This is a genomic window from Klebsiella sp. K-Nf6, assembly GCF_002806655.1.
In the GTDB taxonomy this organism is placed as follows: domain Bacteria; phylum Pseudomonadota; class Gammaproteobacteria; order Enterobacterales; family Enterobacteriaceae; genus Klebsiella; species Klebsiella variicola.
Window position 1 is genome coordinate 1 of sequence record NZ_PIBN01000018.1, and the last position, 56,341, is coordinate 56,341.

Here is a 56,341-nt window from a genome sequence, read left to right on the forward strand (position 1 = left end):
CCGGGGGTACAGGGGGCGGCGGCGACTGGCCGCCCCCTGTGCGCTCCCTGCGCCAGAAGAGACATAACGCAGAAGACATATCGGGAGCGCAATGTGCCCGGAAATAACACAGAACAAACGTTTTTCCCGGGGCGAAACCGTTGCAAACCGATAACAGTTTCTACATTATCGTGCCTTTTGTAGCCCCGGTAAGCGCAGCGCGACCGGGGAGCGGGCGGGGTAATTACGCCAAAATGGCTTTGCAGATAGCGTCGCTGACCTGTTGCGTTGACGCGCTGCCTTTCATATCCGGGGTTTTCGGCCCGCTGGCAATCACCTGCTCAATCGCCGCCAGGATCCCGTTGTGGGCGGCGTGATAGCGCTCGTCGTCGTTACCGAGGAAATCGAGCATCATCGCCCCGGCCCACACGGTGGCGATCGGGTTGGCGATATTTTTACCGTAGATATCCGGCGCGGAGCCGTGAACCGGCTCGAACAGCGATGGGAAGGTGCGCTCCGGGTTGAGATTGGCCGATGGCGCAATACCGATAGTGCCGGTACAGGCCGGGCCAAGATCGGAGAGAATATCGCCGAACAGATTGGAACCGACCACCACGTCGAAACGCTCCGGCTGCAGCACGAAGCGGGCGCACAGGATATCGATATGCTGCTTGTCCCAGCGAATATCCGGATAGTTTTTGGCCATCTCTTCCACTCGCTCATCCCAGTAGGGCATGCTGATCGCCAGACCGTTGGATTTGGTGGCGGAGGTCAGCGTTTTACGCGGGCGGCTTTGCGCCAGTTCGAAGGCGTAGCGCAGGATCCGGTCCACGCCACGGCGGGTAAAGACCGACTCCTGAATCACCACTTCATGCTCAGTGCCTTCATTGGCGCGCCCGCCAAGGGCGGAATATTCGCCTTCGGTATTTTCGCGCACCACATAAAAATCAATATCACCGGCCTTTTTACCCGCCAGCGGGCAGGGGACGCCGGGGAACAGGCGCACCGGACGCAGGTTGACATACTGGTCGAACTCGCGGCGGAACTTCAGCAGCGACCCCCACAGAGAAATGTGGTCGGGAACGGTATCCGGCCAGCCGACGGCGCCAAAGTAGATAGCATCGAAGCCCTGCAGCTGCTCGCGCCAGTCGTCCGGCATCATCTTGCCGTGATGAGCATAATATTCGCAGCTTGCCCACTCCATCTGCTCGAAGCTCAACGACAGATCCCAACGCTGTGCGGCGGCTTGCAGCACGCGAATCCCTTCAGGCAGAACTTCTTTGCCAATTCCGTCACCCGGGATGGCGGCAATACGACAGGTTTTTTTCATTCCGGTTCTCACTTTTTAGCGATGATGTTTGACCACCTGCCTATCCTATAATTGACTGGTTCATAATTAATCACGCTAACTGGTGAAACATAAAACACAGATCATGAATAATCTGCCGCTGCTAAATGATTTACGCGTCTTTATGCTGGTCGCTCGCCGGGCCGGGTTTGCCGCCGCCGCCGAGGAGCTTGGCGTATCACCGGCGTTCGTCAGCAAGCGGGTTTCGCTGCTGGAACACACCCTGAATGTGGTGTTGCTGCACCGTACTACCCGCCGGGTCACCATTACCGAGGAGGGGGAGCGGATCTACGAGTGGGCGCAGCGCATTTTGCAGGATGTCGATGAGATGATGGACGAGCTTTCCGACGTGCGTCAGGTGCCGCAGGGAACGCTGCGTATTATCAGCAGCTTCGGCTTTGGCCGCCGGGTGGTGGCCCCGGCGCTGTCGGCGCTGGCCCTTCAGTACCCGCAGCTGGAACTGCGTTTCGATGTCCAGGACCGGCTGGTGGATTTAGTCAATGAAGGGGTGGATCTCGATATTCGCGTCGGCGACGATATCGCGCCGAATCTGATTGCCCGCCAGCTGGCGTCCAACCACCGCGTGCTCTGCGCCTCGCCGCAGTTCCTTGACCGCCATCCACCACTGAAGCAGCTGAGCGATCTGGCCGCTTTACCCTGCCTGGTGATTAAAGAGCGCGATCATCCGTTTGGCGTCTGGCAGTTGCACAGCAAAGAGGGGCAGCACGCGATCAAGGTGACCGGGCCGCTGTCGTCCAACCATGGTGAAATTGTGCATCAGTGGTGTCTGGACGGGCAGGGAATTGCGTTACGTTCATGGTGGGACGTCAGGGAGAATATCGCCAGCGGCCATCTGGTGCATGTGCTGCCGGAATTCTTTCAGCCTGCCAATGTCTGGGCGGTCTACGTCTCCCGGCTGGCGACGTCCGCCAAAATTCGCACCACCGTGGAGTTTCTGCGCCACTACTTTCGACTGCACTATCCGCAGCATGAGCCGACGGCCAGGGCCGTCGGCGGAGGCGATTAAACCCCAAGGCGGTCGCGCAGACTGTAGTAGGCGGCGCCCATGGCGGTAAAGGGAATGCGCAGGCTGCGGCCGCCCGGGAACGGGTAGTGCGGCAGCCTGGCGAAGGCGTCGAAACGCTCGGCGTCGCCGCGCAGCAGCTCTGAAATCAAGCGTCCGGCGAGGTGGGTACAGGTCACGCCATGGCCGCTGTAGCCCTGCATGTAGTAAATATTGTTATCGAGACGCCCGAACTGCGGCATCCGCGACAGGGTCAGCAGGAAGTTACCGGTCCAGCGGTAGTCAATTTTCACCCCCTGCAACTGCGGGAAGGTTTTCAGCAGCTTGGGCATAATCAGGCGCTCAACGTCGTCCGGATCGCGCGCGCCGTAGACCACGCCGCCGCCGTACAGCAGGCGGTTGTCGCCGGTCAGACGGTAGTAGTCCAGCAGGTAGTTACAATCTTCCACACAGTAGTTTTTCGGGATCAGCGAGCGGGCGACCTCTTCCGACAGCGGGGCGGTCGTCACCACCTGGGTGCCGCACGGCATGCTGCGTTTCGCCAGCTCCGGCTCCAGCTTGTCACCGAGATACGCATTACCGGCGACGATGACGTAGCGTGCGGTCACCTGGCCGCGCGCGGTACTGACCACCGCCGGGCTGGTGTGCTGGATGCGGGTGACCGGCGACTGCTCATACACCCGGCCGCCGTTCAGGCGAATGGCGTCCGCTTCGCCGATGGCGAGGTTCAGCGGGTGAATATGGCCGCCGCTGTGGTCGAGCAGGGCGCCGACGTAGCGGTCGCTATCCACTTCGCGACGGATTGCGTGGCTGTCCAGCAGTTCCAGCTGGGTGTTGCCGTAGCGCTCCCAGTTGGCTTTCTGCTCTTCCAGGGTTTCCAGCTGTTTATGGTTCATCGCCACAAACAGGCCGCCCGGGCGGTAATCACACTGGATCTGGTAGCGCTGGATGCGCTCGCGAATAATATCGCCGCCTTCGAACATCATGCTGCCGAGCATTTTGGCCGCATCCGGGCCGTAGTTCTTCTCAATGACGTCGATATCGCGGCTATAGGAGTTGACCAACTGACCGCCGTTGCGGCCGCTGGCGCCGAAGCCGATGCGCGCGCCTTCCAGCACCACCACGTCGTAGCCCATTTCGGCCAGATGCAGGGCCGAGGAGAGGCCGGTGTAGCCGCCGCCGACGACGCAGACGTCGCAGCTTATCGATTCGTCCAGCGTTGGGAACGGTTCATACTTGTTGGCGCTGGCGGCGTAGTAGCTAGTGGTATGTTCAGTCATGATCAAGACTCCAGGGCAATCCAGATGGTTTTCAGTTCGGTGAATTTTTCCAGCGCGTGTAGCGATTTATCGCGCCCGTTGCCGCTCTGCTTGTAGCCGCCGAACGGAACGGTCATATCACCATCGTTATAGTTGTTGACGAAGACCGAGCCAGCCTTCAGGCGACGGCTCATGCGGTGGGCGCGCGACAGATCGCGGGTCCACACCGCGGCGCCGAGACCGTAGTCGCTGTCGTTGGCAAGCTGCAGCGCCTCTTCTTCGCTTTTGAAGCGCGTGACCACCAGTACCGGGCCGAAGATTTCTTCCCGGCTGAGGGTCGATGCCGGGTCGACGTCAACGAAAATGGTCGGGCCGACGGCGGCAGGCCACGGGTTTTTCCGCCCGTCGAGGAACAGCGTGCTTTTGGCTTCGCCGCCGCGGATAAAACTGTGCACGTTGTCGGCATGGGCGTTATCAATCAACATGCCCATGGTGGTGTCCGGATCGAGCGGGTGACCCGGTTGCCAGTGTTGCGCCTGCGCTTTCAGCAATGTCAGAAATTCGTCGGCGATGTTCTCCTCCAGCAGCAGGCGGGTGCCAGCGATACAGACCTGGCCCTGGTTATAGAAGATGCCGCCGGCGGTGGCGTTGACCGCTTTTTGCAGATCCGGGCAGTCGGCGAAGACGATGTTGGCGCTCTTGCCGCCCGCTTCCAGCCATACGCGCTTCATATTGCTGTCGCCGGCGTCTTTCAGTAGCTGCTTGCCGGTACGGGTGGATCCGGTGAAGGTGATGACTTCAACGTCAGGATGAAGGGCCAGCGCCTGCCCGGCCTCGTGGCCAAAACCGCTAACCACGTTCAACACGCCGTCCGGCAGGCCGGCCTCTTTCGCCAGCCCGGCCAGACGCAGGGCGGTGAGCGGCGATTTTTCCGAGGGTTTGAGGATCACGCTGTTGCCTGCCGCCAGCGCCGGGCCGAGTTTCCAGCAGGCCAGCAGCAGCGGGAAGTTCCACGGCACCACCGCGGCAATCACGCCAATCGGTTCGCGGACGATCATCGCCAGCTCATTGCTGCCGGTGGGCGCGACTTCGCCATAGACTTTATCCAGCGCCTCGGCGTACCAGCGGATGGCGCGGGCGGCGCCGGGAATATCGTCGCGCAGGCTGTGGCGGATCGGTTTGCCGGTATCCAGCGTTTCCAGCAGCGCCAGCTCTTCACGATGGGCTTCCATCAGGTCGGCAAATTTCGTGAGAACCGCTTTACGCCAGGCCGGAGAGGCCTGCGACCAGTCGCCGTTATCAAAAACCTGACGCGCGGCTTTCACCGCCAGGTCGACGTCGGCTTTTTTACCGCGGGCGACCTGCGCTAATGTCTGCTGCGCGGCAGGGTCAATGGTCTCAAAGGTGGTATTATCGGCCGCGGCGCAATATTCGCCGTTAATAAATAAGCGCGTTTCAATGGCCAGGTTTTTCGCTTTTTCCTGCCAGTAAGCCAGGTGCTGAAAATTCATCATGACTCCTTAAAAACATTATCGGCAAATTAATCAGTTCGGCGTTTTCAGGCTGCACGGGGGCGCTGCGCCAGGCGCAGGGCATAGTGTATCCCCGGAGTTGAATACCGTTTATTTCCCTGGATTTCGACAGGTTGTTTGCAACCCGAATTATTCAGGGGGTAGCCGCCATTCACTGGCGTTAATTATTTCAGGGCCAACAGGAAATAATATTCCGTACGGCACAGGCGTTATTACTGCGAGTTCTTCGCCGCGACGAAAATAGCTTTTCCGTCGCGACAGGCCTGAAGAAAGCCTGAACCTCGTTCAGGCTAAATAATCAGAATGTGGTGGGGGTGTGGGCACTGATGATGCGGCAGATGCCTGCCGAGGTGTTGCTGAAGCTGTGCGGGATGCCGGTATTAATGGCATAGCTCTGTCCAGCCACCAGGTGGTACGACTGACCGTTAATGGTCAGCACGATCTCACCTTCCAGTATGGTGCCTATCTCCTCACCCTGATGCTTAATTCTCTCCCCGGTCGTGGTTCCAGGCTGGTAAGTTTCAAAAATCATCGCCAGCGTACGGTTCGGATTTCCGTTATGAACCAGTTTCATGGAAACGCCCTGACTCCCCATCTCAATCAGGTCATCCTGATTAATGACCACCTGGGGTTCGTCCGGCTTTTCAGGTTCAGAAAAGAATTCCGAGAGCGACAGCCCATAGACTTTCAGCAGCTTTTGCAGCGTACTGATGGCAGGACTGACTTTGTCCTGCTCTATGGTGCTGATGGCACTATGTGTTAACCCAGACAGTTCGGCGGCACGACGCTGTGAGAGACCCAGCTGTTGGCGGATCTCTGACAGACGTTTCCCTGGCGCCAGTCCGTCATCGCTCATATTTGCATTTCCTTAACGGTAGTGGTCAGCGCCGCCGCTTTTCAGCATGATGGCCCTGACAGGCGGTGATAAAACCATCAAACAACATACGCGACAGGGCGTATTCGCTACTGTTCCATTCAGGATGCCACTGTACGCCCAACGCGAAAGGATGATCGTTCACGCTGACCGCCTCCACCAGTCCATCCGGCGCTCGTGCCTCCACGCGCAGCTGCGGACTCAGAGTTTTCGCCCCTTGCCCATGTAGCGAGTTTACCCAAAACGTGTTGCAGCCCGGTATCAATTGCGACAGCAATCCTCCTTCCTGAACCTCAACCTGATGGGACGGCGCATACTGCTGCTCGACGGGCAGTTCAGGATCTTCACGATGTTCAAGGAGCTCAGGCTGCTCGAACAGACGACGATACAGAGTCCCGCCGGTGGCGACAACCAGTTCCTGCAGTCCACGACAGATGGCGAAAATGGGGATGCGCCTTTCGAGTGCGGCGTTAATCAGCGCCATGCTCAGAAGATCACGCCCGGGGTCGGCGTCAGGCTCATCGCCGTTTTCACCATAAAGGTGCGGCTGCACATTACTGGGACTGCCTGGCAGGTAAATCCCGTCCAGTTTATCGACTAACGCGTTCAGCAGCTCCGGCTCCGCCAGCGCATGCGGCAGGGCGATCGGCAGTCCGCCGGCGTTAACAATGGCATTCAGGTACTTTTCTTGCAGAGTCTGGGTCTGGTGACCCTTAAGCCTGTTTCTACACATCACGACGCCAATAACTGGCTTGTACATTATATTTTCCATGATCGCCCTCACAAAGTGGACTAAATTATGACCGCTATAGCGGGTTTAACGGCCATATCGTTCAATATTTTCTCAATCTAGCAGTGGAAATAGCCCTTTGCAAACTTAATTTAACATTTGACAAACAATTTGTTTGCATACAAAGTCGATGGGGTGGACATTATATTTAACGGTCTGAGCACAGGACCGAAACCCAACCAACGGCGGTGAATCATGGAAACCAATATCGTAGAAGTTGAGAATTTTGTTCAGCATACGGAAGAGAGACGGGTCAGCGCATTCGCGAAAGAAGTGAAGCGCTACCTCGAAACCTACCCCGATACCCAGTATGTCGATGTCCTCCTCACCGACCTGAACGGTTGCTTCCGCGGCAAACGGATCCCGGTTGCCGGCCTGAGTAAACTGGAGAAAGGCTGTTATTTCCCGGCCTCGGTGTTTGCGATGGATATTCTTGGCAATGTGGTGGAAGAGGCCGGTCTGGGTCAGGATATGGGCGAGCCGGATCGTAGCTGCATCCCGGTACCTGGCACCTTAACGCCTTCGGCGGCTGACCCACAATCGATAGCCCAGGTACAGCTGACCATGGTTGATGAAGATGGCGCTCCCTTTGACGTTGAGCCGCGGAACGTACTCAACCGCCTCTGGCAGCAGTTGCGCCAGCGCGGGCTGTTCCCCGTGGTAGCGGTAGAGCTGGAGTTCTATTTACTGGACCGCAAACGCGATGCCGAAGGCTACCTCCAGCCGCCGTGCGCGCCGGGCACCGACGATCGCAACACCCAAAGCCAGGTCTACTCCGTCGATAACCTTAACCACTTTGCCGACGTGCTTTATGACATCGACGAGCTGGCCAAACTGCAGCTGATCCCCGCCGACGGCGCGGTGGCGGAAGCCTCGCCGGGCCAGTTTGAAATCAACCTTCACCATACCGATAACGTGCTGGATGCCTGCGATGATGCGCTGGCGTTAAAACGTCTCGTGCGTTTAATGGCGGAGAAGCATAAGATGCACGCCACTTTTATGGCGAAGCCTTATGAAGAGCATGCGGGCAGCGGGATGCACATCCACATCAGCATGCTGAACAATAAAGGGGAAAACGTGCTGGTGGACGGCGACGGGGAAGACTCCGCGCTGCTCAAACGCGCGCTGGCCGGGATGATCGATCTGATGCCGGCCTCGATGGCGCTGCTGGCGCCGAACGTGAACTCGTATCGCCGCTTTCAGCCGGGGATGTACGTCCCGACGCAGGCTTCGTGGGGGCATAACAACCGTACCGTGGCCTTGCGTATTCCGTGCGGCGAGCGGCAGAACCACCGCGTCGAGTATCGCGTGGCGGGGGCGGACGCCAACCCATATCTGGTGATGGCGGCGATTTTTGCCGGCATTCTGCACGGGCTGGATAACCCCCAGCTGCCTTTGCAGGAAGAGGTGGAAGGTAACGGTCTGGAACAAGAGGGCCTGCCGTTCCCGATCCGCCAGAGCGATGCGCTGTGGGAGTTTATGCAGAACGATCATCTGCGCGAGCGCCTCGGTGAGCGTTTCTGCCACGTTTTTCATGCCTGTAAGCATGATGAATTACTGCAGTTTGAGCGTCTTATCACAGAAACCGAAATTGAGTGGATGTTGAAAAACGCCTGATGGTCGCCCCGCGAGGGGCCCATGAGTTTGGTAATCAGTAGCATCATACGGCCTGAGCGGAGCCTGGTCGTCCTTTTTGCTGGGAGCCCAGCCATTTCCCGGATGTCGCGTTAAGGAGCGCAGGCGGCAACGGGGCTTCAGTTAACGACACAGTGTGTGACGAGGAAATGAGATGATGCAGATGTTCAAATATCCGCAGGGAGAGGGAGGCCGCTCTGGCCGCATTGGATGCCAACCAGCTACCGCTCACCGGTCCGTCTTACCCTTTTATTTACGCCTTACCCCTTTGCTAAGCAGGTTTGTCACGCGGACGTTGTACCCGCAGACTGTTATCAGCAAAGGGGGAATGAGCGATGGCTATTAATCTTCCTGCGCAAGATGCCGCTCAGGCGGGCAGACCTGGTCTGCGGAAATCACTCAAACTCTGGCAAGTGGTGATGATGGGGCTGGCCTATCTCACGCCGATGACGGTGTTTGATACCTTCGGCATTGTCTCCGGCATCAGCAATGGCCACGTACCGGCGTCTTATTTGCTGGCGCTGGCGGGCGTGCTGTTTACCGCTATCAGCTACGGCAAACTGGTGCGCCAGTTTCCGGAAGCTGGCTCCGCTTACACCTACGCGCAAAAATCCATCAGTCCGCACGTCGGCTTTATGGTTGGCTGGTCGTCGCTGCTGGATTATCTGTTCCTGCCCATGATCAACGTCCTGCTGGCGAAGATCTATCTCTCGGCGCTGTTCCCGGAAGTACCGCCGTGGGTGTGGGTGGTGACCTTTGTTGCCATCCTCACCGCCGCGAACCTGAAAAGCGTTAACCTGGTGGCTAACTTCAATACCTTGTTCGTGTTGGTGCAGATCTCGATCATGGTGGTATTTGTCATTCTGGTGGTGCAGGGGCTGCACAAAGGCGAGGGGGTGGGTACCGTCTGGTCGCTGCAGCCATTTATCAGCCAGAATGCCCATCTGATCCCGATTATTACCGGCGCGACCATTGTCTGCTTCTCGTTTCTCGGCTTCGATGCGGTGACCACGCTGTCGGAAGAGACCCCTGATGCCGCGCGGGTGATCCCGAAGGCGATTTTTCTCACCGCAATGTATGGCGGCATTATCTTTATCGCCGCGTCGTTCTTTATGCAGCTGTTCTTCCCGGATATTCATCGCTTTAAAGACCCTGATGCCGCGCTGCCGGAGATTGCGCTGTATGTGGGCGGCAAGTTATTCCAGTCGATTTTCCTGTGCACGACCTTTGTTAACACCCTGGCGTCGGGCCTGGCGTCGCATGCCAGCGTCTCCCGTCTGCTTTACGTGATGGGCCGCGACAACGTCTTCCCGGAGCGTATTTTTGGCTATGTGCATCCGAAATGGCGTACCCCGGCGCTGAACGTGATTATGGTGGGCATCGTTGCGTTGTCGGCGCTGTTCTTCGACCTGGTGACCGCCACGGCGTTGATCAACTTCGGCGCACTGGTGGCGTTTACCTTCGTTAACCTGTCGGTGTTCAACCACTTCTGGCGGCGCAAGGGGTATAACAAAACCTGGAAGGATCGTCTGCACTATCTGCTGCTGCCAATGGTCGGGGCGTTGACCGTGGGCGTGCTGTGGATCAACCTCGAGGCCACCTCGCTAACGCTTGGTCTGGTGTGGGCGGCGCTTGGCCTGCTGTACCTGACTTATCTGACCCGGCGTTTCCGTAAACCCCCGCCGCAGTTCGATGCCACCAAAGCGGAGCAGGCCTGGGAATCATAAACGTTTGATGCTGCTGTTGAACGAAGGCAGGCCCACTGGCCTGCCTTCGTTTTTGGTTCGGTAAGGGACAGTACAGGATGGTAAAGAAATCAGCAGAAAACGGCGGGGAACGGAAGGTGTTATTTCTTCTTTTTATGGACAGGTAACTGACTGGCGCGCCGCTCTTTGAGGTACGACACCAGGCTGTAAATGGCGACGCCCAGCAGCGCCACCGCGACGATAAAGAGAATAAGACCCGACATAGACCAACCTAATATTCTGTTTAGAAAGGGAAAAAGATACAGGGCTCTGTTTGAAGATAACATCGGGATATGTCTGAAAGATGACGCCTCATACCGGGAATCTTCGGCGATGGGGTTGTGATAAAATATTTCCCGCAGGAATGTGACAGCCAGGGTTTCATCTGAAATGGCGTAACACTCCGTTAAGTGATTTTACAGAAGTGCGGTCTACAGCAGGTTACGCTGACCGCGAATAAGAATGATCTGAGAGTAAGTCATGTATAAGAAAACCCTCAGCCTGCTGGGTGTGGTGCTGGCGCTGTCTGCCTTCGCCAGCCAGGCTGAAAGTGAACCTCAGGCGAGCCGCGAACGGATCGTGGAGCAGATCCTCAAGCCATGTGAAGGTAAAAAAGCGGGCGATAAGGTGGTGATTACCGATCGCCGCGGCGGCGAGCACGAGGCCATTTGTACCCTGACGGCGGTTCCGCTACCGGAGTAACGCCCGCCGCAAGGGGGTTAGCGATACCGCGGCGCCGGTTGCCCGGTTCGCGCGCTGGTAAACAGCGCCAGTCTGGTCTGCTCGAAAGCCTCCCACAGTCCCAGGTCATGAACCGGCGGTAAGGTGACCTGTTCCCCCATATCCAGCCCCCTGAGGGCGGCGTCCACCAGATCTTCTGTGGTCATCACTGTGCCGGTGGGCAGGGCGTCCAGCGCCACGCCGGAGGTCGGCCAGAGATCGGTGGCGGTCGCCGCCGGCAATACCGCCTGAATACGCACGCCGCTGTCGGCAAACTCATCCTGCAGACCGCGGGTGAAGCTCAACACCCAGGCTTTACTGGCGCTGTAGACCGCGCTGCCCGGCAGCGTATGTAGCGCGAGGATGGAGGCAATATTAATGAGCGTTCCCCGGCGTCGTGGGGTGAAAGCGGCCAGCGCGGCATAGCTCAGGCGCAGCAGCGCCGTGGTGTTGAGCGTATGAATCGCCTGGTGCTCGCGCGGCGTACTGGCGAGAAAACCCGCCATTTTCGCGGTGCCGGCGTTGTTAATGAACAGGTCGATGGCGGGATCCTGCTGCAGACGCTGCTCTATGGCGGCAATCCCGTGCTCTTCGCTAAGATCGGCTTTGAGGATGCTGGCCTGGATGGCGTAGCGTGCCTGCAGCTGGTCGGCGAGCGCCAGCAGCCGGTCTTCACGACGGGCGGCGAGGATCAGGTTGTAGCCGCGGGCGGCGAGTCGTTCGGCATAGATCGCGCCGATACCTGAGGACGCGCCAGTGATAAAAGCAGTGTGCGATGACTGGGTCATGAGAATTGCCTCGTAAAAGGTTGCATTATTAAACCAAATTCAGCATGAGATATCTGGTTTAATAATGCAACTATTTTGCCAGGCTTTTTTTATTTCTGCCTGCCGCAGGGAGCGATTAGTCGTTCAGCGGGAGGGCGATGGTGATATCCGCTGGGGAGAGCTCACGGCCATCGGCCGCCTGCAGCACCAGTTTACGCAGGGGCTGACGCTGCTGGCGGTCAATGAGCCGGGTCGCCGGTTCGTTCGGGTCAAAAAGATAATCGTCTGCCCACTGGGAGAGGGCGACCAGCACCGTCTGCAGGGCACGGCCCTTGTCGGTCAGGACATACTCCTGCCAGGCGCTGCCGTCGGAGGCCGGCTGCAGGCGCAGGATGCCTTCATCCACCAGCATTTTCAGCCGCCCGGCGAGCATGTTTTTGGCAATACCGAGGTTTTTCTGGAATTCGCTAAACCGGCGCACCCCGCGCAGGGCATCACGGACGATCAGCAGCGACCACCAGTCACCGATTACATCGAGGGAACGGGCGATAGGGCAACAGCTGTTTTCCAGACGGGTACGTTTCACGAAGGCCTCCAGGTTAATTGTTTCATTATAAAACTCTTTGCCCGGCAGGGGAAATTTTCGACTACGGTCTAAGTTTGCGAGCGATTACCAGGAAAAATGTCATCAATCCGTCACAATTAACGCGATGATAATAAATGACTAAGGATGAAGGGATGAAAAAACGTCTACTTGCCGCCGCCGTCGCCGGCGCGGTGATGTTATCCGCTAGCGCTCAGGCGCAGGACACGGCCGCCCCGGAGGGGTATCAGCTGCAACAGGTGCTGATCATGAGCCGTCACAATCTGCGTGCGCCGCTGGCCAATAACGGCAGCGTACTGGAGCAGTCGACAGCGAAAGCCTGGCCGCAGTGGGATGTGCCGGGCGGTCAGCTGACCACCAAAGGCGGCGTGCTGGAGGTGTATATGGGCCACTATATGCGCGAATGGCTGGCGCAGCAGAAGCTGGTGACCAGCGGTGAGTGCCCGCCGGAAAACGCGGTTTACGCCTATGCCAACAGCCTGCAGCGCACCGTCGCCACCGCGCAGTTCTTTATCACCGGCGCGTTCCCGGGCTGCGGTATCACGGTGCACCATCAGCCGCAGATGGGCACTATGGACCCGACCTTCAACCCGGTTATTACCGACGACTCCCCCGCGTTTCGCGAGAAAGCGCTGCAGGCGATGGAAAAAGAGCGTCAGGGGATGCAACTGACCGAGAGCTATAAGCTGCTGGAGACGATGATCGATTACCGCAACTCGCCCTCCTGCAAAGAGAAGCAGGTTTGCTCGCTGAGCGAGGGTAAGGATACCTTTAGCGCCGGTTATCAGCAGGAGCCGGGGGTTTCCGGCCCGCTGAAGGTGGGCAACTCGCTGGTGGATGCGTTCACCCTGCAATACTATGAAGGTTTCCCGAAAGACCAGGTGGCGTGGGGGGAAATCACCAGCGATAAGCAATGGCAGGTGCTGTCGAAGCTGAAAAACGGCTACCAGGATAGTCTGTTTACCTCGACGGCAGTGGCGCAAAACGTCGCCAAACCACTGGTTAAATATATCGATAACGCGCTGGTGGGCGAGGAGGCCAACAAGGCGAAAGTCACGCTGCTGGTGGGGCACGACTCGAATATCGCCTCGCTGCTGACGGCCCTGGACTTTAAGCCTTATCAACTACCTGGCCAGTACGAGCGCACGCCCATTGGCGGCAAACTGCTGTTTCAGCGCTGGCATGACAGCGCCGGCAATCGCGATTTGATGAAGATTGAGTATGTCTATCAAAGTACTGAACAGCTGCGTAACGCCGACGCGTTAACCCTGCAGGCCCCGCCGCAGCGGGTCACCCTGGCGCTTAACGGCTGCCCGGTTGACGATCAGGGATTCTGCCCGCTGGAGACCTTTAAAAAGGTGATCAACGAGGCGGCGAAGTAATGTAAAAAACCCGGAGCAATCCGGGTTTTTTAGCAGGTTAGGGTGAGCCCTGACGGGAATAAACGTCCTAGACGTTTTTACGCTCAATCGTCTGTTCACCCCAGAACAGCGCATCTTTATCGGTTTTGGCAAAGGCCAGCGCCAGCACTTCGTCGCTGCCTTCCTCCCAGATTTGCTCCGCCCGTTTTTCATCGTAATGGGCGACTTCAAAAATCGCCTCGGCGATCTCCGGCGAGGTGTTACGTAAACTTGCCCATTCGCCGACGTGATGTGCTTTTGCTTCTTGAGTTGGCATGTTGCTCCTCCTGCAGAAGATTAGCCGTGTACTTTAACGGCCAGTTTAGCGACATGTTCGCCCTGATAGCGGGCGATGGCTAACTCTTCCTCGCTCGGCTGACGCGAACCGTCTCCGCCGGCGATGGTGGTCGCGCCATAAGGGGTTCCGCCGCGGACCTGGGAGATATCAAACAGCTCCTGGGCGCCATAGCCGATCGGGACGATGATCATGCCGTGGTGGGCCAGCGTCGTCCAGGTCGAGGTGATCGTTTGCTCCTGGCCGCCGCCGGTGCCGGTTGAGCTGAATACGCTGGCGATTTTGCCATACAGGGCGCCGGACGCCCACAGGCCGCCGGTTTGATCGAGGAAGGTGCGCATCTGACCGGACATGTTGCCGAAACGAGTTGGGGTACCAAAGATGATGGCGTCATACTCTGCCAGCTCCTGCGGCGTGGCGACGGGCGCGTTTTGAGTTTTCCCGCCTGCTTTGGCAAATGCTTCAGCCTGCATGGTTTCCGGCACGCGCTTCACAACCACCTCAACGCCATCCACCCGGTTCGCCCCATCGGCGACGGCGTGAGCCATGGTTTCAATGTGTCCATACATGGAATAATAAAGCACCAGAATTTTAGCCATTTCCATCACTCCTCGGTTGCGTTATAAGCCAGCCAAATGACTGGTTACCTTTAAAGATAAAGCCTCCGCCGGAGAGTGCAAATCCAACGGGCATTTATTTGATTTATAACAAAATGACAAAGCGTTATTTACTTTTCCTTGCACAGCGCGGCCTGAACAGGAGAGAAGAGGGGGCGTTGCGCCTGCCATTTTGGCCGGTGCGGCAAGGGTGTAGCATCAGGATACATTTTTGCCGACTATTTTTTCTCCGCCAGCAGAGTCGGTTAGGACCCGTTCACGCCGCGAGGGGACTTTTTTCGCCCGGGTTTGTTTCTGGATATTTCATTTGTCGCCGTCAGCAGCTGTCATTCACTAACCTTATAGATACGCGGTAAGACAGCGGCATCGCCGCTCCCGCGTAATGCACTATGATGTCTAACCTAATGGAGGTCAGTAATGGCAAACCATCGTGGCGGTTCTGGCAACTTTGCTGAAGACCGTGAAAGAGCATCAGAAGCAGGACGTAAAGGTGGCCAGCATAGCGGGGGGAATTTTAAAAATGACCCTCAGCGCGCCTCAGAGGCTGGCAAAAAAGGGGGTAAAAACAGTCATGGTAGTCGTGACAGTTAACGCGCGACTCGCACTGTTCTCTTTGATGCGGTGTTAATCTCCCCCACCCAACCGCATCGCCCTCGCCGCCGGCATCTGCCGGCGGTTTTTTTATCTGTCGGTGGTTGCGCTCCCGCCGGGCGGATTGCACACTGGTCGCCCGTTAATCGTCATGGCTGTCTTATGTCTTCGTTAAAATTCTCCATTACCCGCCAGGAAGCGCTCCTTATCATGATCACCATGTTCTGGGGAGGGACGTTCCTTGCCGTGCAGTATGCGGTAAGCCTCAGCGGGCCGCTGTTTTTTGTCGGTCTGCGTTTCGCGACCGCCGCGCTGGCGGTGGGCCTGCTCTCGCTGCGCACCCTGCGCGGTCTGACGTGGCTGGAGGTGAAAGCGGGGGTGGCGATTGGCGTGGCGATTGCGCTGGGGTATGGCCTGCAGACCTGGGGACTGCAGTCGATCTCCAGCAGTAAGTCTGCGTTTATCACGGCGATGTATGTGCCGCTGGTGCCGCTGTTGCAGTGGCTGTGCCTGGGCCGTATGCCGGGGGTAATGTCCTGCGTGGGGATTGTGCTGGCCTTTATCGGTTTGATCTTATTGGCCGGGCCGGAAAATAATCTGCTGGCGCTTGGCGTGGGGGAGATGATTACTCTGGCGAGCGCGCTGGCGATCGCCGCGGAGATTATCCTTATCAGCGCCTGGGCCGGGAAAGTTGATGTCCGCCGGGTGACGGTCGTGCAGCTGGCGACCGCGTCGCTGGTGGCTTTCGCCGCCATGAAGCCGGCCGGTGAGGCGGTTCCGCCGTTGACGCCGGCCCTGCTCGGCGTCGCGTTGGGGCTGGGGATTTTCAGCGCGATCATTCAGGTGACCATGAACTGGGCGCAGCGCAGCGTCTCGCCGACGCGGGCCACCCTTATCTATACTGGTGAACCGGTATGGGCCGGTATTTTTGGCCGGCTGGCCGGTGAGCGTCTGCCGCTGCTGGCCCTGCTCGGCTGCGTCTTGATCCTCGCAGGGGTGCTGGTGAGCGAGCTGAAGTGGAAGCGCAAGTCGCCGTCGCAGGTTTCCACAAACGACGATGCGCAGCCGCTCCCGGACCTGGCCGATCGCCGCGAGCCATAATTTTACGCTTCTGACCCGACAGCGGCGCTTATCCTGGCCCGGCTCTGATTGTCTCCAGGCCCGTGCAAGCGCAGCGCCGCCGGGCGGTCAGGCTCCGTACCTGCGGCGGTGCCGGATGGCGGCATAAATGCCTTATCCGGCCTACAGGCTCACACCACCCAGGCCCATACCGCTCCCTGCGCCAACGCCGCGCTAATGTGGCTTACACCGGCGTTACCCTGGCCTCCTTCGCTTCCCGCGTTCCGCGATGAAGCAGCGCGTGCAGCAGGATCGCCCCGAAGGTGGCCGTGCCAATCCCGCCCAGCGTAAAGCCGCCCACCGACAGCGCGAAATCCCCTGCGCCCAGCACCAGGGTCACCGACACCATGATCAGATTGCTGTTCTGGCTGAGGTCGACGCGGTTTTGCACCCAGATCCGCGCCCCGGCGACGGCAATTAAGCCAAACACCACGATCGAGGCGCCGCCGATCACCGGCCCGGGAATGGTGTGGATTAATGCGCCAAACTTCGGTGAGAAGCCCAGCAGCATCGCGATCAGCGCCGCGGCGACAAAGACCAACGTCGAATAGACCTTGGTCACCGCCATGACGCCAATGTTCTCCGCATAGGTCGTGACCCCGCTGCCGCCCACCGAGCCGGAGAGCATGGTCGCCAGCCCGTCGCCGACGAAGGCGCGCCCCATGTACGGGTCCATATTGCGCCCGGTCATCCCGGCGACGGCCTTCAGGTGCCCCAGGTTCTCAGCCACCAGGATCACGGCGACGGGCGCAATCAACATCATCGCCTGACCGTTAAAGGATGGGGTGGTAAAGTGCGGCAGCCCGAACCACTCCGCCTGGGCGAGGGAGGAAAAGTCCAGCGGTTTGCCAAGGCCAAAACCGTTAGCCAGCAGGGCGTACAGTGCGCAGGCGACGATCAGGCCGACCAGGATCAGCAGACGCTGCAGCATCCCGCGGGTAAATACCGCGACTATGCCGATGCAGAGCACGGTTAACACCGCCATCCAGCTGTCGAAGGCGCTGGCGGACACGCTGCGCACGGCAATCGGCGCCAGGTTCAGGCCGATTGCCATCACCACCGCGCCGGTCACCACCGGCGGCATCAGGCGCTCGATCCAGCGGGTGCCGATCTTCATCACTACCAGACCAATCAGGGTGTAAACCAGCCCGCAGGCGATGATCCCACCAAGGGCGACGCTCAGATGAGGGTTCAGCCCCTGGCCGTTAAAGCCGGTAATGGCGATCACCACCCCGACAAAAGCGGCGCTGGAGCCGAGATAGCTCGGCACCCGTCCGCCGGTGACGACAAAGAACAGCAGGGTGCCGACGCCCGACATCAGAATCGACAGGTTGGGGTCGAGCCCCATCAACAACGGCATCAGCACCGTCGCGCCGAACATCGCAACGGCGTGCTGCACGCCCATCACCAGCGTTTGTCCGGCCGACAAGCGTTCATCGGGGGCGACAACGCCGGACTCAGCGGCGGGGGAGGTCAACTTCCAGCGAGGAAAATCGAAGAGTGCCATGATGATATCCCGGGTTAAAGGTTAACAAGCGGGTCGCATAAGCGTGTGATAACCGCGGTCAAACCACATCAGTCCCCGGGGTTCCGGGTGACGGGTAATGGCCACGACGTGACAAAACAGGATGTCGTGCGTGCCGACGCTGACGCGCTGGTCGATACGGCAGTCAAAGCTGACCAGCGCCGCCTCCAGCCGCGGACAGCCGGTGGCGCCAGTCTGCCAGTCGGCGGCGGCAAAACGCTCGTCCATTGCCGTTTTACCGCCAAACAGCGTCGACAGGGCCTCCTGTCCGGCCGCCAGGGTATTGACGCACAGCGTGTGGTGTTCGCTGAACACCGGCCACACCGAGGCCGAGCGGTTCAGGCAGACCAGCAGGGTCGGCGGCGTGTCGGTAACGCTGCAGACCGCGCTGGCGGTGAACCCCGCCCGGCCCGCCGGGCCATCGGTGGTAATAATGTTAACCGCGGCGCCGACGTGGGCCATGGCGTCACGAAAACTCGCTTTGTCCGCTAACTCCATCGCCAACTCCTTATGCCAGCAGGCAGGCTTCATCAAAGGACAGACGCGGCAGGCGACCATACAGCTTGCCGGGGTCGCCATAGCCGATATTTACCAGCAGGTTGCTTTTCCAGCCGTTGTCGGCGAAAAACGCCGCGTCGACTTTTTCCCGGTCAAAACCGGACATCGGCCCGGTGTCGAGGCCCAGCGCGCGGCAGGCGAAAATCAGGTACGCCGCCTGCAGCGAGCTGTTGCGAAACGCGGTCTCTTCCGCCAGCTGCGGGCTGGAGGTAAACCAGCTGCGGGCGTCACCGTGGGGAAACAGGGTCGGCAGCCGGTCGTAGAAGGCGCTATCCCATGCCACGATGGCGGTCACCGGCGCCTGCATGGTTTTCTGCAGATTGCCGCTGGAGAGCGTTGGGCGGAGCTTCTCTTTGCCTTCCGCGCTACGGACGAACACGATGCGCGCCGGCGAACAGTTGGCGGAGGTAGGCCCCATTTTCATCAGGTCCCAGACGGCCTGCAGTTGCGCGTCGCTCACCGGCTTATCCAGCCAGCCGTTGTGGGTCCGGGCCTGGGTAAACAGCGTCTCGCAGGCCGTGTGGTTTATCGCGTCGTTCATTAGATCTCCCTGGCGACCGGCAGCATAGCGGCCAGCCCGTCGCATAAAATGGTATTAAACGTATCGGCGTCGGTGACGTTACAGGCATGGCCGCCCCACGGCATCTCCACATGCTGGCTGCCGGGGATCGCCGCCTGCAGCACGCGGGAGCAGGAGGCCGGGACCAGCAGGTCGTCAGCGGCGCTGACAATCAGCGTCGGACAGGCAATGGCCGCCGCACGGCGTGAAAAATCAGCCTGCTTCAGGGCCTGCAGTCGCTTCAGCAGATTATCCTTGCCCTGAAAATGACTGATGGCAAGCGCATCTTCCGCTTCGAGGCGCGGCAGGCGCGCGGCCATCCATTCCGCCGGGTAGAGAAACAGCGGTTGCGCTTCAACCCACGCCTGCGCGCCGCCGGCATGCAGCAGACGCTCGCGCACCAGGAAGCAGCGGCGGGTATGCGGCGACAGCGTCAGCCAGCCGTTGACCAGCACCAGGGCGCTCACCGCCTCGGGGCGATCGAGCGCCAGCTGCAGGCCAATCAACGCCCCCAGGGCGTGGCCCACCAGCGCAAAGCGGGTGATCCCCGCCGCCTGCAGGGCGCTGAACAGCTCCCCGGCCATCGTCACCATGCTGTAGTCGGCGGGCAGCGGGCCGGCGTTTTCCCCGGTCCCGTTATGGTCATAACTCACCAACTGATACTGTGCCTCCAGCGCCGCGCGCTGCGCCAGCCAGTAGCCGCCGCCCCCGCCAAGGCCGGCGCTGAGGACCACCACCGGCGCGCCGGGCCATGGGGCTGGAGCAATATTGAGCCTCATCATGTCGGGGTGCCGATATGGGCGACGCTGGCGATTTCCACCAGCGCATCAGGCTTCACCAGCCCGCACTGAATGCAGAAGCGCGCCGGTTTATCGCCGGGGAAGAACTCGGCGTAGACCTCGTTAATCGCGGCGTAATTTGTCCAGTCGGTGATAAAGATGCTGTTGAAAGTCACATCCGCCATACTCCCGCCCGCCGTTTCGATAACGCTCTTGATGGTCTCCAGCACGTGGCGGGTTTGCGCCTTTGGGTCGCCGATGTGCACCACATTGTTTTGCTTATCAAACGGCAGGGTGCCCGAGACGTAGACCACCCCGTCGGCGAGCGTCCCCGGAACAAAGGGGGCAATCGGCGTGGTGGTGCCTGGCGGAATAATCACCTGTTTAGGCATAACGTTTCTCCTTGGCTAAAGACAGCGGGGTGGCGGGGGACAGCGCGTGGCAGAAACTCTCGACGTCGCTGACCCAGCCGAAAAAGGTTTCAATATTGAACAGCGCCGCCTGCTGGGCGAAGGCCGGCCCGGCCTGATGGGTGGCATCCTCCAGCACGATGCCGAAGTATTCGAGAAAGAAGCCATCGCGCAGCGTCGATTCGACGCAGACGTTGGTGGCGATCCCGGTGAACACCAGGTGGCGTATGCCGCGGCTGCGCAAAATGCTGTCGAGCGGGGTGTTAAAGAAGCCGCTGTAACGCGGTTTCGGCAACACGATGTCGCCTTCCTGCGGCGTCAGCTCGTCCACCAGCTGATAATCCCAGCCGCCTTTCGCCAGCAGCTTGCCCTGCAGCTCCGGACGCTGGCGCATCGTTTTCAGCGCGTTGGACTTGTGATAGTTCGGCGAGCCCGGGCCGCCAGCTTCAACATACTGGTCATCCCAGCCATTCTGGAACCAGATAATCAGCATACCCGCGGCGCGGGCGGCGGCGACGGCGGTATTAATATTGTCGATAACCGGCCGGGTGGCGGAGACGTCAAAGCCTGCGAGATCCAGATAACCGCCCTGGCTGGCGTAGGCGTTCTGCATATCGACCACAATCAGCGCGCTCTGCTGCGGCGCGAAGGTCAGGGATTCCGGGCGAGCGGGAAGGGTAATCATCAGGCCACCTCACGGGTAACAGGAGCAATGTGGTCCCGGCAGCGCATCAGCGGCTGAATGCGTTCGCCAAAGGCGTCGATGCCGGCAAGAAAATCATCAAAGGTCAGCAGCACGCCGTCGGTACCGGGCACGCTCGCCACTTCATCGAGCATCCGCGCGACGCTGGCATACGATCCGACAAGGGTGCCCATGTTAATGTTGACCGCCGAGGTGGGGTCGGCCATCTGGCGCACGTTGGTATCGCTGCCGGAGCGGGTGTCTTTCTGACTCTGCTCGGTGAGCCACGCCAGCGCTTCTTCATCGGCGCCCGCTTTGTAATGTTCCCATTTGGCGCGCGCCGCCTCGTCGGTTTCGTCGGCGATCACCATAAACAGCACATAGGACCCCACATCGCGGCCGGTTTTTTCCGCCGCCTGCATCATGCGCGCGGCGGTCGGGGCAAAGGCCGTTGGCGTATTGACTCCTTTGCCAAAGCAGAAGTTGTAGTCCGCGTGCTGAGCGGAGAAGGCCATACCGGCATCGCTCTGCCCGGCGCAGATCACCTTCATCGGCTGCGAAGGGCGCGGGCTGACCCGGCAGTCGTTCATGGTGAAGTAATCACCTTTGAAATCGCTGCGCCCGGTGCCCCACAGGTCACGGAGCACCTGAACGTATTCGGTGAGATAGTCATAGCGGCTGGCGAAATAGTCATCTCCCGGCCACATGCCCATCTGGTCATATTCCGGTTTTTGCCAGCCGGTCACCAGATTGACGCCAAACCGACCGCCGGAGATGGAGTCGATAGTGGAGGCCATCCTGGCGACAATCGCTGGCGGCAGCGTCAGGGTGGCGGCGGTGGCGTAGATCTGGATCTTCGAGGTCACCGCCGCCAGGCCGGCCATCAGGGTGAAGGACTCCAGGTTGTGATCCCAGAACTCGGTTTTCCCGCCGAAGCCGCGCAGCTTGATCATGGAGAGCGCGAAGTCGAAATGGTAGTGCTCGGCTTTCTGCACGATAGCCTTATTCAGTTCGAAGGTCGGCATATACTGCGGGGCATGAGTAGAGATCAGCCAGCCGTTGTTGCCAATGGGAACGAAAACACCAATTTTCATACCTACCTCTCTGCAGTCATGGAAGATGAAGTTGCGGTGGTGCGGCATCCTGCCTCTCCCTGGACCACCTTGCAGAAGAGCTAAAGCAAACGCGATGCCAGTTTTATAAATGCCAATGTTATTAATGTGTTACTTTTGAGTTGCTAAAAAGGACGATAAAAAAGTGGACTGGATGGTCAAAATCAGTGCACGAAAAAACGGCAGTCATGCGCAATCAGGGTGCACGGGGTCGTGTCGGCGCAGGGCTTTTGCTATGCTGGTGGCGTCAACTGAAGGAGAGGATGCATGACACAAGGCGCGGTGAAGAAAAACGGCAAACGTTCACAAGCGGTAAGCGCCAAAAAGGAGGCCATCCTGGCCGCCGCGCTGGAGGCATTTTCGCAATTTGGTATTCACGGTACGCGACTGGAGCAAGTGGCTGAGCGCGCCGGGGTATCGAAAACCAATCTGCTCTATTACTACCCTTCGAAAGAGGCGCTGTATGTGGCTGTCCTGCAGCAGATCCTCGCCATCTGGCTGGCGCCGCTGAAGGCGTTTCGTGAGGATATCAGCCCGCTGGTGGCGATCCGCGAATATATTCGCCTGAAGCTGGAGGTGTCCCGCGATCATCCCCAGGCCTCGAAGCTTTTCTGCCTCGAGATGCTGCAGGGGGCGCCGCTGCTGATGGGCGAACTGACCGGGGACCTGAAAGCGCTGGTCGATGAGAAATCGGCGATTGTCTCCGGCTGGATCGACCGTGGCAAGCTGGCGCCGGTCGATCCGCAGCATTTAATCTTTATGATCTGGGCCACCACCCAGCATTACGCCGACTTCGCTACCCAGGTGGAGGCGGTCACCGGCGCCACGCTGCAGGACGCGGCCTTTTTTGAACAAACGGTCGATAATGTCCAGCGGATGATTATCGAAGGCATTCGCGTCCGTTAATTGGCCGGTGGCAGTGGGCAGCTTTGATCGCCATCCTCGCACTGCAGTAGCGAGGAGAGGAATGACTCCCGCTCCACGCTCTTATCGGTCATGCACTGGCTTACCAGCATCGGCTGCATGCTGCCGCCTTCGGCGCCGGACGCGAGGAAGGCGCAATCGGCGTCGCGCAGGGCGATCCATGCCTGCTGCGCCTGCTTCAGTAATGTCTGTTGTTTACCCACCGCGCGCTGCAGGGCCTGCTGCCAGGTGTCATTCAGTTTTTTGTCGGCCGCCTGAAACTGCGCGGCCGCGCACTGATTCATTTCGGTTTGGGTATTGGCGTTGCTGCACTCGTCTGCCAGCGCCGCGCCGCTGGCCAGCAGGGCCATCACGGCAAATAACGTGCGTTTCATTGTTCTGCTCCCATAAAAAAGGCTCCCGTCCGGGAGCCTTAATTAAACACAGCTGACGTCGGCTGTCATTAGCTGATCACTGCGCCGATTTCCCGGATGGCGGCGCACAGCGCCTTATCCGGGCTACCTCGTTGTATTGTTATGTTGTCGGGTGGCGCTACGCTTACCCGACCTACAATACTGGCCGCCCCCCGTGCCATGAGACAGGTAGCCCCGGTAAGCGCAGCGCCACCGGGGATGATCACAGCGCCTTATCCGGGCTACCCTTTGGCGGTGGTAGGTAGCCCCGGTAAGCGTAGCGCCACCGGGGAGCCTGTTTTAGCCGATGGTCATCAGGCTGGCGTTACCGCCTGCCGCCGCGGTGTTAACGCTCAGCGAACGCTCGATATACAGCCGCTCCAGCAGCAGGTTGGTTTCGCCGCGGGCGAAGCCCTGCACCGAGACTATCGCCCCGTCGCGTGCCGCCACCTGCTCGCACAGCTCGCGCAGCTGGTCGGAATCGCCGTGGTAGATAACCGCGTCGAAGGCCTGGCCAGGTAACTGCTCCGCTTTGGCAAAGCGAATTCGCTCGCTGACGTCCCGCGGCAGCTTCTTCGCCAAATCGCGCTGCAGGGCGCTGTCCGGCCACAGTACTTCACAACCCACCGCCAACGCGGCCGCCAGCTGGATCAGCGCATCCTGCTCGTTATCCGCGACGCACAGCACACGGTCGCGCGGCATCAGCGTCAGGGTATTGCGCTCGCCGGTTGGCCCAGGCAGCAGGCGTTGGGTACCGCTTTGCGCCTGCTCGCTGTACTGCTGGCACAGCGCCTGTAGCTCAGGACGGCCCGCCGCCCACTGCTGCAGCGCCAGGAGTGGTTTTTCCAGCAGCGTTTTCAGCTGGGCGTCCAGCGGGCGCTCCGCATCCTGGCGGGAGAAGGTCACGCCAACCGCGCCTTGTGGACGGCTGGAGAGCAGACGGTACAGGTACAGCGGACCGCCGGCTTTCGGACCGGTACCGGACAACCCTTCGCCGCCGAACGGCTGCACGCCGACCACGGCGCCAACCATATTGCGGTTGACGTACAGGTTGCCCACCTTCGCACTGCCGGTGACCTGGGCGATGGTCTCGTCGATGCGGGTATGCACGCCGAGGGTCAGGCCATAGCCAGAGGCGTTAATCTGCTCGACCAGTTTGTCCAGCTCGTTACGGTTATAGCGCACCACGTGCAGTACCGGGCCGAAGACCTCTTTTTTCAGCTCGTCGAAGCTATCGAGTTCGATAAGCGTCGGCGGCACGAAGGTCCCGTGGCGCCATTCGCTTGCGTCTTCGCTATTCTCGCGCACCGCCTGGTAGACGGTGCGTCCTTTGGCGCGCATCGCCTGAATATGGCGTTCAATATTCTCTTTCGCTTCCGCATCGATAACCGGGCCGATGTCGGTGGTCAGCCGGCCCGGGTTACCCATCCGGCACTCGCTCATGGCGCCGCGCAGCATGGTCAAGGTATGGTCGGCGACCTCTTCCTGCAGGCAGAGGACGCGCAAGGCGGAGCAGCGCTGGCCGGCGCTGTCGAACGCGGAAGCCAGGACGTCGATCACCACCTGCTCGGTCAGCGCCGACGAGTCGACGATCATCGCGTTCATCCCGCCGGTTTCGGCGATCAGCGGTGTCGGGCGACCCTGGGGATCGAGGCGGCTGGCAATATTGCGCTGCAGCAGCGTCGCCACTTCGGTGGAGCCGGTGAACATCACGCCGCGTACGCGCTCATCGGAGGTTAGCGCGGCGCCCACGGTCTCCCCGCGGCCCGGCAGCAGTTGAATAACGCCTGGCGGCACGCCGGCCTCCAGCAGAATCGCCACGCCCTGGGCGGCGATAAGCGGCGTCTGCTCTGCCGGTTTCGCCAGCACGCTATTGCCGGCCGCCAGCGCGGCGGCAATCTGGCCGGTGAAGATCGCCAGCGGGAAGTTCCACGGGCTGATACAGACCACCGGGCCCAGCGGGCGGTGGGTTTCATTATCGAAATCGTCGCGCACCTGGCCGGCGTAATAGTGCAGGAAGTCGACGGCTTCGCGCACTTCAGCGATGGCGTTGCTGAAGGTTTTACCCGCTTCGCGCACCAGGATCCCCATCAGGGTCGGCATCTGGCTTTCCATCAGCACCGCGGCGCGCTCAAGAATGGCGGCGCGCTCCTGCGGCGGGGTGGCGAACCAGATCGGCGCATTGTTGATAGCGCTGGTCAGCGCCTGCTGGACTTCGGCGTCGCTGGCTTCGCGGACGTAGCCGACGATATCTTTCGGTTCTGCCGGATTAACCACCGGCTGCATTTCGCCTTCGGCCACCGGCTGCTCCAGCATCGGCAATGCCTGCCATTTATGCAGCGCGCTGTTGAGCAGGGAAGAGGAGAGGGAGGCCAGACGGTGCTCGTTCGCCAGATCGAGACCGGCGGAGTTGCTCCGGCCGCTGCCGTAGAGATCGCGCGGCAGCGGGATTTTCGGATGCGGCAGGCCGGCCTGGCCTTCCTGCTGCGCCAGTTTTTCTACCGCGCTGACCGGGTCGGCCACCAGCTCGTCCAGCGGCAGGGTATTGTCCGCGATACGGTTGACGAAGGAGGTATTGGCGCCGTTTTCCAGCAGACGGCGCACCAGATACGCCAGCAGCGTTTCGTGGGTGCCCACCGGGGCGTAGATCCGGCACGGACGGTTCAGTTTGCCGTCGGCGACTTTGCCTACCACCTGCTCGTACAGCGGTTCGCCCATACCGTGCAGGCACTGGAATTCATACTGACCCGGGTAGTAGTTCTGGCCCGCCAGCTGGTAGATAGCCGCCAGGGTATGGGCGTTGTGGGTGGCGAACTGCGGGTAAATCAGGTTCGGCACCGCCAGCAGTTTTTTCGCGCAGGCGAGGTAGGAGACGTCGGTATAAACCTTGCGGGTGTAAACCGGATAGCCTTCGAGGCCTTCCATCTGCGCGCGTTTGATTTCGCTATCCCAGTAGGCGCCTTTCACCAGACGGATCATCAGGCGACGACGGCTGCGGGTCGCGAGGTCGATCAGGGCATCGATGACGAACGGACAGCGCTTCTGGTAGGCCTGGATCACGAAGCCGATGCCGTTCCAGCCGGCCAGCTCCGGTTCGAAACAGAGTTTTTCCAGCAGATCGAGGGAGATCTCCAGGCGATCGGCCTCTTCGGCGTCGATATTGATGCCGATATCGTACTGGCGCGCCAGCAGGGTCAGCGATTTCAGACGCGGGTAAAGCTCTTCCATCACCCGGTCATACTGCGCGCGGCTGTAGCGCGGATGCAGCGCGGAGAGTTTAATCGAGATGCCCGGGCCTTCATAAATGCCGCGGCCGTTGGAGGCTTTGCCGATGGCGTGGATCGCCTGCTGATAAGAGACCATATAGGCCTGGGCATCGGCGGCGGTGAGCGCCGCTTCGCCGAGCATATCGTAGGAATAGCGGAACCCTTTTTCTTCCAGCTTGCGGGCGTTAGCCAGCGCTTCGGCGATGGTTTCGCCAGTAACGAACTGCTCGCCCATCAGGCGCATCGCCATATCGACGCCTTTGCGGATCAGGGGTTCGCCGCTCTTGCCGATGATGCGGTTCAGCGAGCGGGAGAGGCTGGTCTCGTTATGGGTCGACACCAGTTTGCCGGTAAACAGCAGCCCCCAGGTGGCGGCGTTGACGAACAGCGACGGGCTGCGGCCGATATGCGACTGCCAGTTGCCATTGCTGATTTTGTCGCGGATCAGCGCATCGCGGGTGGCTTTATCCGGAATACGCAGCAGGGCTTCCGCCAGGCACATCAGCGCCACCCCTTCCTGTGAAGAAAGGGAGAACTCCTGCAGCAGACTCTGCACCATGCCGGCGCGGCCGCTGGCGGTTTTCTGGTTGCGCAGTTTTTCCGCCAACTGATACGCCAGCTTGTGTGCCTGTTCGCCCAGCGGCTGCGGCAGACGGGCCTGCTCCAGCAGCATCGGTACCGCGTCGGTTTCCGGACGTCGCCAGGCGGCGGTGATCGCTGCGCGGCTCACCGACTGCGGCAGGATCTGCTCGGCAAATTCGAGGAACGGCTGATACGGTTCTTCCGCCGGGGAACCTGCTTCATCGCTTTCATTGGCGGCGCCGGAGAGCAGGGCCGGCAGCTCAGGCAGCGTCTCGTCGTTCTCCAGTTTTTCCAGATAATTGAAGATGGCCTGTTTAATCAGCCAGTGCGGCGTGCGGTCAATACGGCTCGCGGCGGACTTAATGCGCTCGCGGGTGGCGTCGTCAAGCTTAACACCCATGGTGGTGGTGCCCATGCTCAGAACTCCTGTCATTTATCGTTAGGCTTATGCGGTTGCATGGAAATATCCACCATGTTGCAACTTTGTGCAACCTTGTTAATTGTGGCTTGTGACGCAAGCCGTGAAATGGCGGATTTGTTAAAAATAATACTCAAAATAGCAGAATTTTAACCCCGGCCTCATAGGGTATTTGTATGCGTGAGTTAACACTTTTTTTTGGTGCAACCTTTAAAAACGTGAGAGAGTGCAACCTCTAAAAAAATGACGTTTTGCGCTGCCGGGTTTTCGTGTAAATGCTGTGTTAAATCATTTGTGAAAAACCGAAGCTTCCGTCAGGATACGGTCGCCCAATTAAACAACGCACCATTACCCCGTTCCGGTAGTGGAAAAAACGACAAAGCGGGACGCTGTCGATAAAAAATTCTGGAGACTTTGCATGGCTATTAGCACACCGATGCTGGTGACATTTATTGTTTATATTTTTGGTATGGTTTTAATCGGGTTTATTGCCTGGCGTTCGACCAAAAACTTCGATGATTATATTCTCGGCGGGCGGAGTCTGGGGCCATTTGTGACCGCGCTTTCCGCGGGGGCGTCGGATATGAGCGGCTGGCTGCTGATGGGACTGCCGGGAGCGATTTTCCTCTCCGGGATTTCCGAAAGCTGGATCGCCATTGGTTTAACGCTGGGGGCGTGGATTAACTGGAAGCTGGTGGCCGGTCGCCTGCGCGTGCATACCGAGGTGAATAATAACGCCCTGACGCTGCCCGATTATTTTACCGGCCGTTTTGAAGATAAAAGCCGGGTGCTGAGAATTATTTCGGCGTTGGTTATTCTGCTGTTCTTTACCATCTATTGCGCCTCGGGAATTGTGGCGGGGGCGCGTCTGTTTGAAAGCACCTTCGGTATGAGTTATGAAACCGCACTGTGGGCCGGGGCGGCGGCGACGATTATCTATACCTTCGTCGGCGGCTTCCTCGCCGTCAGCTGGACCGATACCGTGCAGGCCAGCCTGATGATTTTTGCCCTGATCCTCACCCCGGTGATCGTGATTATTTCCGTCGGCGGCTTTGGTGATTCGCTGGAAGTCATTAAACAAAAGAGCATCGAAAATATCGACATGCTCAAGGGGCTGAACTTCGTGGCGATTATTTCGCTGATGGGCTGGGGGCTGGGCTATTTCGGCCAGCCGCATATTCTGGCGCGCTTTATGGCGGCGGATTCGCACCACAGTATCGTTCACGCACGTCGCATCAGTATGACCTGGATGATCCTGTGCCTGGCGGGCGCAGTGGCCGTTGGCTTCTTTGGGATTGCCTACTTCAATAACAACCCGAGCCTGGCGGGCGCGGTTAACCAGAACGCTGAGCGCGTGTTTATCGAACTGGCGCAAATCCTGTTTAATCCGTGGATTGCCGGGATCCTGCTGTCGGCGATTCTGGCGGCGGTGATGTCCACCCTGAGCTGTCAGCTGCTGGTCTGCTCCAGCGCGATTACTGAAGATCTGTATAAAGCGTTCCTGCGCAAAAACGCCGGCCAGAAAGAGCTGGTGTGGGTGGGGCGTATGATGGTGCTGGTGGTTGCCCTGGTGGCGATTGCCCTGGCGGCCAATCCGGAAAACCGCGTACTGGGACTGGTGAGCTACGCCTGGGCTGGCTTCGGCGCCGCCTTTGGTCCGGTGGTGCTGTTCTCGGTGATGTGGTCACGCATGACCCGTAACGGCGCGCTGGCCGGGATGGTGATTGGCGCCCTGACCGTGATCGTCTGGAAGCAGTTTGGCTGGCTGGGCCTGTATGAAATTATTCCGGGCTTTATCTTCGGTAGCCTGGGGATCGCGGTCTTTAGCCTGCTGGATAAAGCGCCGTCGGCCAGCATGCAGCAGCGCTTCGCCGAAGCGGATGCCCACTACCATACGCCGCCGCCGGTACGCGCCACGGCTGAGTAAGGTCATCTGACGCTCACGAGCCCGCCGCTGGCGGGCTTTTTTTTGCCTGTTGCCGGGTCCGAATATTATAACCCTTGCTAATTATTTGAAAATCCGCTGATATTTCCTGACTAATAACAATGAGGATAGCAAAGATGACGTTCAGACAGGGTGCAATGGCGCTGGTGCTGGCAGGGTTACTCAGCGGCTGCGTGGCGGGCGGAAGTTCGTCGACCCGCGCGGCGAAGCCCGGTGCCTGCCCGGCGGATCGGTCCATGGTGCAAACCACGCTTTACTTCGGCCTGAGCCGCCCGGTGGGGAAAGACATCACCGCTGAAGAGTGGCAACAGTTTGTCGACCGCGACGTCACGCCGCGCTTTCGCGATGGGCTGACGGTGTTTGATGCCCGTGGCCAGTGGCTGGGCCAGAATGGTCAGGTGGTGCGGGAGCAGAGTAAGGCGCTGATGGTGATCCATGGCAACGATGCGCAGAGCGAGGCAGGCATTGAAGCCCTGCGCCAGGGCTATAAATCACGCTTCGCGCAGGAGTCGGTGATGCGTGTCGACCAGCCGGTCTGCGTCCAGTTCTGAGTAAACGGCGGGGGCAGCCCCGCCGTTTGTCTTACAGGACCAGCCCGGCGAAGCTGGCGGAAAGCAGGCTCACCAGCGTGGCGCTATACACCAGCCGCAGGCCGAAGCGGGAGACGATATTGCCCTGAGGTTCATTCAGGCCTTTGATCGCCCCGGCGATAATGCCGATCGAGGCAAAGTTGGCAAACGACACCAGGAAGACCGACAGAATGCCGAGCCCGCGCGGCGTCATGCTGGCGGCAATCTTTTGCAGCTCAATCATCGCCACAAATTCGTTAGCGACCAGTTTGGTGGCCATAATGCTGCCGGCGTTCAGCGCATCGCTCAGCGGGATGCCGATAAGCCAGGCCAGCGGATAAAAGACATAGCCGAGGATCTGCTGGAAGCTGAGACCAAACAGGGTAGCGAACAGCGCGTTAATGGCGCTGATCAGGGCGATAAAGCCGATCAGCATCGCCAGAATAATCATCGCCACTTTAAAGCCGGCCAGAATATATTCCCCGAGCATTTCAAAGAAACTCTGCGATTCGTGTAGCTTCTCGAGTTTTATTTCCTGCTCGCTGCCCGGCCGCGTCGGGTTAATCACCGACAGCACGATAAAGGTACTGAACATATTCAGGATCAGCGCTGCGACGACATATTTGGCGTCCAGCATGGTCATATAGGCGCCGACGATCGACAGTGACACGGTCGACATGGCCGTCGCCGCCATGGTGAACAGTCGGCGTGAGGAGAGGTCGCCCAGTACGCCCTTGTAGGCGATGAAATTCTCCGACTGGCCGAGGATCAGCGAGCTGACGGCGTTGAAAGATTCCAGCTTACCCATGCCGTTTACCTTCGACAGCAGGGTACCGATGACACGAATGAAAATCGGCAGGATCCGCCAGTGCTGAAGAATACCAATCAGCGCGGAAATAAACACAATCGGACACAGGACGCCAAGGAAAATAAAGGCTAACCCTTTTTCGCTCATGCCGCCAAAGACGAAATTGGTCCCTTCAGCGGCAAAGCCTAACAGTGAAGCAAAAAAGCCGGAGATGTTTTTCACCAGCCACAGGCCGCTTTCTGCGTGCAGGAAAAAGAAGGCGAGCGCTATTTCGATAATAATCAACTGGAGAATGTAACGAATACGAATTTTTTGTCTGTCGTAGCTGACAAGCCAGGCCAGGGCGAGGATCACCACCAGCGCCAGCAGGAAATGAAAAAATGCAGTCATGTTGTTCTTTTCGCAGGTCAATAAGGCCGCCATTTAGCCATAGCCGCTGCCACGGGTAAATATCTGGCGTAAAAAATCCTTTGCTTATTCTTTTCCCTCATAACAGGCGAATATTTTCGTAAGTCATTATTTGCCAGCGATTTATTTACAGATAGTCATCATTCTCTAAACATTTCGCTTGTGTTTCTGAGTATTGTAATGATAATCACTATCATAAATATTACCTGTTTTTGCATTCGTTGACGGTGCTTTACATTTAAGGGTATTGGCATGTTTGTCCCATTTCTCATTATGTTACGCGAAGGCCTTGAGGCGGCGCTGATTGTCAGCCTGATCGCCAGCTATCTGAAACGCACCCAGCGGGGAAACTGGATTGGCGTGATGTGGATTGGCGTGATCCTCGCGGCGGCGCTGTGTCTTGGCTTAGGAATTTTTATCAACGAAACCACCGGGGAATTTCCTCAGCGCGAACAGGAGTTGTTCGAGGGGATCGTCGCGGTCATCGCGGTGGTGATCCTGACGTGGATGGTCTTCTGGATGCGCAATGTCTCGCGCAACGTTAAACAGCAGCTGGAGCAGGCCGTGGACAAGGCGCTGCAGCGCGGCAATCACCACGGCTGGGCGCTGGTGATGATGGTCTTTTTCGCCGTTGCCCGTGAGGGGCTGGAGTCGGTCTTCTTTCTGCTGGCGGCATTCCAGCAGGATGTCGGCATCTGGCCGCCGCTGGGTGCGCTGCTGGGTCTGGCCACGGCAATCGTGCTGGGCTTCCTGCTCTACTGGGGCGGTATCCGCCTTAACCTCGGCGTGTTCTTCAAATGGACCAGCCTGTTTATTCTGCTGGTGGCCGCTGGTCTGGCTGCCGGGGCGATCCGCGCCTTCCACGAGGCTGGCCTGTGGAACCTGTTCCAGGATACCGCCTTCGATCTGAGCAACGTGCTGTCGACGCATACGCTGTTCGGCACGTTACTTGAAGGGATCTTCGGCTACCAGGAGACCCCGAGCGTTAGCGAAGTGGCGGTCTATCTGCTTTATCTGATCCCGGCGCTGGTGCTGTTTGCCCTGCCGCCGCGGAATAATACCACTGCCTCGCGGGCTGCCTGACCGGGCGCTGCGAGCTTATAAGCGACACTCTACTTACCGAAAGGGATGATCATGATGATTCATTTTCGCCGTAATGCGCTGCGGGCGACCGTGGCCGCGCTGCTCAGCTCTGCATTGGGTGCTCAGGCTGCGGATATCCCGCAGGTCAAAGTCACCGTCAACGACAAGCAGTGCGAGCCGATGCAGGTGACCGTTAAAGCGGGTAAAACCCAGTTTATTATTCAGAACCATAGCCAGAAAGCGCTGGAGTGGGAAATTCTGAAAGGGGTCATGGTGGTGGAAGAGCGTGAGAACATCGCGCCGGGCTTTACCCAAAAGCTCACCGCTAACCTGCAGCCAGGCGAATATGATATGACCTGCGGCCTGCTCACCAACCCGAAAGGGAAACTGATTGTCACCGGCGAAGCAACCAAAGACGCGGCGAAAGCGGATGCGGTGCTGAGCCTCGGCGACGCGATCACCGCTTACAAAGCCTATGTGACGGCGGAAACCGCGCAGCTGGTCAGCGGCACCAAAGCCTTTACCGACGCGGTGAAAGCGGGCGACATCGAAAAAGCGAAAGCGCTGTACGCCCCGACGCGCCAGCATTACGAGCGCATCGAGCCGATTGCCGAGCTGTTCTCTGATCTTGACGGCAGCATCGACGCCCGCGAAGACGACTTCGAGAAAAAAGCGGAAGATCCGAAATTCACCGGTTTCCACCGTCTGGAAAAAGCGCTGTTTGGCGATAACAGCGTCAAGGGCATGGAAAAATATGCCGATCAGCTGAACAGCGATGTGCTGGAGCTGCAAAAGCGTATCAGCGAGCTGGCATTCCCGCCGTCAAAAGTGGTGGGCGGGGCGGCCGGATTAATTGAGGAAGTCGCGGCCAGCAAGATCAGCGGCGAAGAAGATCGTTACAGCCACACCGACCTGTGGGACTTCCAGGCCAACATTGACGGCGCACAGAAAATTGTCGACCTGCTGCGCCCGCAGCTGCAAAAAGAGAACAGCGCGCTGCTGGCGAAAGTGGACGCCAACTTTAAGAAAGTGGACAGCATCCTCAGCAAATATCGCACCAAAGACGGTTTCGAGACCTACGATAAGCTGACCACCGCTGACCGTAATGCGCTGAAAGGGCCGATCACCACTCTGGCGGAAGATCTGGCTCAGCTGCGCGGGATCCTGGGTCTGGACTAAGTCGATGGCACAACAGAAACCCCACGACGTGAACGAGCCGTCACGTCGTCGCTTACTGAAAGGGATCGGCGCGCTTGGCGGCGCGCTGGCCATCACCGGCGGCTGCCCGGTGGCGCATGCGGCAAAAGCGGAAAGTTCCCCCGGGACGCTGGCACCCGACGCCCGTCAGGAAAAGCAGCCCTTCTACGGCCCGCATCAGGCGGGCATCCTGACGCCGCAGCAGGCCTCGATGATGCTGGTGGCGTTCGATGTGCTGGCGGCCGATAAAGCCGACCTCGAGCGCCTGTTTCGACTGCTGACCCAGCGTATCGCCTTTTTAACCCAGGGCGGCCCGGCGCCGGACACGCCTAATCCGCGGCTGCCGCCGATGGATTCCGGCATCTTAGGGGCGTGGATTGCACCGGATAACCTGACCATGACCGTCTCGGTTGGCCATTCGCTGTTTGATGAGCGTTTTGGCCTGGCGGATAAAGCGCCGAAAAAACTGCAGCCGATGACCCGCTTCCCCAACGATTCGCTGGATGCCGCCCTGTGTCATGGCGACCTGCTGCTGCAGATCTGCGCCAATACTCAGGATACGGTGATCCACGCCCTGCGCGATGTCATCAAACATACGCCGGATCTGCTGAGCGTGCGCTGGAAGCGGGAAGGGTTTATCTCCGACAGCGCGGCGCGCAGTAAAGGCAAAGAGACTCCCATCAATCTGTTGGGTTTTAAAGATGGTACTGCTAACCCGCCGAGCCATGACAGCGCGCTGATGGATAAAGTCGTGTGGGTGACAGCCGATCAGGACGAGCCGGCCTGGACCGTGGGCGGCAGCTATCAGGCGGCGCGCATCATCCAGTTTCACGTCGAGTTTTGGGACCGGACGCCGCTGAAAGAGCAGCAGACGATCTTTGGCCGCGACAAGCACAGCGGTGCGCCGCTGGGGATGAAAAACGAACACGATACCCCGGATTACAGCAACGATCCTGGCGGGGAGACGATCGCGCTGGATAGTCATATTCGTCTGGCCAATCCTCGCACGCCGGAAACCCAGTCCAGCCTGATGATGCGCCGTGGCTACAGCTATTCGCTGGGCGTCACTAACGCCGGGCAACTGGATATGGGACTGTTGTTCGTTTGCTATCAGCACGATCTGGAAAAGGGTTTTCTGACGGTGCAGAAACGGCTTAACGGCGAGGCGCTGGAGGAGTACGTCAAACCCATCGGCGGGGGCTACTTCTTTGTTTTACCCGGCGTGGTGGATGATAAGCACTATCTGGCACAGTCGCTGCTGCAGGCCTGATACCGACCCTGTCCGTGAGGGCAGGGCGTTTTCTGCTGTTTTTCTCTTTTTTATTATATTTCCTGCCATGTGTTATATTTCTGTAATACAAATGACCGATAGTTTCCTACACTTGCTTAAGAACTATTTGTTGCGTCATTGTGAAAAATAAGTTGCATTAAGAATCTTTTTTGATGTACTTATTACATACGCGGTAGTTCCCGGCAGTGTGACGTTTCACTATGGAGATCGCGAATGGTAAGGTCCCGTACCGGACAACGTAAAACCACAGACCGTACTCTTCAGCACGGAAGCCCCGCTTCCGGCAGCGATTTTCTTACCCTTTCTCCTTCCGCTTCAAATTATTACAACCTTGGCAGGGTACGCGGTGCGCGTAGCCGCGACTCGTTGTCAGTTCTACCGGCAAGCAATGGCTTACAAGGAAGCCAAACCTCAATCGTTCGTGCGCATAGTCGCGTCGATGTTGACGCGTGTGATGTAAACCTACAACGCAAGGTGCTATCCATGGGAAGACAAAAAGCAGTGATCAAAGCTCGTCGTGAAGCAAAACGTGTGCTGAGACGGGATTCACGTAGCCATAAACAACGTGAAGAAGAATCGGTCACATCGCTTGTGCAAATGAGTGGCGTAGAAGCAATTGGCATGGCGCGGGACAGCCGTGATACTTCCCCAATTGAGGCGCGCAATGAAGCTCAGGCGCATTATTTGAATGCCATCGACAATAAACAGCTGATTTTCGCCACCGGTGAAGCCGGATGCGGCAAGACCTGGATCAGTGCGGCGAAGGCAGCTGAAGCTCTGATCCATAAGGATGTGGACAGAATTATTGTTACCCGTCCCGTTCTGCAGGCCGACGAAGATCTCGGCTTCTTACCGGGAGATATCGCCGAGAAGTTCGCGCCCTATTTCCGACCGGTTTACGACGTGCTGGTGAAAAGGTTGGGGGCTTCCTTTATGCAGTACTGCCTGCGTCCGGAAATCGGCAAGGTGGAAATCGCGCCGTTCGCCTATATGCGCGGACGTACCTTTGAAAATGCGGTGGTGATTCTGGACGAGGCCCAGAACGTGACCGCAGCGCAAATGAAGATGTTTTTGACCCGCCTCGGGGAGAACGTGACGGTCATCGTCAATGGCGATATCACCCAGTGCGACTTGCCCTCTGGTGTGAGATCTGGCCTGAGCGATGCGCTGGCGCGTTTTGAGGAAGACGAGATGATCGGCATCGTGCGTTTCACCACCGATGACTGCGTGCGCTCGGCCCTCTGCCAGCGGACGCTGAAAGCCTATTATTAATCGTCATACTGTGAGCAAGGCCCGGGCTAGCCCGGGCTTTGTTGTTTTTGGGCATCCTCCCGGCGGCGCTGCGCTTAGCCGGGCTACCTGGCGGGTACGGTCTGGTAGCCCGGGAGAGGCATTGATGCCGACCCCGGGGATGTCTGCGGTGCCACATGCGAAAAAAGCCCGTAATTTCGTACAGGCTCTCATCTTGAATATGGCGGTGAGGGGGGGAATGACTCGCTTCCCGGCGGTACTGCGCGTGGCCGGACTACCTGGCGGGTAGGGTCTGGTAGCCCGGGAGAGGCATTGATGCCGACCCCGGGGATGTCTGCGGTGCCACATGCGAAAAGAGCCCGTACTTGCGTACAGGCTCTCATCTCGAATATGGCGGTGAGGGGGGGATTGACTCGCTTCCCGGCGGTACTGCGCGTGGCCGGACTACCTGGCGGGTAGGGTCTGGTAGCCCGGGAGAGGCATTGATGCCGACCCCGGGGATGTCTGCGGTGCCACATGCGAAAAGAGCCCGTACTTGCGTACAGGCTCTCATCTCGAATATGGCGGTGAGGGGGGGATTGACTCGCTTCCCGGCGGTACTGCGCGTGGCCGGACTACCTGGCGGGTACGGTCTGGTAGCCCGGGAGAGGCATTGATGCCGACCCCGGGGATGTCTGCGGTGCCACATGCGAAAAGAGCCCGTACTTGCGTACAGGCTCTCATCTCGAATATGGCGGTGAGGGGGGGATTCGAACCCCCGATACGTTGCCGTATACACACTTTCCAGGCGTGCTCCTTCAGCCACTCGGACACCTCACCATATTGTCTTGCTGCTCACCTTGGGTGGGCAACGGGGCGCTACTATAGGGAGTTGCGTTAAAACGGTCAAGCATATTTTCTTCTTTCTCTACCGTTCGCTCACGCAATGAACAACACCCCGCTGCGGTACAGCGGGGCGGGGTTTTTAGCGCTGAGAATCCAGCTGTTCGTTATTCTTCACCACGTCCTGCGCTTTGCTGTAGCTTTCGATCAGCAGCTGGTAGGCCGGGAAGACTTTGGTGTACACCTCCGCCCATTCTGCGGCGTCCGGGCGATTCCAGGTGCGCTGCAGCTCAGAGGCGACGGCAGCGGTATCCATCGGCACTACGCCAGCCTGTACCACGCGAGCCAGGGTGATTTCCTGCGCCATTTTGCTGTAGGTGCCGGAAGCGTCAATCACGGCAAACACTTTATAACCGTCGGCGACAGCGGCGATAGCCGGGAAGGCCATGCAAACGCTGGTAATGGTTCCGGCGATAATCAGCGTCTTACGACCTGTCGCTTTCACCGCGGCGACGAATTCCGGGTTATCCCAGGCGTTAATCTCGCCTTTACGGGCGATGTATTTCGCATGCGGCGCATTTTCATGAATCTCCGGGATCAGCGGACCGTTCGGCCCCTGCGGCACGGAGGCGGTCGTGATCACCGGGATCCCGGCAAGCGACGCCATCTTGGCCAGCGCGGCGGCACGAGCGCGCAGCTCTGGCATTGGCATATCGCCGACGGTCTGGAACAGGCCGCTCTGGTGGTCAATCAACAGCATTGCGGTATCGTTAACATCAATCACCGGACGAGCGCCGTTAAAGTTAGCGGGAGTAGACATAGTATTCACCTCAATCAGTTAGATTTGGCCAAAGCGGCCGCTGTTAAAATCGCGAACGGCTTCTGCGATCTGCGTTTTGTTATTCATGACAAAGGGGCCATAGCCCACAATCGGCTCCTGCAGCGGTTCACCAGCCATCAGCAGAACTTTTGCCTGGGCGGTCGCCTCCAGATGCAGGGCGTCTCCTGTCTGGCTCAGGACGGCCAACTGACCTTCGCGGGCGGACTCGGAACCGTTGATGATCACTTCCCCTTCCAGCACCACCAGCGCGGTACTCCAGCCTTCCGGCTGGCGCAGCGTGAGGTCGTGCCCCTGATTCAGCTGCAGATCCCACACATTAAGCGGTGAGAAGGTATGGGCCGGGCCGCTGACGTCGTCATACTGGCCGGCAATAACCCGAACTTGTCCGGCGCCATTCGCCAGCGCGACGCTGGGGATCGTCCCGGCGGTAATGCTCTGATAGCCGGGGGCCGTCATTTTGTCTTTGGCGGGCAGGTTGACCCACAGCTGGATCATCTTCAGCTCGCCGCCGCTGCGGGTGAAGGCTTCCGAGTGGAACTCTTCGTGCAGGATCCCGGCGCCCGCCGTCATCCACTGCACGTCGCCCGGGCCAATCACTCCGCCGCGTCCGGTGGAGTCACGATGCTCTACTTCACCGGCGTAGACGATGGTGACGGTTTCGAATCCACGATGCGGATGCTCACCGACGCCGCGTTTATCGCTGCCTGCCGGAAAGGTGTACGGCCCGGCATAGTCGAGCAGTAAGAAGGGGCTCAGCTGCTGGCCGTGCGTCTGATAAGAAAACATCGAACGAACCGGGAAGCCGTCACCTACCCAATGCTGCGCAGGCGCGGTGTAGACTCCTGTAATCTGTTTCATGGCTTTCTCCTGTGTATCGGTATCTGATATGAATAAGCTTATATCCGGGACGACGTGTGCGGTAGTGAGCATAAATGACCTATACTGTTCCAAAAATGGAACAATGGAGGAAGGATGCAGGATCTCAATGACTTCGCCTGGTTTGTCCAGGTGGTAGACCATGGCGGTTTCGCCGCGGCGGGGCGAGCGCTTGACCAGCCGAAATCCAAGCTCAGCCGCCGCATTGCGCAACTCGAGGAGCGGCTGGGCGTGCGTTTGATTCAGCGAACCACCCGTCAGTTCGCGGTCACCGAGGTCGGGCAGACCTTTTATCAGCATTGCAAAGCGATGCTGATAGAGGCCGAGGCGGCGCAGCAGGCGGTCGAGACGCTGCGCGCCGAGCCGCGCGGTAGCGTCAGGATCACCTGTCCGGTCACCTTGCTGCATGTCCATATTGGACCGATGCTGGCGCGATTTATGGCGCGCTATCCCGGGGTAACGCTGCATCTTGAAGCGACCAACCGCCGGGTGGATGTGGTCGGGGAGGGGATTGATGTGGCGATCCGCGTCCGTCCCCGGCCCATCGAGGACAGCGATCTGGTGATGCGCGTGCTGGCGGACCGCGGGCACCGGCTGGTGGCCAGTCCGGAGCTGATTTCCCGACTCGGGCGCCCGCAGGCGCCCTCTGAACTGAGTGCCTGGCCGGGGCTCAGCCTGGGGGCGAACAAGCATCAGCATAAATGGCAGCTCACCGGGCCTGAGGGAGCGAGAGCGGAAGTGTATTTCACGCCGCGAATGGTGACCACCGATATGCTGGCGCTGCGCGAGGCGGCGATGGCGGGCGTCGGCGTGGTGCAGCTTCCTTTATTAATGGTGCGCGATCAGCTGGCGTCAGGAGAATTAGAGGTGGTACTGGATGAGTGGCAGCCGCGGCGGGAAGTGATCCATGCGGTATTTGCCTCACGGCGCGGGCTGCTGCCCTCCGTCAGGGCGCTGGTGGACTACCTCAGCGAAGAGTATCAGCGGATGGAGGAGGATTGATGGGTAGGCAGAGGTTTTTTGTCGGAACTCATATGTGAAAAGCGTCCGTACTTTTTCACGCACTCTTCGCAATCGCGTAGGGGCGTGAAAGATTGCTCACTGTGTGAGTCGTTTGCCGCTTGAGAGCGTTGGCTGTTTTAAGCAACCTCTGGTTTTTTCGATACATCGTTTTACTATGACCGTCTGGTATTATTTAAGCAATTTTGCCATAACGTCAAAAAACATTGGCAGATCATCCCTGAATGAGAAGGTCGTGTTTATTGCCTGACGAGCGATTAAACCGTCAATAAGGGCAAAAATAATGATCGTGACTTCTTCAAGATTAATATCGCGACGAAATTCTCCGGCAGCGATACCCTCCTGGATGAGCCGCGCGAAGCTTTTCCGCATGATGTCATCGCTGGAGATATACGTTTTTCGCAGTTCTGGATTGCGCGCAGACTCAGCCATGATTTCAACCCAAAGTTGATGCGTGATAGGGTAACCGATCTCACTAATACAGGACGTGACTTGTGCACAAAGGCGATCAAAATAAGAGCCTGCATAGGTCGCATTATGGGCAGTCAACGCGGAGTTCTGTTCTTCCAGTACAATAGCCTTAACAAGTTCATCCTTACTTTTGAAATACGTATACATTGCTCCTTGACTGATTCCTGCCCGGGTAGCGATTTCACGTACGCTTGTCGCACTAAAGCCTTTTTCCGCAAAGCAGGCAGCTGCAGCCGTAATCAACTTATGGTAGGTTTCGGTTTTTTTTAACATATCGGCATCTTGGTTAATTCGGTGCCCAGACTTTAACGCGCTTTTATGCAAGGAGCCAGAGCTAAACTCTGTCGTCTGGCTCCTGGATTTCGTCTTACTTTAGCAGGGGTAATTCACTGAGCATGTGCTTGAGATTCAGCATGTCCCAGGGCAAATGTTCAGCAATTGTCAGGCCAACGGGGACTGCTTTTGTCGTCGCTGCCGCAATCAGATTGAGTACATCCTCAATCGTCAGTTTGCCTTCAGCAACGTCGCCAAAATCGTGTTTTCCGCGCCCCGGTTTTGCAAAAAGAACGGAGCGGAACAGAGACGGGTCGAGAACGTCCAGATCGATATGGATCGCCAGATACGCAATCTTTTCTTTCGCTATCCACTCCAGGACTTCATCTTCGCCGCTTTTAACCTGTTCAGGTGTTAGCGTCGTAATGTTATGGCGAGTGAGGTATTCAGCTTCATAAGGAAGTAGATCGTGGATACCGGCAATCATTATTTTTGACGGGTTAAGTTTGGTTCTTACATGGGCAACTAAATCGTTATCACCCGTACCCATTAGCGCACCAAGTACATGGGCATGCGCGTTTGGATATTGTTCAGCAGTCTGTACGTCAGGATGCGAGTCAATCCAGAGCACACCGAGTTTGTCTCCGTACTTATCGAGCAGGTGGGCGAAAGGCGCCAGCGAAACCAGGCAGTCTCCGCCTAAAATGACAATGCTATTGGGATCATGTTTTTCAATCAGTGTGGCAGCATTACTGAGCTGCCTGATGAGGGATGGCTTAGCCGTGATGCCATTAATCCCTGGCAATGGCTCTGTTGTTGGCAACTCAACAGGAACGGTCTCAACGGGCCCTTTTGCTTCAGGAGAGAGAAACGAGAGGAGCTGCGAGCCAAGATAGTAGGGAGGATTGTTACCGCCTTGCCATTGAGGAAATATAAGTCGCAGTGTTTTGCTAGTCATTGGTACCTTCTGTGTTGTCATGCGCTAAAATGAATGAACGTTCATTCATTTTTACATTGAATTACGGTCGATACGCAAGTAACAAAGCACTTTTCGTTAATGCATAACGTACACCATCCGGAACGATATGCGTTTCGTTATGCCGGGTGGCTCAAAGCGGAAGAGGGGATAGTGTTGGCGAACATCTTCGCTGCACTGTTAATCGTGTGAAGCAGAGTCTGGCTTTGACAATACTGCGTAATGTCTGTTGCCAGTTGTCGAACCCTGGTCGGGGGTTCTCATCCCCCCCGGCGGGTGCCACAGGCGAAAAAAAAAGCCCGTACTTGCGTACGAGCTCTTCTTAAAATATGGCGGTGAGGGGGGATTGACTCGCTTCGCTCGCCCCTGCGGGGCAGCCCGCTTACTGCGTGCGCGGTCTGTCCAACTGGCGTTGCCAGTTGTCGAACCCCGATCGGGGATTCTCATCCCCCCGGCGGGTGCCACATGCGAAAAAAAAGCCCGTACTTGCGTACGAGCTCTTCTTAAAATATGGCGGTGAGGGGGGGATTGACTCGCTTCGCTCGCCCCTGCGGGGCAGCCCGCTCGCAGGCTCGCGGTCTGTCCAACTGGCGTTGCCAGTTGTCGAACCCCGATCGGGGATTCTCATCCCCCCGGCGGGTGCCACATGCGAAAAAAAAGCCCGTACTTGCGTACGAGCTCTTCTTAAAATATGGCGGTGAGGGGGGGATTGACTCGCTTCGCTCGCCCCTGCGGGGCAGCCCGCTCGCAGGCTCGCGGTCTGTCCAACTGGCGTTGCCAGTTGTCGAACCCCGGTCGGGGATTCTCATCCCCCCGGCGGAGAATATAAAAGAAAAAAGCCCGTACTTGCGTACGAGCTCTTCTTAAAATATGGCGGTGAGGGGGGGATTCGAACCCCCGATACGTTGCCGTATACACACTTTCCAGGCGTGCTCCTTCAGCCACTCGGACACCTCACCATATTGTCTTTCCCGTTGTTGTCGGGAACGGGCGCTAATGTAGGGAAATACGTATCGCCCGTCAATCAACTTTTTGCAAAAAAAGCGCGTTTAGACAAACTTCGAGCAACTTGCTCCTTAAACGCGCGAAATCCGTTTTTTTTGTCGCCAGTGCCTTTTCCCTTTTCGCTCGGGAGAATTTTGTTATGCTGGCAAACCAATAGAAAACAATGAGTAAAATAAGACGCCAGCGTCAATCGGCCAAAGGCGTCTGCTATCAGGAGCCCCTATGGAGATTATTTTTTACCATCAGACCTTTGATACCCCATTCTGGATCCGTGAGCTGGAAAAACAGTTACCCGGTGCGCGGGTGCGCGAGTGGAAAGCGGGTGACAACCAGCCGGCTGACTATGCCCTGGTCTGGCATCCGCCGGTAGAGATGCTGCAGGACCGGGCGCTGAAGGCCGTGTTTGCCCTCGGGGCGGGCGTGGACTCAATCCTGAGTAAGCTGCGCGACCATCCGGATATGCTGCCGCTGTCGATTCCGCTGTTTCGCCTCGAAGATACCGGTATGGGACGGCAGATGCAGGAGTATGCCGTGAGCCAGGTGTTGCACTGGTTCCGCCGCTTTGATGACTATCAGGCGCTGAAGCTGGCTTCCCGCTGGCAGCCGCTGCCCGAGTATCGCGCCGACGAATTTACTGTCGGTATTATGGGCGCCGGCGTGCTGGGGGCGAAGGTCGCGGAAAGCTTGCAACCCTGGGGGTTCCCGCTTCGCGTCTGGAGCCGTAGCCGCAAATCCTGGCCACAGGTGCAGAGCTTCGCCGGTCAGGCCGAGCTGGGCGAATTCCTGCAGGGCACACGCGTGCTGATCAACCTGCTGCCGAATACCGCTGAAACCGCCGGTATTATTAACCAAACGCTGCTGGCGCAGCTGCCGGATGAGAGCTATGTCCTTAACCTTGCTCGCGGCGTGCATGTCGTTGAAGAGGATCTGCTGGCGGCGCTGAACAGCGGTAAGCTCAAAGGGGCGATGCTCGATGTCTTCAGTCGCGAACCGCTGCCGCAGGAGAGCCCGCTATGGGCGCATCCGCGGGTGGCCATGACCCCCCATGTGGCGGCAGTGACCCGTCCAATGGAAGCTATCACCTACATTGCGGGGACCATTAACCGGCTTGAGCGAGGGGAACCGGTAAGCGGTCAGGTTGACCGCCAGCGCGGTTATTAAGACGAGAGAACCCCGCCACGGCGGGGTTTTTGCTAATCAATAGCCCGGTTTCCTGCTATTCTTGCGGCAAACAGAAGAGGAGAATGTGATGTATCCCGTTGACCTGCACATGCATACCGTCGCCAGCACCCACGCCTACAGCACCCTGCACGATTATATTGCGGAAGCAAAGCGTAAAGGGATCAAACTCTTCGCCATCACCGACCATGGCCCGGATATGGCGGATGCCCCGCACTACTGGCACTTCGTTAATATGCGCATCTGGCCTCGCCTGGTAGACGGGGTGGGGATCCTGCGCGGTATTGAGTCGAATATTAAAAATATCGAAGGTGAGATCGACTGCTCCGGGCCGATGTTAACCTCGCTTGATCTGATCATCGCCGGATTCCATGAGCCGGTGTTCCCTCCGCAGGATCGTGACACCCATACGCAGGCGATGATCGCCGCGATGGCCAGCGGTAAGGTGCATATGATTAGCCATCCGGGTAATCCGAAATTCCCGGTGGATATCCCGGCTATTGCCGAAGCGGCGGCCCGCTATCAGGTGGCGCTGGAGATTAATAACTCCTCTTTTATTTCATCGCGCGTGGGCAGTGACGATAACTGCCGAGCTATCGCTGCGGCGGTGCGTGATGCCGGGGGATGGGTGGCGCTGGGCTCGGACTCTCACACTGCCTTTACCCTCGGGGAATTTACCGAATGCCGCAAGATCCTTGATGCGGTCGATTTCCCGGAGGAGAGGATCCTCAACGTTTCTCCGCGTCGCCTGCTCAACTTCCTCGAGTCGCGGGGCATGCCGGCGATCCCGGAATTTGCTGACCTTTAATTTGTATAACTGGAATAACTGAATGAACGAGTTTTCAATCCTCTGCCGCGTGCTGGGTTCGCTGTATTACCGTCAACCGCAGGACCCGCTGCTGGTGCCGCTGTTTACCCTGATCCGTGAGGGCAAACTGGCTGGCAGCTGGCCGCTTGAGCAGGATGAACTGCTGGCGCGTCTGCAGAAAAGTTGTGAGATGCAGTCCCTGGCGACGGACTATAATGCGCTGTTCGTCGGTGAAGCCTGCAGCGTGCCGCCGTACCGTAGTGCGTGGGTGGAGGGTTCCTCGGAAGCAGACGTTCGGGCTTTTATGAGCGAACACGGCATCCCGACAGGGGAAGGTCCGGCGGATCATCTCGGATCGCTGCTGCTGGCCGCCTCCTGGCTGGAAGATCATGCCACAGAAGACCAGAGCGAGACGCTGGAGCTCCTGTTTGCCGACTATATCCTGCCATGGTGCGGGACGATGCTGGGCAAAGTCGAAGCCCATGCCCACACGCCGTTCTGGCGCACCATGGCACCTTTGACCCGCGACGCCATCGCCGCGATGTGGGACGAGCTTCAGGAAGAAGATGAGCAATAATATGTGATGTAAATCACTATTTGAATGCAACTGAAATTAGGTTCATTCATATACTGTGTTTTAGATCTCATTCTTCCGGCGCGTATCTGCTAGGATACGCGCCATGAACATACTCTTCGCAATCGCATTAACGACGGGCATTCTCTCCGGGATTTGGGGATGGGTGGCGGTCGCTCTCGGCCTGCTGAGCTGGGCCGGTTTCCTCGGCTGTACGGCCTATTTCGCCTGCCCGCAGGGCGGTCTGAAAGGTCTGGCTATCTCCTCATGCACAGTAATGAGCGGCGTGGTCTGGGCATTAGTGATTATCCACGGTAGCGCACTGGCCCCGCAGCTGCAGATCCTCAGCTATATGATGACCGGTATCGTCGCCTTCCTGATGTGCATTCAGGCGCGACAGACATTGCTGTCGTTTGTACCGGGCACCTTTATCGGCGCCTGCGCCACCTTCGCGGCAGACGGCGACTGGCGCCTGGTGGTGCCTTCCCTGGCGTTGGGTCTGGTTTTTGGCTATGCCATGAAGAATAGTGGCCTGTGGCTGGCGGCCCGCGCGGGCAAACATAAATCGTTCGCTAATGACAACGCCTGACCGGCGAAACAACATGCTCAACAGGACCCTTAGGGTCCTGTTTTTTTTAGCTTCCCGTCGCCAGGGCTGAGGGATAATCTTGCTCCCGGGGGCGGGAATGCCCTAGTATCGGCAGAAAGCCGTATCCACGCGCTATGCCGACAGGAGGAGAAATGGCTGTTCAACCTGAGGTAATTCTCGGCGATATTACGACGCTTGATGTCGATGTGATTGTTAATGCGGCAAACCCCTCGCTGCTGGGCGGTGGCGGGGTGGATGGCGCGATCCACCGGGCGGCCGGTCCGGCGCTGCTGGCGGCTTGCAAACAGGTGTTGCAGCAGCAGGGCGAATGTCCCCCCGGTCACGCGGTGATCACTATTGCGGGCGATCTTCCCGCCAGCGCGGTGATCCACACCGTGGGCCCGGTCTGGCACGGCGGCGACCGCATGGAAGCGCAAACCCTGGCCGATGCTTACAAAAACAGTCTGCAGCTGGCCTCGGCAAACAACTATCGCTCCATTGCGTTTCCGGCGATCAGCACCGGCGTGTATGGCTATCCAAAAGAGGAAGCGGCGGAGATCGCCGTACGTACCGTCACCGCGTTTCTCACTCGCTATAACCCGCTTGAGCGCGTCCTGTTCGTCTGTTTTGACGAGGAAACGGCGGCTGTCTATCGTCGCCTGCTGGCGTCATACCCCTGATTCAACAGAATAGGCTATGATAACCGCCAGTATTGACGGGAATGATGGGTAGCAGGAGGGAGCAGGGTGTCAGAAGGAAAAGTACAGCAGAAGCAGCAGGCGCGCCGCGCGGAGATCGTCGCCGCTGCGCAAAGGTGTTTTGCTGAAAAGGGGCTGCACGGCGCCTCCGTCGCCGATATTGCCCGCGAGGCGGGCCTGAGCGTCGGTCAGCTGTATCGTATTTTTGCCAGCAAAGAGGCGATCATCGAAGCGATTGTCAGCGAAATCGTCAACGCCAGGGTCGGGGAGATGATCGATGAGAACCACAATCTGGCGCGCAAAGCGGCGGTGCTGGCTGGCAGGATCCCGACGTCGGCAGCCACCAAAAGCGATAATTATCTGCTGATGGAAATCAACGCCGAATCCTCGCGTAATCCACGCTTGCGTGAGATCATGGTGCAGGCCGATCTACGGTTGAAAGAGGAGGGAGGGCGTCTGTCGCAGCGCTACCATCCCGGGCTCAGCGATGCGCGGCGCAATGCCGCATCAGAGCTCATCGCTGTTCTGACGGAGGGGGCAGCCTACCGCTGTGAGCTGAACGCCTCCACCCCGGTCGATAAGGCGGATTTAGAAGCCCTGTATAATATGATTTTCGACCGGCTCTTTGACGAGCAAGGGTAATGCGACACGCCTGGCGTGCCGCACCCGCGGCAAATTAGCTGGCCGAAGCCGGGGTTTTGGCCGGTTTGTTCATCGGTTTACCGGAGAACAGGAAACGCAGCAGCGGAATGCGCAGATGAATTTCATACAGGATCAGCGCGATACCCACCACAAAAACCAGCCCGACAATAAAGCCTAAGGTATTGGACTTGATGGCCGGGGTGATCCACGCCCCGTAGAGCAGCGTCAGCGGGTGGTGCACCAGGTAAATAAACAGCGAAGCATTGACGAAATAGGTTACGCGCGCCGACTGGAAGTTCAGCAGTCGATGGCCGAGCGAAAAGACCACATTGACCATCCACAGCCCCAACACCATAGTGATCACCGATTCGGTTTCGTACATCCAGCCGTCGCCGGACCCGTACTGCTGATTCAGTCTATAGGCGATAAACCCGAGCAGCGCTGCGGCGCAGCACCACGGCGACGGAGTGGTGAACATGGTCTTTAAGCGCGGGTTAATGAAAGTCTGTGCGCCCAGCACAAAGAAGGGCAGATAGAACAGCGTCTGCATCACAACGAAATTAAACAGACCATTGCTCAGCAGGGGCGGGTAGATCAGGAACAAGGACCGACGGATCAGCGCGTAAAAGACCCCCAGCGCAAGGAAAATCATCGTCAACTGGCCCATAGTGACAGTGTCACTGAAGGCGAGGCCGTGGCCAGCCGGGCGGCGTGTCAGCCATTTAAACAGCACCACCCCCAGCGAGGTCAGTACCACCAGAACCAGTAAAAACCACAGGTGGGAAATGAGCTCCCAGGCCAGGGTGTTAAATTTGTCGTATATGGAAAGGGTATGCCAGTTTTCCGCCTTGCCGTTGACGTACTGCAGCATAATAAACTGTGGCAGCGTCAGCAGCGGGATGGCGGTCAGCATCGGAATACCGACTCGTTCGACGCGCACTTTCCACCATTTTTTCAGCGGGTAGCGCAGAAATAGCATGTAGGAGAAATAGCCGGAGATGACGAAGAAGACCTGCATGCGAAAGGCATGGATGAAGTCATTAAACAGCGTCAACCACCACGAGGGTTCGGCGCTGTTGACATGCCAGCTGTGGCTGGAATAAATCAGCGAAATGTGGAAAGGGATCCCCAGCAGCATCAACCAGGCGCGGATGCTGTCGAAGAAATATTCACGCTGTACCGGAGTATTATTCATACGATTCACGACAATCTCAGATAATTCGTCTTATCACTCAAGGTGATAACGCTTACATTATCAGCAACCCTACATGAACTCGGGGTAACTGTTTCCAGGATAAGCACTCAAAGTGCAAACGGGACAGCGAACTGTTTATTCCCTGTGCCGCCAGGCTGAACAAAGCAGGGATTATGTTGTCGGATTGCCTGAGTTTCCATTAAAATAGATCGGATCGATTTAAGCACACAAAGGGGGAAGTGCTTACTTATATGAAACATAAACCACAGATGATGAAAATGCGTTGGTTAAGCGCAGCCGTAATGTTGTCCCTGTGTACTTCATCTGCATGGGCGTTTAGCATTGATGACGTTGCAAAAGAGGCCAAAACGTTAGCCGGGAAAGGCTATGAAGCGCCGAAGAGTAACCTGCCCTCCGCTTTCCGCGACATGAAATACGCGGACTACCAGCAAATTCAGTTTAATCACGATAAAGCTTACTGGAATAACCAGAAAACCCCATTCAAGCTTGAATTTTACCATCAGGGGATGTACTTCGACACGCCGGTCACCATCAATGAAGTGACGGCGACCAGCGTGCGCAAAATTAAATATAGTCCGGACTATTTTAACTTTGGTAACGTCCAGCACGATAAAGACACAGTGAAAGACCTCGGTTTCGCTGGCTTCAAAGTACTGTATCCGATCAACAGCAAAGATAAGAACGATGAAATCGTCAGCATGCTCGGTGCCAGCTACTTCCGCGTGCTGGGTCAGGGTCAGGTTTACGGTCTGTCCGCGCGTGGCCTGGCTATCGATACCGCGCTGCCGTCCGGCGAAGAGTTCCCGCGTTTTCGTGAGTTCTGGATCGAACGTCCAAAAGCCACTGACAAGCGTCTGACTATCTATGCGCTGCTGGATTCCCCACGGGCAACCGGCGCCTATCGCTTTGTCATCATGCCGGGACGCGACACCGTCGTGGACGTGCAGTCCAAAGTTTACCTGCGTGACAAAGTCGGCAAACTGGGTGTGGCGCCGCTGACCAGCATGTTCCTGTTCGGTTCCAACCAGCCTTCTCCGACGCTCAACTATCGTCCGGCGCTGCACGACTCCAATGGTCTGTCGATCCTGGCCGGTAACGGCGAGTGGATCTGGCGTCCGCTGAACAACCCGAAACATCTGGCTGTCAGCAGCTATGCGATGGAAAATCCGCAAGGGTTCGGCCTGCTGCAGCGCGGCCGTCAGTTCTCGCGCTTCGAGGATCTCGACGATCGTTATGACCTGCGTCCGAGCGCCTGGATCACCCCGAAAGGGGACTGGGGCAAAGGGAAAATCGAGCTGGTTGAAATCCCGACCAACGATGAAACGAACGATAATATCGTGACTTACTGGACGCCGGATCAGCTGCCGGAGCCGGGCAAGGAGATGAATTTCAAATACACCATCACCTTCAGCCGCGATGAAGACAAGCTGCATGCGCCAGATAACGCCTACGTTATGCAGACCCGCCGCTCTACCGGCGACGTGAAGCAGTCGAACCTGATCCGCCAGCCGGACGGCACGGTTGCCTTCATTGTCGACTTCACCGGCGCCGATATGAAGAAACTGCCAGCGGATACCCCGGTCGCTGCTCAGGCGAGCACCGGCGATAACGCGGAAATCGTTGAAAATACCGTGCGTTACAATCCAGTGACCAAAGGCTGGCGGATGATCCTGCGTTTGAAGGTCAAAGATCCGAAGAAAACGACGGAAATGCGTGCCGCACTGGTTAACGGTGATGACACGTTGAGCGAAACCTGGAGCTATCAGCTGCCTGCCAATGAATAAGATAACGAAGTACATTGACGCATTGCCGCTGTCGGACGCCGAGAAATCGGCGCTGCCGGACACCAGTCTGCAGGCCGTTCACCAGGCCCTGGATGACGAACATCGGCATTTCGCCCGCGAAGACGACGCCCCGTTAGGATCAGTGAAGGCGCGACTGGCGCATAGCTGGCCGGATTCTCTTTCTGGCGATCAGCTGGTGAAGGATGATGAAGGTCGTACCCAACTGCATGCTATGCCGAAAGCCAGGCGCTCCTCGATGATCCCGGACCCGTGGCGTACTAACCCGGTCGGCCGCTTCTGGGACCGTCTGCGCGGACGCGATGTCACGCCACGCTATCTCTCCCGCCTGACGCAAGAAGAGCGTGAGAGCGAGCAAAAATGGCGTACCGTCGGGAGCATTCGTCGCTACATCCTGCTGTTGTTGACGCTGTCGCAGACCGTGGTGGCCACCTGGTATATGAAAACCATTCTGCCTTATCAGGGCTGGGCGTTGATCAACCCGGCCGACATGGTGGGGCAGAACCTGTGGATCTCTTTCATGCAGCTGCTGCCGTATGTGTTGCAGAGCGGCATCCTGATCCTCTTCGCGGTACTGTTCTGCTGGGTTTCCGCCGGCTTCTGGACCGCGTTAATGGGCTTTCTGCAACTATTGATTGGCCGCGACAAGTACAGTATTTCCGCCTCGACGGTCGGTGACGAACCGTTGAACCCGGCGCACCGTACGGCGCTTATTATGCCGATCTGTAACGAAGACGTTGATCGCGTTTTCGCCGGACTGCGGGCGACGTGGGAGTCGGTGAAAGCGACCGGTAACGCTGCTCATTTCGACGTCTATATTCTCAGCGACAGCTATAACCCCGATATCTGTGTTGCTGAGCAAAAGGCGTGGATGGAGCTGATTGCTGAAGTGCAGGGCGAAGGGCAGATTTTCTACCGTCGTCGTCGTCGTCGCGTGAAGCGTAAGAGCGGCAACATCGATGATTTCTGCCGCCGCTGGGGCAGCCAGTATAGCTATATGGTGGTGCTGGACGCAGACTCCGTGATGACCGGCGAGTGTCTGAGCAGCCTGGTGCGCCTGATGGAAGCGAACCCGAACGCCGGGATCATCCAGTCATCCCCGCGCGCCTCGGGCATGGACACGCTGTATGCGCGTTGCCAGCAGTTTGCCACCCGGGTGTACGGTCCGCTGTTTACGGCGGGTCTGCACTTCTGGCAGCTGGGGGAGTCCCATTACTGGGGACACAACGCCATTATCCGCGTGAAGCCGTTCATTGAGCACTGCGCGCTGGCGCCGCTGCCGGGCGAGGGTAACTTTGCCGGGTCGATCCTGTCGCACGACTTCGTCGAAGCCGCGCTAATGCGCCGTGCCGGCTGGGGGGTGTGGATTGCCTACGATCTGCCGGGCTCCTATGAGGAGCTGCCGCCGAACCTGCTGGACGAGCTGAAACGCGACCGTCGCTGGTGTCAGGGCAACCTGATGAACTTCCGCCTGTTCCTCGTCAGAGGGATGCACCCGGTTCACCGGGCAGTGTTCCTCACCGGCGTGATGTCGTACCTGTCGGCGCCGCTGTGGTTTATGTTCCTTGCCCTGTCGACGGCGCTGCAGGTGGTGCATGCCCTGACCGAGCCGCAGTACTTCCTGCAGCCGCGTCAGCTGTTCCCGGTGTGGCCGCAGTGGCGTCCGGAGCTGGCCATCGCGCTGTTCGCTTCGACCATGGTGCTGCTGTTCCTGCCGAAGCTGCTGAGTATTATTCTGGTGTGGTGTAAAGGGCCGAAAGAGTACGGCGGGTTTATCCGCGTCACGCTCTCTCTGCTGCTGGAGGTCCTGTTCTCGGTCCTGCTGGCGCCGGTTCGCATGCTGTTTCACACCGTCTTCGTGGTCAGCGCCTTCCTCGGCTGGGAAGTGGTGTGGAATTCGCCGCAGCGTGATGATGACTCCACACCGTGGGGAGAAGCCTTTATGCGTCACGGCTCGCAGCTGCTGCTGGGGCTGGTATGGGCAGTCGGAATGGCATGGCTGGATCTGCGCTTCCTGTTCTGGCTGGCGCCGATCGTCGTCTCGCTGATCCTGTCGCCGTTCGTGTCGGCGATCTCCAGCCGGGCGACCGTGGGCCTGCGCAGCAAGCGCTGGAAGCTGTTCCTGATCCCGGAAGAGTATTCGCCGCCGCAGGTGCTCAAGGATACCGACGCGTACCTGACGCTGAACCGTCAGCGTTCACTGGACGATGGCTTTATGCACGCGGTATTCAATCCGTCGTTTAACGCCCTCGCCACGGCGATGGCCACCGCGCGCCATCGTCATGGTCATATCCTTGAGATCGCTCGCGAGCGCCACGTTGAGCAGGCGCTGAATGAAACGCCGGATAAGCTGAACCGCGATCGTCGACTGGTGCTGTTGAGCGACCCGGTGACCATGTCGCGTCTGCACTATCGCGTCTGGGCCGCGCCGGAGAAATATTCATCGTGGGTCAACGCCTATCAGCAGTTAGCGCTTAACCCGCTGGCGCTGAAAACGAAATAAGCCGTACGTAAAGGAAAATACCGGCAGCGATGCCGGTATTTTTTTATCTGAAACACGAGGTTGTGGATGCGAATACTACCGATCATTGCCATGGTGCTGCTGCTGAGCGGCTGCGGCAGCATTATCAGCCGGACGGTGCCCGGGCAGGGGCATGGCAATCAATATTACCCGGGCGTGCAGTGGGACGTTCGCGACTCGGCATGGCGCTATCTCACCGTTCTGGACCTGCCGTTCTCGCTGGTGTTCGATACGCTGCTGTTGCCGCTGGACGCCAGCCACGGGCCCTATAACTGATTAACGCTCGTCCCACTCGTCTGCTGCCGTCTGTCCCTCTTCGGTATCCAGCGAGGGTTCGAGCTGGAATTCGCCTTCATCCCACTCATGAAGCGTATTTTCTTCCAGCCACTCCTGGCGTAGCTCTATCTCATCATAATCCCCGTCGAAGACGCTCTGCGCAGCTTCGCCGCTGAGCATCGGTAAACATTCACCTTGTTCGTCTTCGTCAGCAAAAAATTCGGCCTGCCATGCGATATCACCATCCTGCAGCACATACTTTTGAATATTGAGCTGCTCAACGTTAGCGCTCTCTTCATCGCTGTCAGGATTATTGGCGAGAAATTCTTCGCGTGCTGCATCAATAGCTTCTTCGAGCGTGGCATAGAACATCGAATCCTTTGGCATAGCGAATCTCCTGAGAAGAATATGAATTGAACACGATTCAATCTATAGAAGGCGGTAGCCATGGCGTCAAGGGGCAGGGCCCCTCTGGACATTAATTTACTGAATGGCGGTCAGGCTGCGAGTCTTCCGCGGCAGGTCGGCGCAAGCTGAGGGTCGAGTAAATGGCGTTAAACAACACCACGCCAGCGGTGACCAGGAATACCGCGCGGAAGCCGTAGTTGGCGGACACCGAGGCGCCTATCAGGGGGCCGGTAACGTTGCCAATATCGCGGAACGACTGGTTATAGCTAAAGATGCGCCCGGAGATCTGGCTGGTGGAATTATACACCAGCAGGGTTTGCACCGCCGGCAGCAGTGCCCCGTCTGCGGCGCCGAGCAGGAAACGCAGGATACCCAGCTGCAGTGGAGTCTGAACGAACGACATCGGGATCAGCAGCAGCACCGAGATAATCAGCGCGACGATGAGGATCTTTTCCGGTCCGATACGATCCCCGAGCCTGCCCAGACGAGGAGCGCTCATCAGCGCGGCTATTCCCGGCACCGAGGCGATCATCCCGCTAATAAAGGCGATGTTACTGACGTTGCCGGCCAGGTCGCGCACGTAAAGCGTCAGAATCGGCGCAATCGAACCGGTGGCCACCTGGATTATCAGCGAGGTCACAAACAGGCTGAGCACCAGTTTGGGATTCTGTAGCGAGGAGAAAACCTCTCTGGCACTGAGCATCTCTTTTTTGGCGATCGGCACAAAATTTTCGCGGATTAAAAACAGGGTAAACAGAAAACAAATGAACAGCACCGCCGCGGTCATAAAGAAGACGGTACGCAAGCCCCAGTGGTCGGCCAGAAAGCCGCCCGCCAGTGGGCCGAGCAGGGCGCCGCTCACCGCGCCGGTTGACAACGTACCCAGCGCCCAGCCGCTTTTATGGCGCGGGATCTGCGTCGCAATCAGGGCGTTGGCGTTAGGAATAAAGCCGCCCAGCAGGCCGAGCAGCGCACGCAATAGCAAAAACTGCCAGATATTCTGTGCCATCCCCATCAGCATCATGACTACGGACATTCCGAGGGCGGAACGCAGCAGCATAATTTTTCGTCCTTTGCGGTCAGCAAGACCGCCCCAGAACGGTGAGGCAATGGCGGAGAAGAGGAAGGTGATACTAAAGACCAGCCCGGACCACATGTTCAGCGCGCTATGCCCGGTGACCCCGAGCTGTTCGACATAGAGTGGCAGAAAGGGCATGACCAGACTGAAGGCGGCGCCAGTTAAAAAGCAGCCGAGCCAGGTCACGGTCAGATTTTGTTTCCAGTTAATGGGGGTATCAGCAGAGGACATAGGGTTCCACTGGCCTGCGCGGCAGGTCAAATTAAGAGAAAATATGAGCCTGCTAATTATGCGCCTGGGAAATAAATGCCGCAATGGAGGAGAGCTTTTAAAGCTAAAGCAGAGCCTAAAGCATGAGCGAGAAGCGCATTCCCGGCCACATGCGCGGCCGGGAAAAGGGATCAGTAGCGGGAGGGCATGCCCTCGGGGCGGGTTTTGAAGCGGCGGTGGAGCCACATATATTGTTCCGGGGCCATCATGATGCACTGCTCAACGATCTTGTTCATCCAGGCGGCCGTGGTTTCCGCGTCGTCCAGCGGCGGGGAACACTCTGGCGGCAGGATAATCAGTTCATAACCTTTACCATCCGGTTTGCGACGCGGGACGAAGGGGACGATGCAGGCTTTGGACATTTTCGCCAGCATCCAGGTGCCGGAGGTGGTCGCCGCCTGGTCGACGGCAAACAGCGGGGCAAAGACGCTGGCGGTCGGGCCGTAATCGTGATCCGGCGCGTACCACACCACTTCACCTTTTTTCAGCGCCCGGATCATCCCTTTCAGATCCTTACGGTCAATCATGTCCTTATTTGAGCGCAAGCGGCCCCAGGTCTGCAGCCAGTCGATCACCGGGTTGTCGTTGGGACGGTAGACGCCAATTCCCGGCTCGTTCATACCGAACATTCGCGCGCCCATCTCGAGGGTCAGGAAGTGAATACCGATCAGCAGAATGCCGCGCTGCTGCGCCTGCACATCGCGGATATGCTCAAAGCCGATGGTGTCGGTCCAGTGGGCGATACGACGAACCGGCCAGAACCAGGCCATCCCCGTCTCCATCAGTCCCATACCCACTGATTCAAAATTCATCACCACCATTCGGTGACGTTCCTGCTCGCTTTTCTCTGGGAAGCAGAGTTCAAGGTTGCGGTAGGCTATCTTCGCCCGACGCTTCATAAAGCGCATGGCCAGTCGGCCGATGGCATTTCCCAGGCGGTAAATCAGCGGATAGGGCAGTTGGACAACCAGCCACAGCAGGCCAATACCCAGCCACAGCAGCCAATAGCGCGGATGCAACAGCGCCGGAGAAAATTTAGGCAAATGAGTCATTTCATACCCGTATCAGTGAGCAACGTCTTATATTATCGCATTTTTTTACCGGCCAGCCAAAGGCGGCGACAGTCAGCTCGTTTTGTTAAACGGGGCGCGACCGGGTGAGAAAAATGTAGCGTAAAATGTAGGGATGTAAATTAATAAGCTTTGCTATATCATGCCCGCCGTTTATTCCCTCATTTCTATGTCGAGCAGGTACACCATGCCAGTGTTACACAACCGCATTTCAAATGAGACGTTAAAAGCGCAAATGCTGGCTGAGACCGAGCCGCGCACGACGATCTCATTCTATAAATATTTCACCATTGTCGACCCGCAGGCCACTCGCGATGCGTTATGGGTTGCCTTAACGCAGCTGAAGGTCTTTGGTCGTATTTATCTGGCCCGGGAAGGGATCAACGCGCAAATCAGCGTGCCGGAAAGCAATGTTGAAGCGCTGCGTGAGTTTCTGTATGGCTTCGATCCGGCGCTGGCGGGGCTGCGTTTCAATATCGCCCTGGAGGACGATGGGAAATCGTTCTGGGTGCTGCGCCTGAAAGTGCGCGACCGTATTGTTGCCGATGGTATCGACGATCCTTCTTTCGATGCTTCCAATGTGGGGGATTATCTCAAGGCGGCGGACGTCAATGCCATGCTTGACGATCCGGATGCGGTGTTTATCGATATGCGTAACCACTATGAATATGAAGTGGGCCATTTCGAGAACGCGCTGGAGATCCCGGCGGACACCTTCCGCGATCAGTTGCCGAAAGCCGTCGACATGATGCAGGACCACAAAGACAAGAAAATTGTCATGTATTGCACCGGCGGTATTCGCTGTGAAAAAGCCAGCGCCTGGATGAAGCATAACGGTTTCAATCAGGTCTGGCACATCGAGGGTGGG

General features: G+C 58.1%; 54 protein-coding genes and 2 tRNA genes (1 of these 56 cut by a window edge). 25 read left to right on the plus strand and 31 right to left on the minus strand.

Features of this window, described 5'->3' with window-relative positions:
* Positions 1-223: 223 nt before the first annotated feature.
* Complete coding sequence (locus tag CWM61_RS23230; RefSeq protein ID WP_100632005.1) at positions 224-1,309, minus strand: tartrate dehydrogenase; 1,086 nt, start codon at positions 1,307-1,309, stop codon at positions 224-226.
* 82 nt (positions 1,310-1,391) lie between these two features.
* Between CWM61_RS23230 and CWM61_RS23235 the strand changes: the two genes are divergently transcribed.
* Complete coding sequence (locus tag CWM61_RS23235) at positions 1,392-2,354, plus strand: LysR substrate-binding domain-containing protein (RefSeq protein WP_165784195.1); 963 nt, start codon at positions 1,392-1,394, stop codon at positions 2,352-2,354.
* On the opposite strand, the gene CWM61_RS23240 is transcribed toward CWM61_RS23235, so the two are convergent.
* The 4 genes from CWM61_RS23240 to puuD form a co-directional block, all read right to left on the minus strand.
* A complete protein-coding gene (locus tag CWM61_RS23240) occupies positions 2,351-3,631 on the minus strand; it encodes an NAD(P)/FAD-dependent oxidoreductase (RefSeq protein ID WP_100632006.1) in 1,281 nt (426 codons plus the stop codon). The two genes, CWM61_RS23235 and CWM61_RS23240, sit on opposite strands and share 4 nt — an antisense overlap.
* 2 nt (positions 3,632-3,633) lie before the next feature.
* Complete coding sequence (gene puuC, locus CWM61_RS23245) at positions 3,634-5,121, minus strand: aldehyde dehydrogenase PuuC (RefSeq protein ID WP_100632007.1); 1,488 nt, start codon at positions 5,119-5,121, stop codon at positions 3,634-3,636.
* A gap of 319 nt (positions 5,122-5,440) precedes the next feature.
* On the minus strand, positions 5,441-5,998 hold the full coding sequence (gene puuR, locus CWM61_RS23250; RefSeq protein ID WP_002898590.1) for an HTH-type transcriptional regulator PuuR: 558 nt from the start codon (positions 5,996-5,998) through the stop codon (positions 5,441-5,443).
* A gap of 25 nt (positions 5,999-6,023) precedes the next feature.
* On the minus strand, positions 6,024-6,776 hold the full coding sequence (gene puuD, locus CWM61_RS23255) for a gamma-glutamyl-gamma-aminobutyrate hydrolase (RefSeq protein ID WP_072199196.1): 753 nt from the start codon (positions 6,774-6,776) through the stop codon (positions 6,024-6,026).
* A gap of 225 nt (positions 6,777-7,001) precedes the next feature.
* Between puuD and CWM61_RS23260 the strand changes: the two genes are divergently transcribed.
* Positions 7,002-8,423, plus strand: a complete 1,422-nt coding sequence (locus CWM61_RS23260; RefSeq protein WP_074386366.1) for a glutamine synthetase family protein — start codon at positions 7,002-7,004, stop codon at positions 8,421-8,423.
* Positions 8,424-8,776: 353 nt separating this feature from the next.
* Positions 8,777-10,168 (plus strand): APC family permease, encoded by a 1,392-nt coding sequence (locus tag CWM61_RS23275; RefSeq protein WP_061155121.1) that lies wholly within the window; start codon positions 8,777-8,779, stop codon positions 10,166-10,168.
* 119 nt (positions 10,169-10,287) lie between these two features.
* Here CWM61_RS23275 and CWM61_RS23280 read toward each other — a convergent pair whose 3' ends face one another.
* Positions 10,288-10,410 (minus strand): small membrane protein, encoded by a 123-nt coding sequence (locus CWM61_RS23280; protein WP_002898600.1) that lies wholly within the window; start codon positions 10,408-10,410, stop codon positions 10,288-10,290.
* Positions 10,411-10,666: 256 nt separating this feature from the next.
* On the opposite strand from CWM61_RS23280, the gene CWM61_RS23285 reads away from it, so the two are divergent.
* Complete coding sequence (locus tag CWM61_RS23285) at positions 10,667-10,888, plus strand: hypothetical protein (RefSeq protein WP_074386365.1); 222 nt, start codon at positions 10,667-10,669, stop codon at positions 10,886-10,888.
* Between the two features lie 17 nt (positions 10,889-10,905).
* On the opposite strand, the gene CWM61_RS23290 is transcribed toward CWM61_RS23285, so the two are convergent.
* Together CWM61_RS23290 and CWM61_RS23295 are read right to left on the minus strand one after the other, a co-directional pair.
* Complete coding sequence (locus CWM61_RS23290) at positions 10,906-11,694, minus strand: SDR family NAD(P)-dependent oxidoreductase (RefSeq protein WP_100632008.1); 789 nt, start codon at positions 11,692-11,694, stop codon at positions 10,906-10,908.
* A 115-nt stretch (positions 11,695-11,809) separates the two neighbouring features.
* Positions 11,810-12,259 carry a winged helix-turn-helix transcriptional regulator gene (locus CWM61_RS23295; protein WP_061155118.1) on the minus strand — a complete coding sequence of 150 codons (450 nt, stop codon included), beginning with the start codon at positions 12,257-12,259 and terminating at the stop codon, positions 11,810-11,812.
* Positions 12,260-12,411: 152 nt separating this feature from the next.
* On the opposite strand from CWM61_RS23295, the gene agp reads away from it, so the two are divergent.
* Positions 12,412-13,659, plus strand: a complete 1,248-nt coding sequence (gene agp, locus CWM61_RS23300; protein WP_100632009.1) for a bifunctional glucose-1-phosphatase/inositol phosphatase — start codon at positions 12,412-12,414, stop codon at positions 13,657-13,659.
* Between the two features lie 67 nt (positions 13,660-13,726).
* Here agp and CWM61_RS23305 read toward each other — a convergent pair whose 3' ends face one another.
* From CWM61_RS23305 to CWM61_RS30235, 3 genes are all read right to left on the minus strand, one after another.
* Complete coding sequence (locus CWM61_RS23305; protein ID WP_061155116.1) at positions 13,727-13,954, minus strand: YccJ family protein; 228 nt, start codon at positions 13,952-13,954, stop codon at positions 13,727-13,729.
* 20 nt (positions 13,955-13,974) lie between these two features.
* A complete protein-coding gene (gene wrbA / locus CWM61_RS23310) occupies positions 13,975-14,571 on the minus strand; it encodes an NAD(P)H:quinone oxidoreductase (protein ID WP_008805935.1) in 597 nt (198 codons plus the stop codon).
* Positions 14,572-14,787: 216 nt separating this feature from the next.
* Positions 14,788-14,889, minus strand: a complete 102-nt coding sequence (locus tag CWM61_RS30235; RefSeq protein ID WP_227509589.1) for a hypothetical protein — start codon at positions 14,887-14,889, stop codon at positions 14,788-14,790.
* 117 nt (positions 14,890-15,006) lie between these two features.
* Here CWM61_RS30235 and CWM61_RS23315 point away from each other — a divergent pair, with 117 nt between their 5' ends.
* Together CWM61_RS23315 and CWM61_RS23320 are read left to right on the plus strand one after the other, a co-directional pair.
* Complete coding sequence (locus tag CWM61_RS23315) at positions 15,007-15,180, plus strand: general stress protein (protein WP_065801247.1); 174 nt, start codon at positions 15,007-15,009, stop codon at positions 15,178-15,180.
* Between the two features lie 162 nt (positions 15,181-15,342).
* Positions 15,343-16,281, plus strand: coding sequence for a DMT family transporter (locus CWM61_RS23320; RefSeq protein ID WP_100632010.1), 939 nt, complete (start codon positions 15,343-15,345; stop codon positions 16,279-16,281).
* Between the two features lie 202 nt (positions 16,282-16,483).
* On the opposite strand, the gene rutG is transcribed toward CWM61_RS23320, so the two are convergent.
* The 7 genes from rutG to rutA are packed head-to-tail and all read right to left on the minus strand — an operon-like array spanning position 16,484 to position 21,906.
* On the minus strand, positions 16,484-17,806 hold the full coding sequence (gene rutG / locus CWM61_RS23325) for a pyrimidine utilization transport protein G (RefSeq protein WP_074386360.1): 1,323 nt from the start codon (positions 17,804-17,806) through the stop codon (positions 16,484-16,486).
* A 21-nt stretch (positions 17,807-17,827) separates the two neighbouring features.
* On the minus strand, positions 17,828-18,322 hold the full coding sequence (gene rutF / locus CWM61_RS23330; protein ID WP_012968592.1) for an NADH-dependent FMN reductase RutF: 495 nt from the start codon (positions 18,320-18,322) through the stop codon (positions 17,828-17,830).
* Positions 18,323-18,332: 10 nt separating this feature from the next.
* The gene (locus CWM61_RS23335; RefSeq protein WP_002898814.1) at positions 18,333-18,923 is read right to left on the minus strand and encodes a malonic semialdehyde reductase; all 591 of its coding nucleotides are present in this window, start codon (positions 18,921-18,923) and stop codon (positions 18,333-18,335) included.
* The gene (gene rutD, locus CWM61_RS23340) at positions 18,923-19,723 is read right to left on the minus strand and encodes a pyrimidine utilization protein D (RefSeq protein ID WP_100632011.1); all 801 of its coding nucleotides are present in this window, start codon (positions 19,721-19,723) and stop codon (positions 18,923-18,925) included. Before rutD ends, CWM61_RS23335 begins: the two co-directional genes overlap by 1 nt.
* Complete coding sequence (gene rutC, locus CWM61_RS23345) at positions 19,720-20,112, minus strand: pyrimidine utilization protein C (RefSeq protein WP_004204505.1); 393 nt, start codon at positions 20,110-20,112, stop codon at positions 19,720-19,722. Before rutC ends, rutD begins: the two co-directional genes overlap by 4 nt.
* Positions 20,105-20,815 carry a pyrimidine utilization protein B gene (rutB, locus tag CWM61_RS23350; RefSeq protein ID WP_008805941.1) on the minus strand — a complete coding sequence of 237 codons (711 nt, stop codon included), beginning with the start codon at positions 20,813-20,815 and terminating at the stop codon, positions 20,105-20,107. Before rutB ends, rutC begins: the two co-directional genes overlap by 8 nt.
* Entirely contained in the window at positions 20,815-21,906 is a 1,092-nt protein-coding gene (gene rutA / locus CWM61_RS23355; protein ID WP_004204507.1) for a pyrimidine utilization protein A, read from the minus strand. The genes rutB and rutA overlap by 1 nt, the downstream gene beginning before the upstream one ends.
* A gap of 285 nt (positions 21,907-22,191) precedes the next feature.
* On the opposite strand from rutA, the gene rutR reads away from it, so the two are divergent.
* On the plus strand, positions 22,192-22,830 hold the full coding sequence (gene rutR, locus CWM61_RS23360) for an HTH-type transcriptional regulator RutR (RefSeq protein ID WP_047666343.1): 639 nt from the start codon (positions 22,192-22,194) through the stop codon (positions 22,828-22,830).
* Here the strand turns inward: rutR and CWM61_RS23365 are convergent.
* Positions 22,827-23,222: a lysozyme inhibitor LprI family protein gene (locus CWM61_RS23365; protein ID WP_074386357.1), complete on the minus strand. Its 396-nt coding sequence runs from the start codon at positions 23,220-23,222 to the stop codon at positions 22,827-22,829. The two genes, rutR and CWM61_RS23365, sit on opposite strands and share 4 nt — an antisense overlap.
* Before the next feature lie 318 nt (positions 23,223-23,540).
* Complete coding sequence (gene putA, locus CWM61_RS23370; protein WP_074386356.1) at positions 23,541-27,503, minus strand: trifunctional transcriptional regulator/proline dehydrogenase/L-glutamate gamma-semialdehyde dehydrogenase; 3,963 nt, start codon at positions 27,501-27,503, stop codon at positions 23,541-23,543.
* A gap of 421 nt (positions 27,504-27,924) precedes the next feature.
* On the opposite strand from putA, the gene putP reads away from it, so the two are divergent.
* Positions 27,925-29,433 carry a sodium/proline symporter PutP gene (gene putP / locus CWM61_RS23375; RefSeq protein WP_100632012.1) on the plus strand — a complete coding sequence of 503 codons (1,509 nt, stop codon included), beginning with the start codon at positions 27,925-27,927 and terminating at the stop codon, positions 29,431-29,433.
* A 134-nt stretch (positions 29,434-29,567) separates the two neighbouring features.
* Positions 29,568-30,002: a DUF3574 domain-containing protein gene (locus CWM61_RS23380; protein ID WP_100632013.1), complete on the plus strand. Its 435-nt coding sequence runs from the start codon at positions 29,568-29,570 to the stop codon at positions 30,000-30,002.
* A gap of 31 nt (positions 30,003-30,033) precedes the next feature.
* On the opposite strand, the gene CWM61_RS23385 is transcribed toward CWM61_RS23380, so the two are convergent.
* Positions 30,034-31,218, minus strand: coding sequence for a NupC/NupG family nucleoside CNT transporter (locus CWM61_RS23385; protein ID WP_016946978.1), 1,185 nt, complete (start codon positions 31,216-31,218; stop codon positions 30,034-30,036).
* A gap of 270 nt (positions 31,219-31,488) precedes the next feature.
* Here CWM61_RS23385 and efeU point away from each other — a divergent pair, with 270 nt between their 5' ends.
* The 4 genes from efeU (at position 31,489) to phoH (ending at position 36,079) form a co-directional block, all read left to right on the plus strand.
* A complete protein-coding gene (gene efeU, locus CWM61_RS23390) occupies positions 31,489-32,319 on the plus strand; it encodes an iron uptake transporter permease EfeU (protein ID WP_008805948.1) in 831 nt (276 codons plus the stop codon).
* A gap of 51 nt (positions 32,320-32,370) precedes the next feature.
* The gene (efeO, locus tag CWM61_RS23395) at positions 32,371-33,498 is read left to right on the plus strand and encodes an iron uptake system protein EfeO (protein ID WP_008805949.1); all 1,128 of its coding nucleotides are present in this window, start codon (positions 32,371-32,373) and stop codon (positions 33,496-33,498) included.
* A 4-nt stretch (positions 33,499-33,502) separates the two neighbouring features.
* On the plus strand, positions 33,503-34,786 hold the full coding sequence (gene efeB / locus CWM61_RS23400; protein ID WP_074386354.1) for an iron uptake transporter deferrochelatase/peroxidase subunit: 1,284 nt from the start codon (positions 33,503-33,505) through the stop codon (positions 34,784-34,786).
* A 504-nt stretch (positions 34,787-35,290) separates the two neighbouring features.
* On the plus strand, positions 35,291-36,079 hold the full coding sequence (gene phoH, locus CWM61_RS23405) for a phosphate starvation-inducible protein PhoH (protein ID WP_002898923.1): 789 nt from the start codon (positions 35,291-35,293) through the stop codon (positions 36,077-36,079).
* A 710-nt stretch (positions 36,080-36,789) separates the two neighbouring features.
* Here the strand turns inward: phoH and CWM61_RS23410 are convergent.
* The 3 genes from CWM61_RS23410 to CWM61_RS23420 all read right to left on the minus strand — a co-directional run bounded on the left by CWM61_RS23410 (position 36,790) and on the right by CWM61_RS23420 (position 38,579).
* Positions 36,790-36,877 (minus strand) — tRNA-Ser (locus tag CWM61_RS23410).
* A gap of 145 nt (positions 36,878-37,022) precedes the next feature.
* Entirely contained in the window at positions 37,023-37,700 is a 678-nt protein-coding gene (locus tag CWM61_RS23415; protein WP_002898927.1) for an isochorismatase family protein, read from the minus strand.
* Between the two features lie 18 nt (positions 37,701-37,718).
* Positions 37,719-38,579, minus strand: coding sequence for a pirin family protein (locus tag CWM61_RS23420; RefSeq protein WP_061155105.1), 861 nt, complete (start codon positions 38,577-38,579; stop codon positions 37,719-37,721).
* Positions 38,580-38,693: 114 nt separating this feature from the next.
* Between CWM61_RS23420 and CWM61_RS23425 the strand changes: the two genes are divergently transcribed.
* Positions 38,694-39,599: a LysR family transcriptional regulator gene (locus tag CWM61_RS23425; RefSeq protein WP_048265383.1), complete on the plus strand. Its 906-nt coding sequence runs from the start codon at positions 38,694-38,696 to the stop codon at positions 39,597-39,599.
* Between the two features lie 189 nt (positions 39,600-39,788).
* Here the strand turns inward: CWM61_RS23425 and CWM61_RS23430 are convergent, their stop codons facing one another.
* From CWM61_RS23430 to CWM61_RS23445, 3 genes are all read right to left on the minus strand, one after another.
* Positions 39,789-40,361: a TetR/AcrR family transcriptional regulator gene (locus CWM61_RS23430; protein ID WP_074386608.1), complete on the minus strand. Its 573-nt coding sequence runs from the start codon at positions 40,359-40,361 to the stop codon at positions 39,789-39,791.
* 94 nt (positions 40,362-40,455) lie between these two features.
* Complete coding sequence (locus tag CWM61_RS23435) at positions 40,456-41,319, minus strand: arginase family protein (protein ID WP_100632014.1); 864 nt, start codon at positions 41,317-41,319, stop codon at positions 40,456-40,458.
* An 889-nt stretch (positions 41,320-42,208) separates the two neighbouring features.
* Positions 42,209-42,296, minus strand: a tRNA-Ser gene (locus CWM61_RS23445).
* Positions 42,297-42,564: 268 nt separating this feature from the next.
* Between CWM61_RS23445 and ghrA the strand changes: the two genes are divergently transcribed.
* From ghrA to CWM61_RS23475, 6 genes are all read left to right on the plus strand, one after another.
* Positions 42,565-43,503, plus strand: a complete 939-nt coding sequence (gene ghrA / locus CWM61_RS23450; RefSeq protein WP_100632015.1) for a glyoxylate/hydroxypyruvate reductase GhrA — start codon at positions 42,565-42,567, stop codon at positions 43,501-43,503.
* An 88-nt stretch (positions 43,504-43,591) separates the two neighbouring features.
* A complete protein-coding gene (locus tag CWM61_RS23455; protein ID WP_061155101.1) occupies positions 43,592-44,329 on the plus strand; it encodes a phosphatase in 738 nt (245 codons plus the stop codon).
* 22 nt (positions 44,330-44,351) lie between these two features.
* Positions 44,352-44,906 carry a molecular chaperone gene (locus tag CWM61_RS23460; protein ID WP_074386351.1) on the plus strand — a complete coding sequence of 185 codons (555 nt, stop codon included), beginning with the start codon at positions 44,352-44,354 and terminating at the stop codon, positions 44,904-44,906.
* Positions 44,907-45,009: 103 nt separating this feature from the next.
* Positions 45,010-45,492, plus strand: coding sequence for a DUF1097 domain-containing protein (locus tag CWM61_RS23465; RefSeq protein WP_008805958.1), 483 nt, complete (start codon positions 45,010-45,012; stop codon positions 45,490-45,492).
* 152 nt (positions 45,493-45,644) lie between these two features.
* On the plus strand, positions 45,645-46,172 hold the full coding sequence (ymdB, locus tag CWM61_RS23470; protein WP_061155098.1) for an O-acetyl-ADP-ribose deacetylase: 528 nt from the start codon (positions 45,645-45,647) through the stop codon (positions 46,170-46,172).
* A gap of 66 nt (positions 46,173-46,238) precedes the next feature.
* Entirely contained in the window at positions 46,239-46,832 is a 594-nt protein-coding gene (locus CWM61_RS23475) for a TetR/AcrR family transcriptional regulator (protein WP_074386349.1), read from the plus strand.
* Between the two features lie 34 nt (positions 46,833-46,866).
* On the opposite strand, the gene mdoC is transcribed toward CWM61_RS23475, so the two are convergent.
* On the minus strand, positions 46,867-48,027 hold the full coding sequence (gene mdoC / locus CWM61_RS23480; protein ID WP_061155096.1) for a glucans biosynthesis protein MdoC: 1,161 nt from the start codon (positions 48,025-48,027) through the stop codon (positions 46,867-46,869).
* Between the two features lie 251 nt (positions 48,028-48,278).
* Between mdoC and mdoG the strand changes: the two genes are divergently transcribed.
* The 3 genes from mdoG (at position 48,279) to CWM61_RS23500 (ending at position 52,647) form a co-directional block, all read left to right on the plus strand.
* Positions 48,279-49,832 (plus strand): glucans biosynthesis protein MdoG, encoded by a 1,554-nt coding sequence (mdoG, locus tag CWM61_RS23490; protein WP_012968580.1) that lies wholly within the window; start codon positions 48,279-48,281, stop codon positions 49,830-49,832.
* Positions 49,825-52,353: a glucans biosynthesis glucosyltransferase MdoH gene (gene mdoH, locus CWM61_RS23495; protein WP_100632016.1), complete on the plus strand. Its 2,529-nt coding sequence runs from the start codon at positions 49,825-49,827 to the stop codon at positions 52,351-52,353. The genes mdoG and mdoH overlap by 8 nt, the downstream gene beginning before the upstream one ends.
* Before the next feature lie 66 nt (positions 52,354-52,419).
* On the plus strand, positions 52,420-52,647 hold the full coding sequence (locus CWM61_RS23500; protein ID WP_074386347.1) for a YceK/YidQ family lipoprotein: 228 nt from the start codon (positions 52,420-52,422) through the stop codon (positions 52,645-52,647).
* On the opposite strand, the gene CWM61_RS23505 is transcribed toward CWM61_RS23500, so the two are convergent.
* The 3 genes from CWM61_RS23505 to CWM61_RS23520 form a co-directional block, all read right to left on the minus strand.
* Positions 52,648-53,034 (minus strand): MysB family protein, encoded by a 387-nt coding sequence (locus CWM61_RS23505; protein WP_012542251.1) that lies wholly within the window; start codon positions 53,032-53,034, stop codon positions 52,648-52,650.
* A 91-nt stretch (positions 53,035-53,125) separates the two neighbouring features.
* The gene (gene mdtG / locus CWM61_RS23510) at positions 53,126-54,364 is read right to left on the minus strand and encodes a multidrug efflux MFS transporter MdtG (RefSeq protein WP_100632017.1); all 1,239 of its coding nucleotides are present in this window, start codon (positions 54,362-54,364) and stop codon (positions 53,126-53,128) included.
* A gap of 170 nt (positions 54,365-54,534) precedes the next feature.
* Positions 54,535-55,455 (minus strand): Kdo(2)-lipid IV(A) acyltransferase, encoded by a 921-nt coding sequence (locus CWM61_RS23520; RefSeq protein WP_074386346.1) that lies wholly within the window; start codon positions 55,453-55,455, stop codon positions 54,535-54,537.
* Between the two features lie 205 nt (positions 55,456-55,660).
* Between CWM61_RS23520 and CWM61_RS23525 the strand changes: the two genes are divergently transcribed.
* A protein-coding gene (locus CWM61_RS23525; RefSeq protein WP_074386345.1) for a rhodanese-related sulfurtransferase crosses the window boundary here: on the plus strand, positions 55,661-56,341 show its 5' portion. It continues 384 nt past the right edge of the window; the window shows 681 of its 1,065 coding nt (coding positions 1-681); its start codon is at positions 55,661-55,663; the stop codon falls past the right edge of the window.

Coding starts and splice junctions, on each gene's coding strand:
- CWM61_RS23230 (WP_100632005.1), bottom strand. CDS start 1,309: ATGAAAAAAACCTGTCGTATTGCCGCCATCCCGGGTGACGGAATTGGC.
- CWM61_RS23240 (WP_100632006.1), bottom strand. CDS start 3,631: ATGACTGAACATACCACTAGCTACTACGCCGCCAGCGCCAACAAGTAT.
- puuC (WP_100632007.1), bottom strand. CDS start 5,121: ATGAATTTTCAGCACCTGGCTTACTGGCAGGAAAAAGCGAAAAACCTG.
- puuR (WP_002898590.1), bottom strand. CDS start 5,998: ATGAGCGATGACGGACTGGCGCCAGGGAAACGTCTGTCAGAGATCCGC.
- puuD (WP_072199196.1), bottom strand. CDS start 6,776: ATGTACAAGCCAGTTATTGGCGTCGTGATGTGTAGAAACAGGCTTAAG.
- CWM61_RS23260 (WP_074386366.1), top strand. CDS start 7,002: ATGGAAACCAATATCGTAGAAGTTGAGAATTTTGTTCAGCATACGGAA.
- CWM61_RS23275 (WP_061155121.1), top strand. CDS start 8,777: ATGGCTATTAATCTTCCTGCGCAAGATGCCGCTCAGGCGGGCAGACCT.
- CWM61_RS23280 (WP_002898600.1), bottom strand. CDS start 10,410: ATGTCGGGTCTTATTCTCTTTATCGTCGCGGTGGCGCTGCTGGGCGTC.
- CWM61_RS23285 (WP_074386365.1), top strand. CDS start 10,667: ATGTATAAGAAAACCCTCAGCCTGCTGGGTGTGGTGCTGGCGCTGTCT.
- CWM61_RS23290 (WP_100632008.1), bottom strand. CDS start 11,694: ATGACCCAGTCATCGCACACTGCTTTTATCACTGGCGCGTCCTCAGGT.
- agp (WP_100632009.1), top strand. CDS start 12,412: ATGAAAAAACGTCTACTTGCCGCCGCCGTCGCCGGCGCGGTGATGTTA.
- CWM61_RS23305 (WP_061155116.1), bottom strand. CDS start 13,954: ATGCCAACTCAAGAAGCAAAAGCACATCACGTCGGCGAATGGGCAAGT.
- wrbA (WP_008805935.1), bottom strand. CDS start 14,571: ATGGCTAAAATTCTGGTGCTTTATTATTCCATGTATGGACACATTGAA.
- CWM61_RS23315 (WP_065801247.1), top strand. CDS start 15,007: ATGGCAAACCATCGTGGCGGTTCTGGCAACTTTGCTGAAGACCGTGAA.
- CWM61_RS23320 (WP_100632010.1), top strand. CDS start 15,343: ATGTCTTCGTTAAAATTCTCCATTACCCGCCAGGAAGCGCTCCTTATC.
- rutG (WP_074386360.1), bottom strand. CDS start 17,806: ATGGCACTCTTCGATTTTCCTCGCTGGAAGTTGACCTCCCCCGCCGCT.
- rutF (WP_012968592.1), bottom strand. CDS start 18,322: ATGGAGTTAGCGGACAAAGCGAGTTTTCGTGACGCCATGGCCCACGTC.
- CWM61_RS23335 (WP_002898814.1), bottom strand. CDS start 18,923: ATGAACGACGCGATAAACCACACGGCCTGCGAGACGCTGTTTACCCAG.
- rutD (WP_100632011.1), bottom strand. CDS start 19,723: ATGATGAGGCTCAATATTGCTCCAGCCCCATGGCCCGGCGCGCCGGTG.
- rutC (WP_004204505.1), bottom strand. CDS start 20,112: ATGCCTAAACAGGTGATTATTCCGCCAGGCACCACCACGCCGATTGCC.
- rutB (WP_008805941.1), bottom strand. CDS start 20,815: ATGATTACCCTTCCCGCTCGCCCGGAATCCCTGACCTTCGCGCCGCAG.
- rutA (WP_004204507.1), bottom strand. CDS start 21,906: ATGAAAATTGGTGTTTTCGTTCCCATTGGCAACAACGGCTGGCTGATC.
- rutR (WP_047666343.1), top strand. CDS start 22,192: ATGACACAAGGCGCGGTGAAGAAAAACGGCAAACGTTCACAAGCGGTA.
- CWM61_RS23365 (WP_074386357.1), bottom strand. CDS start 23,222: ATGAAACGCACGTTATTTGCCGTGATGGCCCTGCTGGCCAGCGGCGCG.
- putA (WP_074386356.1), bottom strand. CDS start 27,503: ATGGGCACCACCACCATGGGTGTTAAGCTTGACGACGCCACCCGCGAG.
- putP (WP_100632012.1), top strand. CDS start 27,925: ATGGCTATTAGCACACCGATGCTGGTGACATTTATTGTTTATATTTTT.
- CWM61_RS23380 (WP_100632013.1), top strand. CDS start 29,568: ATGACGTTCAGACAGGGTGCAATGGCGCTGGTGCTGGCAGGGTTACTC.
- CWM61_RS23385 (WP_016946978.1), bottom strand. CDS start 31,218: ATGACTGCATTTTTTCATTTCCTGCTGGCGCTGGTGGTGATCCTCGCC.
- efeU (WP_008805948.1), top strand. CDS start 31,489: ATGTTTGTCCCATTTCTCATTATGTTACGCGAAGGCCTTGAGGCGGCG.
- efeO (WP_008805949.1), top strand. CDS start 32,371: ATGATGATTCATTTTCGCCGTAATGCGCTGCGGGCGACCGTGGCCGCG.
- efeB (WP_074386354.1), top strand. CDS start 33,503: ATGGCACAACAGAAACCCCACGACGTGAACGAGCCGTCACGTCGTCGC.
- phoH (WP_002898923.1), top strand. CDS start 35,291: ATGGGAAGACAAAAAGCAGTGATCAAAGCTCGTCGTGAAGCAAAACGT.
- CWM61_RS23415 (WP_002898927.1), bottom strand. CDS start 37,700: ATGTCTACTCCCGCTAACTTTAACGGCGCTCGTCCGGTGATTGATGTT.
- CWM61_RS23420 (WP_061155105.1), bottom strand. CDS start 38,579: ATGAAACAGATTACAGGAGTCTACACCGCGCCTGCGCAGCATTGGGTA.
- CWM61_RS23425 (WP_048265383.1), top strand. CDS start 38,694: ATGCAGGATCTCAATGACTTCGCCTGGTTTGTCCAGGTGGTAGACCAT.
- CWM61_RS23430 (WP_074386608.1), bottom strand. CDS start 40,361: ATGTTAAAAAAAACCGAAACCTACCATAAGTTGATTACGGCTGCAGCT.
- CWM61_RS23435 (WP_100632014.1), bottom strand. CDS start 41,319: ATGACTAGCAAAACACTGCGACTTATATTTCCTCAATGGCAAGGCGGT.
- ghrA (WP_100632015.1), top strand. CDS start 42,565: ATGGAGATTATTTTTTACCATCAGACCTTTGATACCCCATTCTGGATC.
- CWM61_RS23455 (WP_061155101.1), top strand. CDS start 43,592: ATGTATCCCGTTGACCTGCACATGCATACCGTCGCCAGCACCCACGCC.
- CWM61_RS23460 (WP_074386351.1), top strand. CDS start 44,352: ATGAACGAGTTTTCAATCCTCTGCCGCGTGCTGGGTTCGCTGTATTAC.
- CWM61_RS23465 (WP_008805958.1), top strand. CDS start 45,010: ATGAACATACTCTTCGCAATCGCATTAACGACGGGCATTCTCTCCGGG.
- ymdB (WP_061155098.1), top strand. CDS start 45,645: ATGGCTGTTCAACCTGAGGTAATTCTCGGCGATATTACGACGCTTGAT.
- mdoC (WP_061155096.1), bottom strand. CDS start 48,027: ATGAATAATACTCCGGTACAGCGTGAATATTTCTTCGACAGCATCCGC.
- mdoG (WP_012968580.1), top strand. CDS start 48,279: ATGAAACATAAACCACAGATGATGAAAATGCGTTGGTTAAGCGCAGCC.
- mdoH (WP_100632016.1), top strand. CDS start 49,825: ATGAATAAGATAACGAAGTACATTGACGCATTGCCGCTGTCGGACGCC.
- CWM61_RS23500 (WP_074386347.1), top strand. CDS start 52,420: ATGCGAATACTACCGATCATTGCCATGGTGCTGCTGCTGAGCGGCTGC.
- CWM61_RS23505 (WP_012542251.1), bottom strand. CDS start 53,034: ATGCCAAAGGATTCGATGTTCTATGCCACGCTCGAAGAAGCTATTGAT.
- mdtG (WP_100632017.1), bottom strand. CDS start 54,364: ATGTCCTCTGCTGATACCCCCATTAACTGGAAACAAAATCTGACCGTG.
- CWM61_RS23520 (WP_074386346.1), bottom strand. CDS start 55,455: ATGACTCATTTGCCTAAATTTTCTCCGGCGCTGTTGCATCCGCGCTAT.